The sequence below is a fragment of the Streptomyces sp. NPDC001450 genome, from assembly GCF_053597295.1.
Map to the genome: position 1 here is coordinate 1 of NZ_JBSFHY010000046.1, position 55169 is coordinate 55169.

The 55169-nt window shown below is 71.3% G+C and carries 51 protein-coding genes and 5 pseudogenes (1 of these 56 running past the window's edge); 36 read left to right on the forward strand and 20 right to left on the reverse strand.

Translation table 11 applies throughout. From position 1 onward, the window contains the following. Window positions 1-214 precede the first annotated feature (214 nt). Both tatA and ACWC5O_RS37300 read left to right on the forward strand, forming a co-directional pair. The gene (gene tatA / locus ACWC5O_RS37295; RefSeq protein ID WP_450588247.1) at window positions 215-493 is read left to right on the forward strand and encodes a Sec-independent protein translocase subunit TatA; all 279 of its coding nucleotides are present in this window, start codon (window positions 215-217) and stop codon (window positions 491-493) included. 66 nt (window positions 494-559) lie between these two features. Then, window positions 560-892 (forward strand): SCO4225 family membrane protein, encoded by a 333-nt coding sequence (locus ACWC5O_RS37300; RefSeq protein WP_450781171.1) that lies wholly within the window; start codon window positions 560-562, stop codon window positions 890-892. On the opposite strand, the gene ACWC5O_RS37305 is transcribed toward ACWC5O_RS37300, so the two are convergent. After that, the gene (locus ACWC5O_RS37305; RefSeq protein WP_450588245.1) at window positions 822-1601 is read right to left on the reverse strand and encodes a CAP domain-containing protein; all 780 of its coding nucleotides are present in this window, start codon (window positions 1599-1601) and stop codon (window positions 822-824) included. The genes ACWC5O_RS37300 and ACWC5O_RS37305 overlap by 71 nt on opposite strands. A 926-nt stretch (window positions 1602-2527) precedes the next feature. After that, a complete protein-coding gene (locus ACWC5O_RS37310) occupies window positions 2528-3601 on the reverse strand; it encodes an NAD(+)/NADH kinase (RefSeq protein WP_450588243.1) in 1074 nt (357 codons plus the stop codon). Window positions 3602-3856: 255 nt separating this feature from the next. Between ACWC5O_RS37310 and ACWC5O_RS37315 the strand changes: the two genes are divergently transcribed. After that, window positions 3857-4561, forward strand: coding sequence for a DUF4232 domain-containing protein (locus ACWC5O_RS37315; protein ID WP_450588242.1), 705 nt, complete (start codon window positions 3857-3859; stop codon window positions 4559-4561). A 23-nt stretch (window positions 4562-4584) separates the two neighbouring features. Here the strand turns inward: ACWC5O_RS37315 and ACWC5O_RS37320 are convergent, their stop codons facing one another. Next, window positions 4585-5472, reverse strand: a complete 888-nt coding sequence (locus ACWC5O_RS37320) for a serine hydrolase (RefSeq protein ID WP_450588240.1) — start codon at window positions 5470-5472, stop codon at window positions 4585-4587. A gap of 246 nt (window positions 5473-5718) precedes the next feature. Here ACWC5O_RS37320 and ACWC5O_RS37325 point away from each other — a divergent pair, with 246 nt between their 5' ends. Next, window positions 5719-7170 carry a purine-cytosine permease family protein gene (locus ACWC5O_RS37325; RefSeq protein WP_450588238.1) on the forward strand — a complete coding sequence of 484 codons (1452 nt, stop codon included), beginning with the start codon at window positions 5719-5721 and terminating at the stop codon, window positions 7168-7170. Window position 7171: 1 nt separating this feature from the next. On the opposite strand, the gene ACWC5O_RS37330 is transcribed toward ACWC5O_RS37325, so the two are convergent. Beyond that, window positions 7172-8059 (reverse strand): SDR family NAD(P)-dependent oxidoreductase, encoded by an 888-nt coding sequence (locus ACWC5O_RS37330; protein WP_450588236.1) that lies wholly within the window; start codon window positions 8057-8059, stop codon window positions 7172-7174. A 71-nt stretch (window positions 8060-8130) separates the two neighbouring features. Here ACWC5O_RS37330 and ACWC5O_RS37335 point away from each other — a divergent pair, with 71 nt between their 5' ends. Continuing rightward, window positions 8131-9072 carry a LysR family transcriptional regulator gene (locus ACWC5O_RS37335; RefSeq protein WP_450588234.1) on the forward strand — a complete coding sequence of 314 codons (942 nt, stop codon included), beginning with the start codon at window positions 8131-8133 and terminating at the stop codon, window positions 9070-9072. A 17-nt stretch (window positions 9073-9089) separates the two neighbouring features. Here the strand turns inward: ACWC5O_RS37335 and ACWC5O_RS37340 are convergent, their stop codons facing one another. Continuing rightward, complete coding sequence (locus ACWC5O_RS37340; protein WP_450588232.1) at window positions 9090-10394, reverse strand: MFS transporter; 1305 nt, start codon at window positions 10392-10394, stop codon at window positions 9090-9092. 58 nt (window positions 10395-10452) lie between these two features. Between ACWC5O_RS37340 and ACWC5O_RS37345 the strand changes: the two genes are divergently transcribed. Together ACWC5O_RS37345 and ACWC5O_RS37350 are read left to right on the forward strand one after the other, a co-directional pair. Further along, window positions 10453-11436 carry an ArsR family transcriptional regulator gene (locus tag ACWC5O_RS37345; RefSeq protein ID WP_450588230.1) on the forward strand — a complete coding sequence of 328 codons (984 nt, stop codon included), beginning with the start codon at window positions 10453-10455 and terminating at the stop codon, window positions 11434-11436. A 136-nt stretch (window positions 11437-11572) separates the two neighbouring features. Beyond that, complete coding sequence (locus ACWC5O_RS37350) at window positions 11573-12427, forward strand: alpha/beta fold hydrolase (RefSeq protein WP_450588228.1); 855 nt, start codon at window positions 11573-11575, stop codon at window positions 12425-12427. Between the two features lie 12 nt (window positions 12428-12439). On the opposite strand, the gene ACWC5O_RS37355 is transcribed toward ACWC5O_RS37350, so the two are convergent. Together ACWC5O_RS37355 and ACWC5O_RS37360 are read right to left on the reverse strand one after the other, a co-directional pair. Beyond that, window positions 12440-12886 (reverse strand): MarR family transcriptional regulator, encoded by a 447-nt coding sequence (locus tag ACWC5O_RS37355; protein ID WP_450588227.1) that lies wholly within the window; start codon window positions 12884-12886, stop codon window positions 12440-12442. A gap of 121 nt (window positions 12887-13007) precedes the next feature. Continuing rightward, the gene (locus ACWC5O_RS37360) at window positions 13008-13988 is read right to left on the reverse strand and encodes an Lrp/AsnC family transcriptional regulator (protein ID WP_450588225.1); all 981 of its coding nucleotides are present in this window, start codon (window positions 13986-13988) and stop codon (window positions 13008-13010) included. 99 nt (window positions 13989-14087) lie between these two features. Here ACWC5O_RS37360 and ACWC5O_RS37365 point away from each other — a divergent pair, with 99 nt between their 5' ends. Further along, window positions 14088-14912, forward strand: coding sequence for an inositol monophosphatase family protein (locus tag ACWC5O_RS37365; RefSeq protein WP_450588223.1), 825 nt, complete (start codon window positions 14088-14090; stop codon window positions 14910-14912). 6 nt (window positions 14913-14918) lie between these two features. Here the strand turns inward: ACWC5O_RS37365 and ACWC5O_RS37370 are convergent. Further along, window positions 14919-15770: pseudogene (locus ACWC5O_RS37370) on the reverse strand (helix-turn-helix transcriptional regulator). 87 nt (window positions 15771-15857) lie between these two features. Here ACWC5O_RS37370 and ACWC5O_RS37375 point away from each other — a divergent pair. From ACWC5O_RS37375 to ACWC5O_RS37390, 4 genes are all read left to right on the forward strand, one after another. Further along, the gene (locus ACWC5O_RS37375; protein ID WP_450588221.1) at window positions 15858-16643 is read left to right on the forward strand and encodes an SDR family NAD(P)-dependent oxidoreductase; all 786 of its coding nucleotides are present in this window, start codon (window positions 15858-15860) and stop codon (window positions 16641-16643) included. 174 nt (window positions 16644-16817) lie between these two features. Next, window positions 16818-18446 (forward strand): sigma-70 family RNA polymerase sigma factor, encoded by a 1629-nt coding sequence (locus tag ACWC5O_RS37380; RefSeq protein WP_450588219.1) that lies wholly within the window; start codon window positions 16818-16820, stop codon window positions 18444-18446. Window positions 18447-18605: 159 nt separating this feature from the next. Then, window positions 18606-18893, forward strand: a complete 288-nt coding sequence (locus ACWC5O_RS37385; protein WP_450588217.1) for a DUF1905 domain-containing protein — start codon at window positions 18606-18608, stop codon at window positions 18891-18893. A gap of 64 nt (window positions 18894-18957) precedes the next feature. Next, the gene (locus ACWC5O_RS37390; protein ID WP_450588264.1) at window positions 18958-19158 is read left to right on the forward strand and encodes a MarR family transcriptional regulator; all 201 of its coding nucleotides are present in this window, start codon (window positions 18958-18960) and stop codon (window positions 19156-19158) included. 366 nt (window positions 19159-19524) lie between these two features. Here the strand turns inward: ACWC5O_RS37390 and ACWC5O_RS37395 are convergent, their stop codons facing one another. Both ACWC5O_RS37395 and ACWC5O_RS37400 read right to left on the reverse strand, forming a co-directional pair. Beyond that, window positions 19525-19680, reverse strand: coding sequence for a DUF6131 family protein (locus tag ACWC5O_RS37395; RefSeq protein ID WP_450588215.1), 156 nt, complete (start codon window positions 19678-19680; stop codon window positions 19525-19527). 134 nt (window positions 19681-19814) lie between these two features. Continuing rightward, window positions 19815-20996 carry a PucR family transcriptional regulator gene (locus ACWC5O_RS37400; protein ID WP_450588214.1) on the reverse strand — a complete coding sequence of 394 codons (1182 nt, stop codon included), beginning with the start codon at window positions 20994-20996 and terminating at the stop codon, window positions 19815-19817. Window positions 20997-21144: 148 nt separating this feature from the next. Here ACWC5O_RS37400 and ACWC5O_RS37405 point away from each other — a divergent pair, with 148 nt between their 5' ends. Beyond that, a complete protein-coding gene (locus ACWC5O_RS37405; RefSeq protein WP_450588212.1) occupies window positions 21145-22638 on the forward strand; it encodes a long-chain-fatty-acid--CoA ligase in 1494 nt (497 codons plus the stop codon). A 61-nt stretch (window positions 22639-22699) separates the two neighbouring features. Here ACWC5O_RS37405 and ACWC5O_RS37410 read toward each other — a convergent pair whose 3' ends face one another. Continuing rightward, entirely contained in the window at window positions 22700-23647 is a 948-nt protein-coding gene (locus ACWC5O_RS37410; protein ID WP_450588210.1) for a RimK family alpha-L-glutamate ligase, read from the reverse strand. Window positions 23648-24364: 717 nt separating this feature from the next. Between ACWC5O_RS37410 and ACWC5O_RS37415 the strand changes: the two genes are divergently transcribed. The 5 genes and pseudogenes from ACWC5O_RS37415 to ACWC5O_RS37435 all read left to right on the forward strand — a co-directional run bounded on the left by ACWC5O_RS37415 (window position 24365) and on the right by ACWC5O_RS37435 (window position 27966). Continuing rightward, window positions 24365-24652: a hypothetical protein gene (locus ACWC5O_RS37415; protein WP_450588208.1), complete on the forward strand. Its 288-nt coding sequence runs from the start codon at window positions 24365-24367 to the stop codon at window positions 24650-24652. Window positions 24653-24852: 200 nt separating this feature from the next. Next, complete coding sequence (locus ACWC5O_RS37420; RefSeq protein WP_450781173.1) at window positions 24853-25077, forward strand: transposase family protein; 225 nt, start codon at window positions 24853-24855, stop codon at window positions 25075-25077. 93 nt (window positions 25078-25170) lie between these two features. Further along, window positions 25171-25918 (forward strand): annotated as a pseudogene (locus ACWC5O_RS37425) (transposase). A gap of 412 nt (window positions 25919-26330) precedes the next feature. Then, window positions 26331-26963, forward strand: a complete 633-nt coding sequence (locus ACWC5O_RS37430; protein ID WP_450588203.1) for a DUF1345 domain-containing protein — start codon at window positions 26331-26333, stop codon at window positions 26961-26963. 34 nt (window positions 26964-26997) lie between these two features. Next, complete coding sequence (locus ACWC5O_RS37435) at window positions 26998-27966, forward strand: Dyp-type peroxidase (protein WP_450588201.1); 969 nt, start codon at window positions 26998-27000, stop codon at window positions 27964-27966. An 18-nt stretch (window positions 27967-27984) separates the two neighbouring features. On the opposite strand, the gene ACWC5O_RS37440 is transcribed toward ACWC5O_RS37435, so the two are convergent. Beyond that, entirely contained in the window at window positions 27985-28464 is a 480-nt protein-coding gene (locus ACWC5O_RS37440) for a GreA/GreB family elongation factor (protein WP_450588200.1), read from the reverse strand. Window positions 28465-28544: 80 nt separating this feature from the next. On the opposite strand from ACWC5O_RS37440, the pseudogene ACWC5O_RS37445 reads away from it, so the two are divergent. Next, window positions 28545-28867 (forward strand): annotated as a pseudogene (locus ACWC5O_RS37445) (hypothetical protein); the annotation flags it as partial. A 284-nt stretch (window positions 28868-29151) separates the two neighbouring features. Here the strand turns inward: ACWC5O_RS37445 and ACWC5O_RS37450 are convergent. Beyond that, entirely contained in the window at window positions 29152-29943 is a 792-nt protein-coding gene (locus ACWC5O_RS37450; RefSeq protein WP_450588196.1) for an SDR family NAD(P)-dependent oxidoreductase, read from the reverse strand. An 86-nt stretch (window positions 29944-30029) separates the two neighbouring features. On the opposite strand from ACWC5O_RS37450, the gene ACWC5O_RS37455 reads away from it, so the two are divergent. Beyond that, window positions 30030-30608 carry a TetR/AcrR family transcriptional regulator gene (locus ACWC5O_RS37455; protein WP_450588194.1) on the forward strand — a complete coding sequence of 193 codons (579 nt, stop codon included), beginning with the start codon at window positions 30030-30032 and terminating at the stop codon, window positions 30606-30608. Here the strand turns inward: ACWC5O_RS37455 and ACWC5O_RS37460 are convergent. Continuing rightward, a complete protein-coding gene (locus tag ACWC5O_RS37460) occupies window positions 30602-31324 on the reverse strand; it encodes an FAD binding domain-containing protein (protein ID WP_450588192.1) in 723 nt (240 codons plus the stop codon). The genes ACWC5O_RS37455 and ACWC5O_RS37460 overlap by 7 nt on opposite strands. Window positions 31325-31535: 211 nt before the next feature. Here ACWC5O_RS37460 and ACWC5O_RS37465 point away from each other — a divergent pair, with 211 nt between their 5' ends. The 4 genes from ACWC5O_RS37465 (at window position 31536) to ACWC5O_RS37480 (ending at window position 36000) form a co-directional block, all read left to right on the forward strand. After that, window positions 31536-33251 carry a protein kinase domain-containing protein gene (locus tag ACWC5O_RS37465; RefSeq protein ID WP_450588191.1) on the forward strand — a complete coding sequence of 572 codons (1716 nt, stop codon included), beginning with the start codon at window positions 31536-31538 and terminating at the stop codon, window positions 33249-33251. A gap of 125 nt (window positions 33252-33376) precedes the next feature. Then, on the forward strand, window positions 33377-34015 hold the full coding sequence (locus ACWC5O_RS37470) for an RNA polymerase sigma factor (protein WP_450588262.1): 639 nt from the start codon (window positions 33377-33379) through the stop codon (window positions 34013-34015). Further along, window positions 34008-34952: a CU044_5270 family protein gene (locus ACWC5O_RS37475; RefSeq protein ID WP_450588189.1), complete on the forward strand. Its 945-nt coding sequence runs from the start codon at window positions 34008-34010 to the stop codon at window positions 34950-34952. Before ACWC5O_RS37470 ends, ACWC5O_RS37475 begins: the two co-directional genes overlap by 8 nt. Before the next feature lie 73 nt (window positions 34953-35025). Continuing rightward, window positions 35026-36000 carry a phosphotransferase family protein gene (locus ACWC5O_RS37480; RefSeq protein WP_450588187.1) on the forward strand — a complete coding sequence of 325 codons (975 nt, stop codon included), beginning with the start codon at window positions 35026-35028 and terminating at the stop codon, window positions 35998-36000. A 10-nt stretch (window positions 36001-36010) separates the two neighbouring features. Here the strand turns inward: ACWC5O_RS37480 and ACWC5O_RS37485 are convergent, their stop codons facing one another. The 4 genes from ACWC5O_RS37485 to ACWC5O_RS37500 all read right to left on the reverse strand — a co-directional run bounded on the left by ACWC5O_RS37485 (window position 36011) and on the right by ACWC5O_RS37500 (window position 41331). Further along, window positions 36011-38833 (reverse strand): type 2 lanthipeptide synthetase LanM family protein, encoded by a 2823-nt coding sequence (locus ACWC5O_RS37485; protein ID WP_450588186.1) that lies wholly within the window; start codon window positions 38831-38833, stop codon window positions 36011-36013. A gap of 97 nt (window positions 38834-38930) precedes the next feature. Beyond that, window positions 38931-39131, reverse strand: a complete 201-nt coding sequence (locus ACWC5O_RS37490) for a DUF6229 family protein (protein ID WP_450588185.1) — start codon at window positions 39129-39131, stop codon at window positions 38931-38933. A gap of 156 nt (window positions 39132-39287) precedes the next feature. Then, window positions 39288-40709: an aminobutyraldehyde dehydrogenase gene (locus ACWC5O_RS37495; RefSeq protein WP_450588183.1), complete on the reverse strand. Its 1422-nt coding sequence runs from the start codon at window positions 40707-40709 to the stop codon at window positions 39288-39290. Beyond that, window positions 40702-41331: a flavin monoamine oxidase family protein gene (locus ACWC5O_RS37500; protein WP_450588181.1), complete on the reverse strand. Its 630-nt coding sequence runs from the start codon at window positions 41329-41331 to the stop codon at window positions 40702-40704. The genes ACWC5O_RS37495 and ACWC5O_RS37500 overlap by 8 nt, the downstream gene beginning before the upstream one ends. A gap of 99 nt (window positions 41332-41430) precedes the next feature. Here ACWC5O_RS37500 and ACWC5O_RS37505 point away from each other — a divergent pair. The 6 genes and pseudogenes from ACWC5O_RS37505 to ACWC5O_RS37530 form a co-directional block, all read left to right on the forward strand. Beyond that, a pseudogene (locus ACWC5O_RS37505) lies at window positions 41431-41535 on the forward strand (hypothetical protein); the annotation flags it as partial. A gap of 193 nt (window positions 41536-41728) precedes the next feature. Beyond that, window positions 41729-43378, forward strand: a complete 1650-nt coding sequence (locus ACWC5O_RS37510; RefSeq protein ID WP_450588180.1) for an acetate--CoA ligase family protein — start codon at window positions 41729-41731, stop codon at window positions 43376-43378. A 54-nt stretch (window positions 43379-43432) separates the two neighbouring features. After that, a complete protein-coding gene (locus ACWC5O_RS37515; RefSeq protein WP_450588178.1) occupies window positions 43433-44605 on the forward strand; it encodes an acyl-CoA dehydrogenase family protein in 1173 nt (390 codons plus the stop codon). A gap of 38 nt (window positions 44606-44643) precedes the next feature. After that, complete coding sequence (locus ACWC5O_RS37520) at window positions 44644-45816, forward strand: acyl-CoA dehydrogenase family protein (RefSeq protein ID WP_450588176.1); 1173 nt, start codon at window positions 44644-44646, stop codon at window positions 45814-45816. 36 nt (window positions 45817-45852) lie between these two features. Further along, window positions 45853-46752: a 3-hydroxybutyryl-CoA dehydrogenase gene (locus ACWC5O_RS37525; RefSeq protein WP_450588175.1), complete on the forward strand. Its 900-nt coding sequence runs from the start codon at window positions 45853-45855 to the stop codon at window positions 46750-46752. A 47-nt stretch (window positions 46753-46799) separates the two neighbouring features. Further along, a complete protein-coding gene (locus ACWC5O_RS37530) occupies window positions 46800-47411 on the forward strand; it encodes a TetR/AcrR family transcriptional regulator (RefSeq protein WP_450588173.1) in 612 nt (203 codons plus the stop codon). Window positions 47412-48149: 738 nt separating this feature from the next. Here the strand turns inward: ACWC5O_RS37530 and arsM are convergent. Further along, window positions 48150-49043, reverse strand: a complete 894-nt coding sequence (arsM, locus tag ACWC5O_RS37535; protein WP_450588171.1) for an arsenite methyltransferase — start codon at window positions 49041-49043, stop codon at window positions 48150-48152. A gap of 170 nt (window positions 49044-49213) precedes the next feature. Here arsM and ACWC5O_RS37540 point away from each other — a divergent pair. From ACWC5O_RS37540 to ACWC5O_RS37565, 6 genes and pseudogenes are all read left to right on the forward strand, one after another. Continuing rightward, window positions 49214-50115, forward strand: a pseudogene (locus tag ACWC5O_RS37540) (MFS transporter). A gap of 146 nt (window positions 50116-50261) precedes the next feature. Next, window positions 50262-50492 (forward strand): hypothetical protein, encoded by a 231-nt coding sequence (locus ACWC5O_RS37545; protein WP_450588169.1) that lies wholly within the window; start codon window positions 50262-50264, stop codon window positions 50490-50492. Next, window positions 50489-50872 (forward strand): hypothetical protein, encoded by a 384-nt coding sequence (locus ACWC5O_RS37550; RefSeq protein ID WP_450588168.1) that lies wholly within the window; start codon window positions 50489-50491, stop codon window positions 50870-50872. The genes ACWC5O_RS37545 and ACWC5O_RS37550 overlap by 4 nt, the downstream gene beginning before the upstream one ends. Before the next feature lie 135 nt (window positions 50873-51007). Then, entirely contained in the window at window positions 51008-51766 is a 759-nt protein-coding gene (locus tag ACWC5O_RS37555) for a PIG-L family deacetylase (RefSeq protein ID WP_450588166.1), read from the forward strand. A 146-nt stretch (window positions 51767-51912) separates the two neighbouring features. Then, window positions 51913-52869 (forward strand): hypothetical protein, encoded by a 957-nt coding sequence (locus ACWC5O_RS37560; RefSeq protein WP_450588164.1) that lies wholly within the window; start codon window positions 51913-51915, stop codon window positions 52867-52869. 108 nt (window positions 52870-52977) lie between these two features. Next, window positions 52978-54621, forward strand: a complete 1644-nt coding sequence (locus ACWC5O_RS37565) for an APC family permease (protein WP_450588162.1) — start codon at window positions 52978-52980, stop codon at window positions 54619-54621. 29 nt (window positions 54622-54650) lie between these two features. Here ACWC5O_RS37565 and ACWC5O_RS37570 read toward each other — a convergent pair whose 3' ends face one another. Then, a protein-coding gene (locus ACWC5O_RS37570) for a sugar ABC transporter permease (protein ID WP_450588161.1) crosses the window boundary here: on the reverse strand, window positions 54651-55169 show its 3' portion. It continues 753 nt past the right edge of the window; only the last 519 of its 1272 coding nucleotides appear in the window; its start codon lies off the right edge, out of view — the gene reads right to left on this strand; its stop codon occupies window positions 54651-54653.

Here is a 55169-nt window from a genome sequence, read left to right on the forward strand (position 1 = left end):
AAGGTCAGCCCCTACAAGACGGTGGAACTCAACGGTGTCCCCATGACACCGGCCCAGGCGTACGCGGCGGCCCGCACCAAGCCCGACTCCGACGACTGACCTGAAGACCCGCTGCGGATACAGCCGTCGTACAGTTGCGCAATGTAGCAATCATGACAACAGGTGCGGCCGTCCGGCGCGCACCGCTGCCCGGCGTGGAGAAGGGGTGGGTGGGATGCTGCGCAACGGACTGCAACCCTGGCACCTGCTGATCGTGGCGCTCGCCGTCATCGTGCTGTTCGGCTCGAAGAAGCTGCCGGAGGCCGCTCGCGGGCTCGGCAAGTCGATGCGCATCCTCAAGAGCGAGGCCAAGGCCATGAAGGACGAAGGCGTCGCGCAGTCCGCGGCTTCCGCCGACGGCGCGTCCGAGCAGCCGGCCCCAAAGGTCATCCAGACCACACCGGGTGAGGCGGCCGCGGCTCGCACGATGGCCGAGGACGCCGCCACTCGCTGACATCCTGGGTAGCCGCGTGTGCGCAGGTGAGGACGGCTACTCAGGCCCGCGTCGCTGTCCCCCGGGATCGTTGAAAGCGGGAAACGATCTCAGGAGGTTCCTCGACATGGACGGTTCGCCGGTCTGTTGCCGTTCGTGGTCACGGCGCCCACGTTCTGGCTGTTCCTGACGCTGCCGGAGCCCCTGTCGGCCACCGGGATCGTCGTGGGCGCCCTGTTCCAGGCCGTGATGCTCGGTGTCGCGTACCGAAAGCTCTCCGGCCGCCCCCAGCTCCCGCACCGGCCCGAGCCGTGCGTGAGGGGGCGGCCGAAGGTCTGCCGTCCGCCGGCTAGCGGGCGGTCCCGAAGTCCTGGGTCCAGTAGCTGTTGGGCTGCGCCAGGCCGACGCCTATCTCCTTGAACGAGCAGTTGAGGATGTTGGCCCGGTGGCCGGGGCTGGACATCCAGCCCGCCATGACCTGCTCGGGAGTGGAGTAGCCGTAGGCGACGTTCTCGCCGTAGGTGCTCCAGTTGTAGCCGGCGCTCGTGATCCGGTCGCCGGGGGAGGACCCGTCGGACCCGGTGTGCGACATGTTCTGGTGGGCCGCCATGTCCTGGCTGTGGGCCTGCGCCACCTTCGTCAGGGTCGAGTTCAGGGTCAAGGCCGGGCAACCGACCTTGCTGCGCTCGGCGTTGACGAGCGCCACGATGCGAGCGACGACCCCGGAGGCCGCGGCGGTCGGCTTCGGGGTGCTCGGCGGGGTGGGAGTCGCGGAGGTGGTCGGCCTGGGGGCGCTGTGCGTCGCGGTGGGCTTCGGCTTCGGCTTGGTGGTCTTGTGGGGGGGCGCGGAGACGGTCGGGGTCTTCGACGGCACCGCGGTGGGCTCGCTGCTCTCGCGGCCCTGCCAGTGGTGATTCCAGTGGCTCTTCCGGTGGTGATCGTGGTGGGCGTGGTGGGCGTGGTACTGCCAGTTCTGGGCCGCGTAGTTCCCGCCACCGCCGGCCTGGGGCCCGCCGTCGTTCCCCCAGTTGCCACAGGCCATGGCGACGGACGGTACGCCCACCGCACTCAGGACGACAGCCCCAATGACCATCCGCCGGTAGTGCTGCTTCTTACGATGCTTCGCCATGCGTGACCTCACCGGTAACTTCCTGCGGGCCGTCATTCTTAGAAAGGCCTCACAGAGAGCGCAAAGGGCCTTCGTACTACCTTGCTTCGTAGATGCGGGAGGCTCTTGCCAAGCGCGGGGGAGCGTGCTGGTGCCGCGTTTGCAGTTTGCGCAGGTTGCTGTCGCCCCGTCAGAAGCCCGATGTGTTTCGGAGAACGGGGTCAAATGCCAAGCCGGTGGAACGCCGTCCTGCCCGACCTCACAGGCGCCCACGCCAAGCCGGACAAATCCCATATGTCGTCAGAGCGGCATCTACTATTCGGCATGCCTAGCTCTCGGGGTGGCGTGACGGATGTCACGGAACCAAAGCTTCCGGTTCTCGTCGGCCGCCCGCAGCAGGGTCTGTGTGCGCGAGCGAAGCCCCAACTTGTCGCACGCCTTGTTCGGATGTATGGCGACCATATGCACCGAAAGTCTGAGTTGCTCGACTATCTGCCGGTTGGTCAGCCGCGAGCGTCTCGGGCTCGGTGTCACCCGGCCGTCGGCTTCCCGCGGCGGTCCGGTCAGCAGCGCGCGGGCGGCCGCGGCTGCTCCTGCTGGTGATGCACGCGGGCCGGCTCCGGTGTGAGCCGCGCCTGCGCGGCCTGCCGTGGCCGGTGGCGCAGGCCAGTACCGAGGCGAGGTTGTCCCGCTCCGCCGCGAGCTGGCCGCTCGCCTGGTCGCCGAACGCGTCCCCGCTGCCCCGGTCGGCCGGCCCGGTCAGCCGGGCGAGGGCTCGTCGCAGGGTGCCCGGCAGCTCGCCGGATGCGCGCAGCCGCTCCGTGGCGTAGGCACGGATGGCGCTGAACTGCGTGACGACGGCGTGTCCCCAGGCCCCTGGGGTCGTACGGACGGCCGATGGAATCGGGGGCGTTGCTGACCCCCCCCCGATGGCCCTGCGGCAGACCTCAGGGAAGCCGCTGCACCTGGTCGGGCGCCGTGGGCAGTGCCAGGTGTGCCAGGTCGCCCGGCGGGGGCGAGGTCACCGGCCACAGCGGAGCGGCGACCCCGTCGGCGAGCGCGGCCGGCGCGTCGGTGAGGTTCATGCGCTCGCGCAGCCGGCCGTAGAAGTCCATGGGACCGAGCCGCACCGCCTTGAGCCGGCGGGGAGCGGCGTACACGCCGATCCAGTCCCTGGGGTTGAGCACCCCGCGCACCTGGCCGTCGATGCTGACGGCGGCCTGGCCCGACCGTTCCAGGACCCGCAGGGCGATGGGCTCGTCCGGAGCGGCCACGACCGACCGGTTGAACGTCATGTGCGGGGCCACCGGCGTGAAGATGAGGCCCTCAGCGCGGGGCGAGACGACCGGACCGCCGGCGGCGAAGCTGTACGCGGTCGAACCCGTGGGCGTGGCCACCAGCAGCGCGTCGGCGGAGTACGACGCGAGGAGCCGGCCGGCGAGATAGACGCCGACCGACACCTGCCGGTCCCTGGCCAGCTTCTCCAGGACGATGTCGTTCAGCGCGGTGACGTTCAGGGCGACGCCCCAGTCGTCACCGGTCTCGCAGTCCATGCGCACCGGGGGCGGGGGCAGCATCGGTCCACGGGCGTAGTGCACCAGCGCCTCCACCTGATCGGGCACCTCCAGCCGGCAGGACGCCCGCATGGTGAGGAGCATCCGGCTCTCGACGTTGATCCGGTCCTCCCGTACGGCGTCCAGCGCCGCGCGCACGGCCGTGGCGGGGACCTCCGTCAGGAAGCCCACCCGTCCGAGGTCGACACCGAGGATCAGGGCGTCGTTCTCGGCCGCCAGCCGGGCACCGCGCAGGAAGGTTCCGTCGCCGCCCAGGGTGACGATGAGATCCGGATCGCCCGCGGCGTCGAGCTCCTCGCGGGCGCTGTGCCGCGCGCCCTCCTGCCACACGTCGATGTCGGCACACTCCACGGCGTGCTCGGCGCTCCACTCACGCACGGCGCTCGCGGCGGCCACGGCCTCCGCCCTTCCGCCGTGCACGACCAGGCCGATACGGTTCACGGTCATACCCGCCTCCAGGCCGGCTCGCACAGGGGCCCTCCTCACCACGATCCCCGGCCCGCACCTGACACGCCACGCCGCTGCCGGGGCAGGGGCCTGTCCGGCCCTACCCTGTGCCTACGTGCCAATCCGGCCGAATTTCTGTCACTGCCATGTCACAGCTGATCCACAGCGGAACCCCTGGTCAGGTTGGTCTGTCTCTGTCCGTGACCACCGGCACCAAGCCGGACGACCTGTTTACTTCCGAAATCGGGGGACCCCATGCAGCACCGAAACACCATCCGCGTCACCGCGTCGGCGATGGTCACGATCGCAGCCGCCGTGTCGCTGACCGCGTGCCAGTCGGGCGGCGGCGAACCGTCGGCCGAGAAGTCGTCCCAGGCCCCGTCCACCGCGGCCGCTTCCCCCAAGGCCTCCTCTCCCAGCAGCCCGGCCACCGCTGCCTCGCAGGCTTCTGGCGGCGGCACCTCCACCCCTTCGGGCGCGACCGTCACGCCGGCGTCCGACCCTTCGGCCGGTACCGCGCCGACGTGCCCGGTCACCGCCCTGGAGGCGACGGCCTACCAGGCTGCCAACCGCCCGGACGGCACCGGCACCGGGGCGGCGATCGTCCAGTTCACCAACGTCTCCGCAAAGGCGTGCGTCCTGCAGGGCCACCCGTCGGTGGCGGGGGCGGGCAACGGCTCGCCCGACCACAACGCTCCGCTGAAGGTCACCCCGACCGGTTCCGCGTCGAGCGTGAAGGTCGCGCCGGGCGGCAAGGCATGGGTGAAACTGACCTTCGTCCAGGTGCAGGGCGAGGGCGACGGCTACTGCGCGTCCGGCGCGAAGCCCACCGTGTACCCGACGCTGGTGGTCGGCCTGCCCGGATCGGGTGCCCACCAGGTCGCCCTGTCGGACGGTGAGTTCGCCGAGTGCGACAACAAGGTCACCGCGACCGCCGTGTCGGCGGTGAAGCCTTCCTGACCTCGTAGGGAGCAGGGCCGACGTCAGTGGGCCGTCGTCGAGGAGACGGCGGCCCGCGCCGCCCGCTCCACCAGTGCGACGCCGTCCTTCATCGAGGCGTTGCCGTCCGACAGGACCGCGACGAGGTAGTGGTGTCCGCCGGTCGTGATCCGGCCGACGCTGTTGACGTCCCACAGCCCGGTCGTGTTGCGCTGCAGCCAGCCGTTCTTCAGGGCCCACTCGGAGCCGGCGGCCGCCGAGACGCCCCAGGACTGGTCGTCGGCGATGCGGCCCATCAGCGTACGGATGTAGCCGCGGGACGTGTCACTGAGTGCGGGCGCGGAGCCCGCCTTCGGGGCGGGCCCGGTGTCGAACACCGCGCGCAGCAGCCGTATCTGGTCGCTCGCCGTGGTCCGGGTCAGCCCCCACCTGACGTCGGGGCCGCCCTGGGTGGAGGTCAGCCCCAGCCGCTTGTTCGCCGCCTGAAGACCCGGGGCGAGGCCGATGCGCCGCCACAGGGAGTTCGCCGCCGCGTTGTCGCTGTGCTCGATCATCGCCTCCGCCTGGGCGCGCTCCTTCGTGGTCAGGGCGTGCCCGGAGTCCTGCCCCTGGAGCAGCGCCGTGGCGAGGATGTCGACCTTGATGATGCTCGCCGTGTCGTAGGCGGTGTCGTCGCCGTACACCGTGGGGGTGCGGCCCGAACCGTCCAGGTCGAGCACCGCGGCCGTCACGCGCGCCTTGCCCTTGGCCTGCACCGACGTGGCGAAGTCGGCCGGGGTGGAGCCGGACCCGGTCGACACGGTGGCCGCGGCCGCCGACGCCGGGGCCGGAGCACCGGCCGCGAGCAGTGCCGACGTCGCGGCCGCGAGCACGCCGATGATCGCCGCGCGGGGGCCTCGGGGGTGCGACGAGGAGCGGATTCGGTACGCCATGGGGAGGGGCCTCGGCAGTTCGGGGGACAGGGACACAGAACTGCGAACGTAAACAAAACGCCCGCTCCGCGAAGTGACCCCTGCCACGACAGGCCCTTTCAGGCATGAATTGTGAGCAGAACAACAACGGGCACACGCGAACTGAACCCGACCGCTCCTCACGCTGCGTGAACACCGGAGCGGCTTGCCGTCCGCACCCGCGGGGAAGGAAGCGACCAGAGAGGCACACCGGGCCCGGGAGGCGTCATGAGTACATCAGCTGAGCCGAGAGTGGCGGGCCTGGAGATCCGGTCGATCGACTACGTCCCCCTGGACGAGCGGCACGGCAAGCTGTGGCATCTGGGCCCCCTGTGGTTCATGTCCAACGCCCAGATCGCCACCCTCGCGGTGGGGCTGATCAGCATCACCGAGGGCGGCAACCTCATCTGGTCGCTGCTGGCCATCGTCGCCGGTACCTTGATCGGCACCTTCTTCATGGCCTTCCACTCCGCCCAGGGCCCCCAGCTGGGCCTGCCCCAGATGATCCAGTCGCGTCCCCAGTTCGGCTACGTCGGCGCCCTCCTGGTGTGGCTCTTCGCCTACATCCAGTACGCGGGATTCAACGTCTTCAACAGCGTCCTCGCCGCCGACGCCCTGCACACCACGGTGCACGGCGGCGCCAGGCTGTGGGTGGTCGTGGTCACCGGGGTCGCGCTCGTCATCGCGCTCGTGGGCTACGACGTCATCCACAAGGCCGAGCGGTTCCTGACCTACACCTTCCTCCTCATCTTCGGCATCTTCACCATCGGCGTCCTGGTCACCCTGCACTACCCGGCGGGCTCCTTCGACCTAGGCGCCTTCAAGTGGACGCCGTTCCTCGCCCAGTTCGGCGTGGTCGCCGGCTACCAGATCAGCTGGGCGATCTACGTCTCGGACTACTCGCGCTACCTCCCGCCGGACGTGACGGTCCGCAAGACCTTCTACTGGACGTACTTCGGCTCCGCACTCGGCGGTATCTGGCTGATGGTGCTCGGATCGCTGCTGGCGGCCTGGGCCGGCAAGGACTTCGAGACGATCGCCTCGATCAACGCCGCCGGCGACAAGGTGTTCAGCGGATTCGGCGCGATCGTGCTCCTCTTCTCCGCCCTGGGCCTGGTGTCCGTCACCGCGCTGAACATGTACGGCGGTTCGCTTACCCTCATCAGCGCCATCGACTCGTTCAAGCGGGTGCACCCCACGCTCGGCGTGCGCCTGCTGACCATCGGCCTGACCGCGGCGCTCTCCCTGGTCGGCGCCCTCGCCGCGACCTCCAACTTCCTGGAGAACTTCAACAACTTCCTGCTGCTGGTGCTCTACCTGTTCATCCCGTGGACCGCGGTGAACCTCATGGACTACTACGTCGTACGCCGCGGGCACTACGCCGTCGCCGAGATCTTCAACCCGAACGGCATCTACGGGCGTTGGGGCTGGCGCGGCATCACCGCGTATCTGGTCGGCTTCGCCGTCATGATCCCGTTCTTCTCCGTCGGAACCCTGTACGTCGGCCCGGCCGCCGCAGCGCTCGGCGGAGCCGACATCTCCCTGTTCATCGGCCTGCCGGTCTCCGCAGCGCTGTACTGGTGGCTGACCCGCTCGATCGACGTGGAGGCCGAGACACGCGTGGCGCAGGAGGAGGCGGCGGCACTGGAACAGGCGGCACACGAGCACCGCGAACCGTGACTCAGGGCGTGAGCATCCGGTCCTGCTCCACCAGGGGCGTGCCGTCGTGCCAGGGCAAGGGCTTGCCGAAGCGGACCAGCTCGCCGTGGAGCGCGGGGTCGACGCCTTCGGCGAACACCAGGTCGAGCACGGCCCGTGAGGCCTCGGCGGGAGACTGGGCGTGGCTGTAGTCGCTGAACCAGGGGCGGGAGGTGGCCGTGTCGACCATGCCGGGGCAGACGGAGGCGATCAGGGTGCCGGTGGCGAGGTCGTGTGTGCGGCGTTCGGCCGCGACCGCGCGGACGGCGGCGACCTGCGCCACCTTGGAGGGCACGTTGAGCCAGCGCGGCCAGCCTGCCTCCTCCGCGGTCCTGCTGTGGACCGCGCTGCGCCAGGACTCGACGGCGTACTCGACCTGGTCGAGGCTCGCGCCGTCGAACAGATCGCGCAGCCGCGCATCGAGGTGACCGAGCGTGCCCAGGCTGCTGGCCACGACGAGCAGCCGGCCGCCCGGGCGCAGGACGGGACCGAAGGAACGCAGGATCGCGTGCGTGGCGGTGTTGGAGACGTCGATGAACTCGTCGGCGCGCTCGGACTGCGACTCGTCGGGCAGCACCCGGGCGACCGCGTTGGAGATCACCACGTCGACGCCGCCGTACTGCTGGTGGAGTTCACCGGCCAGGCGGTCGATGGCCTCGGTGTCGGTGACGTCCAGGACCCGGCCCTGGACCTGACCGCGGGTGGTGGGCAGTTGGGCCACCTCGGCGGCGGCCGCGCGGACGCGCCGCGGGTCGCGGCCGGTGAGCAGGACCAGGTCGTCGGGGGTCATACGGGCCGCCAGCCCCTCGACGAGCGCGCGGCCCAGTCCCTGGTTGGCGCCCGTGACGAGGGCGATTCGCGAAGTGTTCATGCCTGCCACGCTAGAAACGCGTGCGCCATGAGTCCAACGAAAGTTATGCACGGCTAGTATGCGAAAACGTCATGGACTTCACCGACGTGTCGCTCACGGCACTGCGCGTCTTCCGCGCGGTGGCCGAGCAGGGAACCTTCACCGCGGCCGCCGCATCGCTGGGCTACACCCAGTCGGCGGTGTCCCGGCAGATCGCCGCCATCGAGCGGGCGGCGGGCGCGGAGTTGCTGGAACGCAGGCGCGACGGCGTACGGCTGACCGCGGCGGGCCGTGTCGTCATGCGCCGGGCGACGGTCGTGCTCGACGAGATCGACGCGGCCGCGCGCGAACTGTCCGGCCTTCCCGGGCAGGCCGGGACGGTCCGGCTCGGCTGGTTCCCCAGCGCCGGAGCGGTGCTGGTGCCCAGGGCCCTGACCGCGCTGCGCCGCACGGACCCCGGCCTGAACGTGGTCGGCCGGGAGGGCAGCACCCCGGCCCTGGTGCGTGCCCTGCGCGCCGGCAGCCTGGACCTGGCGCTGCTGGCGTCGGCGCCGCCGTTCCGGCCGCCGGACGCCGAGTCACCCCCGCTGGTGCTGCGGACGCTCACCGAGCGCGCCCTGCGCCTCGCGTTGCCCGCCACCCACCCGCTCGCCCGCGTCGACTTCGTGGACGTGGCGGACCTGCGCGGTCAGCGCTGGATCGCGGGTTCCTCCTCCGGAGGGGACGGGCTGATGGGGGTGTGGCCGGGCCTGGACGAGCGGCCCGACATCGCCCATACCGCCCGTGACTGGCTGGCCAAGCTCCAGCTGGTCGCCGCCGGCTGCGGACTGACCACCGTGCCCGCCTCACTCGCTCCCGCCGCACCGCCGGGTGTGCGCATCCTGCCGGTCCGCGGGGGTCCTCAGGAGCAGCGCCGCCTGCTCCTGGCCCGCCTGCCGCACCCGCCGGCCGAACCGGTCACCCGCGTGGCAACAGCCCTGCGCGGCGCGGCACTCGACCTCGACACACCGGATGGGAGACAGGCGTCCCCGTGACCGACGCAGGTGCGGCGTCAGGCCGGTTCGCCCCGCCAGGCGCCGTCCCGCTGGGCCCAGCGCACGGCGGGGGCCACCGCGAGCCCGGCTGCGGCGAACACCACGCCGAGCACCGCCCAGCCGAGCGTGCCGTGGGCGATCGCGGTGACCGTGACCAGGGCCGGTCCCGCCATCATCCCCGCCGACATCCCGCTGCCGAACACGCCCTGGTACACGCCGTGCGCGCGGGCGTCGGCGAGTTCGTACCCGAGGGTCCAGCCACCGGCCGCCGACAGCACCTCCGCGAAGACCTGCACCACCGCACCGGCGGTCAGCGACAGCACCGCCCACACGGGGGACAGGCCCGCGGACAGGGCGTACACCGTGCACGACACCGCCAGCAGCAGCCCCGCCCAGCCCATCGCCCGTACCGCACTGGGCACTTGGGAGGCACGGCGGGCGACCCGCACCTGGAGGAACGCCACCAGCACACAGTTGACGATCATCAGCAGCGCCGCGGTCCAGCGCGGAGCCTCGGTCCGTTCCACGATCCACAGGGGCAGCCCGACCTCGGACAGCGTGTACTGCACGACCAGCACCGCGTTGAGCACGGTCACCGCCAGGAACGGCAGGTCACGCACCGCCCGCCAGCGGTCGGTGGCCGGGGCGTCGGCGTCCAGGGGCGCCCGTTCGCGCACATGCGATGCCAGCGGCATCCGCGGCACCAGCAGCGCGGGGCCGGCGAAGGACAGTGCGTTCACCAGGATCACCGTCAGATACGCGCCCCGCGTGTCCAGTTGGAGGGCGACCGCGCCGAGCGCGCCGCCCAGGCCCATCGCGACGTTCGTCACCATCCGCAGATACGCCCGTGCCTCCACCCGCGTCGCCGCAGGCAGCACGTCGGCGTAGAGCGCCCCCTGCACCCCACGGCTCGCCATCTGCAACGCCGTGGCGCAGATCACGGTCACGAGGAACCCGGCGTAGGAGTGCACCAGGGTGTACGCGGCCGTGGCGATGCCGGTGCCGCCCCACAGCAGGGCCCCGAGCCGCCGGGCACCCCATCGGTCCGCGGCCCGCCCGGCGGGCACCCCGGCGGCGACACCCACCAGACCCGCCACCGTCATGCCGACCCCTACCGCGGTCGCGTCCAGGCCGACGATGCGCGTGAAGTACAGGATGCCGAGCGGGAAGTACAGCCCGTTGCCGAGGGAGTTGACGGCGGTCAGCACAGTGGCGAGACGCAGGACCGGGTCGGCCGGGAGCAGGCCGCCCGCACGGGTCGCGCGGCTCGCCTCGGCACTGCCGTGCTGGTCCGGGGCGGGTGAGACAGGTGTCGTGGTCATGCCCGACAGCCAACCCCGTCGTCACCGGTCTCCGACAATGATTTAGCGTGGCGCTCAAATGATCGAGTTCCGCTTCGCCGTCGGCGACCTCGCCACCACCTCCTTCGCCTACTCCCCGCTGCAGGAGGTGGTGTTCTCGCTGCGCTGCCTGCACGACCCGGCCAGGTACCCGCACCACCGGCCGTGGCTGCGCCGGATCCGCCCGCGCCTGGATTCCCTCGATCGCGAACTGCTCACCGCCCTGATCGCCCCCTGGCTGTGGGTGCCAGACTTCCTCACCCCGCGCCCCGCCCGCGCCCGCCCCACGTTCGCCGAGGAACTCGACGAGGTCCGCGGCACCCCGTCGGAGGTCGTCATCGCCGACTTCCACGCCACGTACCGCACCGACGACGCGTTCCCACGGGTCGTCGCGCGAGGTCTGACCGACCCCGCGGCCTTCCTCGCCCGGCTCACCGGCGCCGTCGACGCCTACTGGCACACCTGCCTCCAGGACAGCTGGTGGCCGCGTGTGCAGAGCATCCTGGAGGCCGATCTCGCCCATCAGGCAAGGGCGTTGGCGGAGCAGGGGGCGGCGGCGCTCTTCGCCGGACTCGACTCGCGGCTCGTGTGGACCGGCGACCAGCTCCGGCTCACCCGCACCCGCGACACGGCCCCCTGGCCGCCGGCCGACATCCGCATCGCCGGACGCGGCCTGGTGCTGATGCCGACGCTCTTCGCCCGCGGCGCCCAGACGGTGATCGACCCCTCACGCCCGCCGGTGCTCATCTATCCGGCCCGCGGCCGTGCCACCCTCTCCGAGGCACCGCCACCGGTCACCGACCGCGCCCTGATACGACTCCTCGGCCGCCCCCGCGCCCGCCTGCTGAGCCTCCTCGCCGAACCGGCCTCCACGACCGAACTCGCCCACCGCCTGAACGTCACCCCCGGCGCGGTCAGTCAGCACCTGGCCGTCCTCTATGACGCGGGGCTGCTCAGCCGGACCCGGAGCGGGCGTACGGTGCGGTACGCGCGCACGGCCTTGGGCGACGAACTGTGCCGTTAGAGAGCATCACCGCACCTCGCCGAGATCGAGCTCCGCTCTGCCACGCGTCTGGAGTCCACGCTCCATCAGCTCGCGATGACGGTGCAGGCCGAAATCCGGCGCTCGAAACGCTGTGTGCCCCCTACAGTGAAGCCCAATGACACTCCTACATCTTCATGACCATGGGGGCGACGGCCCGGAACTGGTTCTCCTGCATGGTTACGGACGGTCACTCACCGACTGGGACGCCTCGGCGGCCCTGCTCACCGGCGGACACCGCGTCCTCGCCGTCGACCTTCCCGGGCACGGCCGCTCTCCTGGTATCTCCCCTTGGACCATCCCCACCGTGGTGCGGCACATCGCGGACACGCTCGACGCGCATGGCGTGTCGGAGGCCGTAGTGGTGGGACATTCCCTCGGCGGACTGATCGCGGTCGAGTACGCCCGGGCGAAACCGGACCGTGCCCGTGCCGCCGTGAATCTCGACGGCTTCTGGTGGGGACGCGAGTACCCCGGCGCCGAACGGGTGAGTGCGGGGCTGCTGGCGTCGGCCGCGATCATCGCGCCACCCGAGTACATCGAGGAGCAGGTCATCCACTCCGCCCGGTTCGGGATTCCCGCCGACCGTGCGGAGGCCGCCACCCGCGCGGCCGTACGCCAGTTGCCCGACGGCAAGTGGCAGAGGCTGCCCGAGCGGGCGCAGGCGCTGGAGATCCTCGACGAACTCCACAGGCTCGGCGCGCTCGGTGTCACCACATGGCTGGACGGGGTCGACTGCCCGCTGCTGCTGGTACAGGCCGGCCGACGGATTCCGCCTGCGCCCGGCATGGAGTGGTTCAACGAATTCAGTGCCCGGTTCGCGCGAGGTGTCTCCGATGAGCTGGCCGCGCTCTCTCACGCCAGGCCGACGATCAGCGCCAAGCGGATCGACGCCACCCACCCCATGAACCTGGAGACTCCGGAAGCGGTGGCGACGTTGGTCGCCGAGTTCGTACGAGGACTGCCTGGCTGAAGAGTCCTTGACTCAGGCGCCGGCCAGCTCGGCGTTCGCCCGCTCCGTGATCAGGTCCAGCACACGGCCCGCGATCGCCAGGTCCTCGGCCGGAATACCGGCGTACAGCCTGGCGGAGATCTCGGCGGTCTCGGCGGTGGTGCTCTCGTACAGGTCCCGTCCGGCGTCCGTGAGCCGCATCCGGGACGCCTCCGCCGGGTCCCCTTCCAGCAGCTTCGCGCCCGTCATTTCCTCGATCGCGCGGCACACGACGGACGCGTCCGTCTTCAGCGAGCCGGTGACGTCGGCGACGAGCTCGTCGCGGCCGATGGACTCGCCGGCGACCACGACGGCCCGAAGCGTCACACTCTGGTGGAACGTGGCGCCGTGGCGGGCCAGCACGCCCTCCAGGAGGGCACGCCCGGCATTGTGCGCCAGGGCTATGACCCGGCCGTTGACCGTGGGTGCGGTGGTGGTCATGACTGCTCCTTCTCGGTGAAGTGCCGTGCTGCTGAACTCACGCGGAATACGGTACATGACTACTATGTACATGGCTACTATTTGCGGGTCCGCAGCGAGGCCACGAACGGAGAGACGCAACCTAGGCCCGCGATGCGTGACGCCGGGGCGTCGGCCGCCCCGGGCGCTTGACCGCCTGGCCGACGATCACCGTCTCGGCGCTCTCGACTCCCAGTCCGCCCAGGTCCTCGGTGATGAACCGGTACAGACGGGTCAGGTCCCGTACCCAGACGGCCACATGCAGGTTGTGCACACCGGTGGTGGCGAAGGCGCCGTGCACCGCGGCGTGCCCGGCCAGGGCCCGTCCGACGGCGTCGAGGCGGCCGGGCGGGACGCGGGCCATGACGTTGGCGTCGATGCCGAGCCCCAGCCGCTTGGGGTCCGTCACGACATGGGTCAGCAGTCGCCCGGTGTGCGTGAGCCGCGCGATGCGGCGACGCACGGTGGACTCCGGGTGACCGGTGCGCGCCGCGACGGCAGCCGCCGGCGTCCGGGCATCCTCCTCCAGCACGCCCAGGATGTCGCGGTCGACCTCGTCCGGCTCGCCCGGTGAAGCGGTCGCCCGGACCGGCGTCAGCGCGCTGCGCTCGGTGTCGCTGAGCACGGCGTGCCGCCAGTCGGAGGCCTCGGCGAAGACGTGCAGGATCGTGTCGGCCGACACCGAGGTGACGGCGCGGGAGGCGGGCAGTTCCCGGAACACCAGATGGTCCCGGCTGCCGGGCCGGGTCCAGGAAACGGCGAGGATCTCGTCGCCCGAGGCCGACAGGTCGATGAACGGGACGTCCGGACGGGCAGCGAGGGCCGCCGTGAGTGCGTCGATTCTGCCGCCGAGGACACGGATCCGCAGCAACAGCGCCCCGATGGCGTCCGGGCGCACCGGCAGCGCCACCACCCGGCACACCCCGTCGGCCGTCAGCGCCTGCCAGCGCCGGTGCACCGTACGCGGACTCAGCCCCAGCACCGCACCGGCCCGCTCCGCGGTCACTCGCCCGTCGCACTGCAGTGCCGCGATCAGCCGCTGATCACGCTCGTCGAGCACCATGTCCGCCGAATCCATGCTCATGAATGGCAGTATCGCTCACCACGAGGGCACGGAGAGTCGGGAACGGGTCTCGTCGCCGGAGGATCGTGAGCACCGACCGATCCCCGGACAGGAGCCGACATGACACGCCCGGAAGACCAGGAACTGCTCGCTCCCATGGCCGCGGCCGCGCACGAGGTCGGTGAGCTGCTGCTCGCCACCCCGCGTCCCGCGCCGGCCACCTCGCTCGCCCAACTCGCCCAGATGTACGACGGGTTGGAGGCACCGGCCGTGACCCTGATGCGGCGTCACCTCGACGGCCTGCGGCCGGGGGTGGCCTGGGCGCCGGAGCTGGACGGGCTCGCCGTGCTGCCCGCGCACGGGGAGGTGTGGGTCGTGGACGTGATCGACGGGGCCGTGCAGTTCCTGCAGGATCTGCCGTACTTCTGCGTGAGTCTGGCGCTGGTGCGTGACGGCGAGCCGGTGGCGGCCGCCCTGCACGCGCCGCTGCTGGAAGAGACGTACCTCGCCTCGCGCGGTGGCGGCGCCACGCGCGACGGCCGGCCGATCGCGCCGTCGGTGAAGACCGACCCGGCGGCCGCGCTGGTGGCCACCAGTCAGCCTCCGTTCATCGGGCGGCACCCCGGGGCGGCCGAGGAGGCGGGCCGGTCCCTGACCGCCGTACTGCCGCTCGTGGGTGCCGTACGCAATCTGGGCCCCACCAGCTGGCAGATCGCGGACACCGCCGCCGGACGTCTCGACGCCTTCTGGCAGTTCGGCCGCGACCACGCCAACCTGCTTCCGGGCGCCCTGATCGCGCGGGAGGCGGGCGCCGTCGTCACGGACGCCGAGGGCCGCCCGTGGACATCCGGCTCGGACAGTTTCCTCGTCGCGGCCCCCGCACTGCACGACCGGCTGCTGCGGGCTCTGTCGGACCGTGCCGAGGCCCTGGACGCCACGGGCTGACGCCGCTCAGCGGAACGCGTCCATGCGCTGGGTGCCGATGACCGACAGCAGCCGCAGGGCCTCCTCGGAGGGCGAGCCGGGGGCGGCGGTGTAGAGGACCACCTGCTGGTCCCGGTCGGTGATCTGGAGGACGTCGCAGTTGACGGTCACCGGGCCGACCACCGGGTGCTGGAACGTCTTGCACAGGGTGGGCTCGGCGGACACGTCATGCGAGGCCCACAGCCGGGCGAACTGCTCGCTGCCGGCGAGCAGTTCACCGATCAGGCCGGTCAGCTCGGGGTCGTCGGGGTATCGGGCGGCGGCAGCGCGCAGCCGCTGGGCCTAGGCGCGGGCGAACGCGTCGGCGTCGGACACGCCGTACAACCGCCGCCCGTGGGGGCTCGGCCCGAGGAAGGTCCGGCGCACCAGGTTGCGCTCGCGCCGGGGCAGCGCGGAGAAGTCCTCCATGAGGGCGGCCGCCAGATCGTTCCAGGCGAGCACCTCGAAGGTCGCCGACGTCACGATCGCGGCGGCCTGCGGCAGCCGGTGCAGCAGGTCGAGGATGCTCTGGCGCACCTCGCGCGGCGGCCCGGGCGGCGGGCTCGGCGGTGCGCCGGCGAGGTGGTGGAGGTGGACGCGCTCCGCGTCCGGCAGACGCAGCGCCCGGGCCAGCCCGGCCAGCACCTCGCGCGAGGGACGTGGGCCGCGCGCCTGCTCGAGCCGCGTGTAGTACTCGGTCGAGATGAACGCCAGCTGCGCCAGCTCCTCGCGGCGCAGCCCCGGGGTGCGGCGGCGCGGCCCGGTGGGCAGCCCCACCTCGGCGGGGGCGAGCCGCTCGCGCCTGCTGCGCAGGAAGGCCGCCAGTTCTCGTCTGTCCACGCCCTCAGTGTGCGCAGGGTCCGGTGAGCCGATCCAGGTACCGCCGGTGCCTGGATCGGCTCACCGGACCGACGCAGGCTCGCCGCCATGAACAACACATCCACCACCACGCCCGTCGGCCTGCTGGCCGGCAAGGTCGCCTTCATCACCGGTGCCGGGCGCGGCATCGGCGCCGCCGCAGCCCGCCTGTTCGCCCGGGAGGGCGCCCAGGTGATGCTCGCGGCCCGGACGGAGGCACAGCTCAAGGCGGTGACCGAGGAAGTGCGGGCGGCGGGTGGCAGCGCGGACCACGTGCTGTGCGATCTGGCCGACGCGGCCGGTGTGCGCGCGGCTGTGGAGCGCGCCGTCGACCGGTACGGCCGCCTCGACATCGCCTTCAACAACGGCGCGACCATCCAGCGGCCCGGACCCATGGACCAGCTCCCGGAGGCCGAGTTCGACCACGTCTGCACCGTGAACCTCAAGAGTGTCTGGGTGGCGATGGTCGCCGAGGTCGCCGCCATCCGGGCCACCGCCGGAACCGGGGCCATCGTCAACAACTCGTCCATCGGCAGCCTGCGCGGCAACCCCGAACTGCCCGTCTACGGCGCGATGAAGCGGGCCGTCAACAGCCTCACCGAGTCGGCCGCCGTCACCTACGGACCGGAGGGCATCCGCGTCAACGCGATCGCCCCCGGCGGCACGCTGACCGAAATGATCCGCACCTGGGAGGCCGAATCGCCCGGAGTTCTCGACCGCATCAGGGCACAGACCCCGCTGAGCCGTGCCGCCGACCCCGACGAGATCGCCCAGGCCGCCGCCTGGCTCCTCAGCGACCGCTCCTCCTTCGTGACCGGTACGGTCCTGCGCGTCGACGGCGGGGCCCGGGCCTGAGCCCCGGGGCCGCCGGGTCCGTGCCGTGTGTGATCTCTCCCATTGCGGCCGACGGGCCGATGCGACCAACCTCTCGTCGAACGAATCTCCGAAGAACTGTTATCGGGGGCTCACTGGGCGGTCTCCCAGGTATCGGACAGCACCGTTCGGCATTCGAGGACAGGGAAGCGATTGATGAGTACAGAGCACACGGTGGAGTCGGCGGCACTGGTGACCGCCGCCCGGGCGGGTGACGCGGCGGCCCAGGACGCCCTGGTCAGCGCGTACCTCCCGCTGGTCTACAACATCGTGGGGCGTGCTTTGAACGGCTCGGTCGACGTCGACGACGTGGTGCAGGAGACCATGCTCCGCGCCCTGGACGCGCTGGGCGGTCTGCGTACTCCCGAGAGCTTCCGCTCCTGGCTCGTGGCCATCGCGATGAACCAGGTCCGGGCGCACTGGCAGGACCGGCAGTTCGCTCCGGGCGCCGTCGAGGAAGCCGAGGAACTCGCGGATCCGGGTGCGGATTTCGTGGATCTGACGATGGTCCAGCTGCAGCTGTCCGGCCAGCGCCTGGAGACCGCGCGCGCCACCCGCTGGCTGGAGCCGGACGACCGAGGACTGCTGTCGCTGTGGTGGCTGGAGTGCGCCGGTGAGCTGACCCGCGGCGAGGTCGCGGCGGCCCTGGAGCTGTCGCCCCAGCACACCGCGGTCCGCGTACAGCGGATGAAGGCGCAGCTGGAGGCGGCCCGCGTGGTGGTACGGGCGCTCGACGCGCAACCGCCGTGCGCGGAACTGCAGGGCATGCTGGCCTCCTGGGACGGCCGGCCCTCGGCACTGTGGCGCAAGCGCATAGCCCGGCACGCCCGCGGCTGCGTACGCTGCTCCGGCCTGTGGAGCGGGTTGATGCCCGCCGAGGGGCTGCTGGCCGGCCTGGGGCTGGTCTCGGTGTCGACCGCGCTGCTGGCGAAGACGGGCCCCGCCGCGGGCGAGATGGGTCTGGCCGGCTCGGCGTCCCGGCTGGACGCGTCCGCAGGCCACGCCGCTGCGGGCCCGGCGGACGGTCGCCGCGCTGCACACGGCCGGTCGGCTTCCCGGGGCGAGACCCGTCGGCGTCGGCGCATCCGGCGCCGGGCCGTCGGCGGCGCCGTCGTGGCGGCCTGCGTCGCGGGCGGCGGCCTCTGGTACTTCGGGACGGACTCCGGGTCGGGGAACGAGGAGGTGACCGCCGCGCAGACCGCCGACAGTCCCGTGGTGGATCTCTCCGCACCCCGCGCCGCCGAGACCTCTCCGTCGGCCTCGGCCTCTCCGTCGCCGTCGACCTCGAAAAAGGCGAGTTCCAAGAAGGCCCGTCCGGCGAAGAAGACCACGCCGACTCCCCGGCAGTCCGCTCGGCCCCCGCAGAGCGCGCCCAGCACACCGCAGACGCAGTCCGCTCCCTCGGGCGATGTGGCGCAGGTGGTCGCGCTGGTGAACAAGGAACGCGCGGCCGCCGGCTGCGGACCGCTCACCGAGAACGCCCAACTGGAGAAGGCCGCGCAGGCCCACTCCGACGACATGGCCGCCCGCAACTTCTTCGACCACACCAACCCGGACGGCGCCGACCCCGGTCAGCGCATCACGGCCGCCGGCTACCGCTGGTCCACGTACGGGGAGAACATCGCGAAGGGCCAGCAGACCCCGCAGGCGGTGATGGACTCGTGGATGAACAGCCCCGGCCACCGTGCCAACATCCTCAACTGCTCGTTCAAGGACATCGGCGTGGGCGTCCACAAGGGCTCGGGCGGCCCTTGGTGGACACAGGACTTCGGCGCCAAGCTCTGACGCCGGGGGGCGGGGGAGGGTCGTCCGGGCAGGGTGCGCCGCCGCACCGGCAAGTGCCCTTCCGCACGGTCCGATCGAGGTGAATTCGAGGAACGTCGAGTCCGGGGCGGCGCAGGTACGCTGAGCGCGACCTGCCCACCCGAGGACGGGACCGACCTCATGGAACTCACCTTCGCCGGCCGCGTGATCGAATGGCGTGGGCCGGCGCCCTACTACTTCATCGCCGTGCCGGACGAGGAGTCCGCCGACGTCCGCGAGGTGGCCGCGACGGCCACGTACGGCTGGGGTGTGATTCCGGTCGAGGCCCGGATCGGCGAGATCACCTTCACGACGTCGCTCTTCCCCAAGGGGGGCTCCTACCTGCTGCCGCTCAAGAACGCCGTGCGCAAGCCGCAGGGCCTTGCCGAGGGTGACGACGTGACGGTGGAGATGTCGGTGCGCCTCTAGCGCCGGGTACCGTCTTTCCAGCGCCGGACACCGCCTTCCGGGGGCGAGCCCGCACACAGCCGCGCTGGCGCAGCACATGGCCATCGACCCTGAAGCCGTCTCCCGGCTCGTGGACCGCCTGGGCGCCATGGGGCTGATCCGCCGCGAGCCCGACCCGGCCTCGCGGCGCACCGTGCTGCTCGTTCTCACCGACAGGGGCCATGCACTGGCCCCGTTCTGGCCGGCCTCACCGACCAGAACGACGCCGGCCTCCTCGGCTCGCTAGGCCCCGCAGCGCGACCAACTGGAGAGGTGGACCGCCGCCGGTCTTCGCCTTGCCGCGGCCGACCGGGCGAACCGGTCGAAGTGGGCCGTCGTCAAGATCAAGTCGATCGAGCCCACCGAGGACCTCGACTGGTGGGCCATGTCCACACCGTCTACCTGGACGACACCGCGTCCTGGCGTGCCCCCGCCCGCGCCGCCCCCACGGCGACGCAGCCGAATTCATGATCACCTTCTATCGGCCGCCGGGCTTCGGCGGCCAGTTCTTCGACGAGCGGATCGCCCTGGTCGACACGGAACTGTCCACCCTCAGGTCGCTCCTGGAATGCCAGGCGTGACCACGTCCGAACGAGTGGGCAGTGTTCCGCGTTCACCAGTAGTGTCGTCGGCCCGCGACTGCATGGCCCATGGAGCCCATGATCCACAGGACCGCACCGATCACCACCAGAATGATGCCGATGGTCCACAGGATCGAAATGCCGGTGACGAAGCCGACGATGAGCAGGATGATGCCGAGGATGAGCATGATGCGCCTCCTGCCGGTATCGGAAGTTTCCACTCTTGCGAGTGCCCCGAAATGCCGGAAAATCTCATATATGACTCCGAAATCTTCGAGCGGCTGAATCGGCGCCGTGACCTGATGCGCCGACCCCGGCACTTTCAGTGGCGGCCGTCCGACCGCGGAACCAGTCGCAGCGCGTGCAGGGCGGTGCCGAGGTCGACGAGGGCGGCGGGGTCGGAGAGCGAACGGCCCGTCAGCTTCTCTATCCGCCGGAGCCGGTAGCGCACCGTGTTCGGATGGATGAAGAGCCGGTTCGCCGTCTCGGCGGCGACGCCTCCCGCAGTGAACCAGTGCCCGAGCGTCTCCAGCAGCCGTGCCCGCTCGGGCGCCGGCAGTTCCAGGACCGGCCCCAGGACGACCTCGACCAGGCGTGCCGCCTCGGCAGGTGCGGCGGCGACGAGCATGGCGAGCGGACTGTCGTCGAAACGGGCCACGCCCGGCCCGTCGCCCGGCAGCCCGGCCAGCGCCAGCCGGGCGAAGCGCAGCGCCTGCGGTGTGTCGCGCAGCGAGTGGAACCGGGGGCTGACCCCCACCCGTGCCGGACGGTGGCGCAGCGCCCTGCGGCTCACCGCCTCGGCGTCGGGATGGGCCAGCGAGAGCAGCCCGATCTGCTCGCCCGGCAGCAGCCGCCAGGCCGACTGCACACCGGTCTGGCGCAGGGACGCCTCGATACCGGGCAGCGGCTCCCCGCCCGGATCCGGCACGGAGGCGGCCACGACCGCGTAGGGTCCCCGCTCCGGCAGACCGAGTTGCCGTGCCGTCTCCCACAGGGTCGTCCGGTCCGCGAGCGCGCCCGTGAACAGCGCCTCGACCAGCGCCGAACGGCGCGCCTCGCGCTGGAGCGCGAGTTCGGCACTGGCCTCCCGGTAGGCCGCCGCGACAGCCTCCGCGTAACGGCCGAACTGCGCCCAGATCTCCGACGAACCCGCCACCAGTTGAGCGTCCGTGACATCCGGATGCCGCTGCGCCTCGACGACCATCTGCGACCAGAGATACCCGAACCCGATCCGATAGGCGTGCAGCGTATCCGCGAGCGGCACTCCCTGCTCGGCCCGGAGACGACCGGTCTGCTCGGCGGGCCGCACATCGGGTTCCGCGTCGAGGGCGAAACGCCCCAGCAACTGGTCGGCGTTGGCCGTGCAGGACTCCCGCAGCGACGCGAAGGGGATCAGCGACTCGTCGGCGTAGGACTCGACCTCGGCGCAGATGCGCCGCGCCATCCGCTCACCCAGCTCCGGCAGCCGTCCCAGCAGGGCGGCACTCACGTCCGAGAGACTCATCCCTGCAGCGTACGGCGTGCTCTTTGTTCCCCGGAACAATCCCCGGCCGTGTGAGCTGTTCGCCCGGCCATGGACGCTCCCCGGCACGAACGCCACGATGCCGTGAGCGCCGGCGGGGACCCGGCGAGCATGCGTGCAAGGAGGCATCATGGCCAATCTGGCGGAATTCCTGGCGGAGACGGCGGGCCGGCACCCCGAGAGCGCCGCCCTGCGGCTGGGGACGGCGACCACCACCTACGCCGAGCTGGACCGGCTGAGCGCCCACGCCGCCGCCCTGCTGCGCACCGAGGGACTGCGCCCCGGCGACCGGGTCGCGCTGATGCTGCCGAACGTGCCCGAGTTCGTCGTCCTGTACTACGGCATCCTGCGCGCCGGCGGCATCGTCGTACCGATGAACCCGCTGCTGAAGGCCCGGGAGACCGAGTACCACCTGCGTGACTCCGGCGCCGTGCTGCTCTTCGAGTGGCACCAGGCGCCCGGTGAGGGCGCCCAGGGCGCGGCCGCGGCCTCCGTTCGCCACATGTCGGTCGAACCCGCCGCCTTCGCCGCCGAACTGGCACGGCTGGAGCCGCAGTACGACATCGCCGGCGTCGCCGGCGACGACATCGCCGTGCTGCTCTACACCTCCGGTACCACCGGCCGTCCCAAGGGCGCCGCACTGACCCACGCGGGACTTCGCCACAACACCGAGGTCAACGTCGTCAACGTGCAGCAGATGACCCCCGAGGACGTCGTCGTGGGCTGCCTGCCGCTGTTCCACATCTTCGGGCAGACCTGCACGATGAACGTCGCCGTGCGCAGCGGCGCCGCGCTCATCCTCGTTCCCCGGTTCGATCCGCAGACCGTGCTCGACGCCATCGCCCGTCATCGTGCGACCGTCTTCGAGGGCGTGCCCACCATGTACGCGGCGCTGCTCCAGCACCCGGGTGCCGACGAGGCCGACATGTCCACCCTGCGCCTGTGCATCTCGGGCGGCGCGTCCCTGCCGGTGGAGATCCTGCACGGCTTCGAGCGGCGCTTCGGCTGCATGGTGCTGGAAGGCTTCGGCATGTCCGAGACCAGCCCGGTCGTCTCCTTCAACCACCCCGACCGCCCGCGCAAGGCCGGATCCATCGGGACCCCGATCCAGGACGTCGAGGTGCGGCTGATCGACGACGACGGCCGCGACGTGACCCCGGGCGAGGTCGGCGAACTCGCCGTGCGCGGACCGAACCTGATGAAGGGCTACTGGAACCGCCCCGAGGAGACCGCCGCCGCCGTACCCGACGGCTGGCTGCGCACCGGCGACCTGGCCCGGCAGGACGAGGACGGCTACCTGTACATCGTCGACCGCAAGAAGGACCTCATCATCCGCGGCGGCTACAACGTCTACCCGCGCGAGATCGAGGAGGTCCTGCACGAGCACCCCGCCGTCGCCCTCGCGGCGGTCCTCGGCGTGCCCGACGAACGGCTCGGCGAGGAGATCGCGGCAGCGGTCGTCCTGCGCCCGGGAGCCGAGGCCGGCCCCGAGGAACTCCAGGAGTACGTACGGGATCGGGTGGCGGCCTACAAGTACCCCCGCCAGGTGTGGCTGGTGGACGCGCTGCCCATGGGCCCGAGCGGGAAGATCCTGAAGCGGGAGATCTCGGCTCCGGTGCACTGAGCGCGCCAGGCGGCCGACCGGCCCAGAGGCTGATTCTCAAGCCGGGCACCCGGCTTGAGAATCAGCCTGCGCAGCCGCGGGCGGACAGACGACCGGCGATGCAGGCTGCGATGGCGGGGGTGACCGCGGTCATCTCCGGGCGCCACCCCGGTACCGCATTGACCTCGCAGATGGTGTAGGCGTCGTCGGAGGCGAACAACAGGTCCACCCCGGCGATGTCCAGGCCCAGGGCGCGGACCGCGCGCACCGCCAGCTTCTCCGCCTGCGGATAGCGGCCCGCGCACAGCGTGGCGGAGCCGCCCTTGGAGATGTTGGAGGCGAGGGTGCCGTTGCCGGAGGTCTGCAGTACGGCGCCCACCGGTTCGCCGTCGACCACGACCACGCGCAGGGAACGGCCATGCGAATGGGTCACGTGCTCCTGGAAGAGAAACGGCGCTTCCTGGGTGAGACTGCCGGCGACCTCGCGAAGCAGGTGCGAGTCGGGGGCGAGGAAGACCTGCCCGCCCTTGGCGCCGCTGACGGACTTCACCACGCACGGCGTCCCCAGACGGGGGCTGCGCACAACGCCTTCCAGCGGAGCGGTGGCGTAGGAGATGGTGTCGGGCACCGGCAGTCCGGCCAGCGCGAGCTCCTGCAACTGCCACACCTTGTTCCGGCACTTGAGCTGGGCGGCGACCGTGTTGACGAGGGTGCTGCCCATGCGCTCGAGGTGCCGTAGCAAGGTCACCTCGCGGTCGCTGCGCATGGGGCCGGCGACCTGACGTACGCACACCACTTCAGGAGCGGGCAGGTCGGCGCCGCCCAGCGTACGCAGCACCAACCGCCCACCCTGGACGCCGAAGAGCAGTTCGTCGGTGTGCCAGACCGCGAACCGGGGGCCGTGGGCATCGGCAAGCGCTGCCGCCAGTTCGTGAGTGGACCGGCGCAGCACTGCCGGCCGCTGCCGCGCCAGCAACCACACATCGGCGGGTGCCGGAATCGCCGGCCGAGCACGGTGCTGTACGACCACTCCGACTCCTCGCCTCTTCGCCACCCACGCCCGCGGGCCGTCGACACGGCCAGTCTCGCAGTTCCGTGATCGCGGTGTCACGGACGGCAGAACGCGGCGGGCGGAACGCATTTCTGACGCTGCGTCAGGCATCGTGCCTGCCTGCCCCGTCGGCGGAGCAGGCACCGTCACGGCGAGGCCGGCTCGGCCCGTCCGGCCGGGGCGACCGCGTCGTCTCCCAGGATCAGCCCGGCGGTGGCGACAACCGGCGAGCGAACAGGCCAGCCACCCAGGGTGCGCCCCCAAGCCCGAGGGCAGTGGCGGAAAATCCCATTGTGCGCAAGCTGCTGATCCGCCACGCCTACTCGTGCCAGTGCACCGCGGTGTGCGGCCTGGCGGCGGCAGATGCCGAGGGCGGGGCCACGGCTCCCATCGTCACGACGCCGACGGCCACCGCGGCCGCGGCTCGCCCGGCTCTGCGCCGGCCGCTCCGCCGTCCGGACGAACGAGACCTCTGCCATGCCTGCTCACGCACGAGCCAACTCCCACGGAATCATTGAGCCTTTTCAGCGTTGACGCTCCAGGGTGAGGATGGCTGCGGCGACGGCGGTCATGCGGTTGGGGCTGCAGCGGGCATCTGACGGAGCGTGTCCTGCCGGGGAGGGAGTCGTTGATCGTTTTCGAATCCCGCCCGCGCACGGGCACCGGGTCGGCACGACCACTAACGAAGGACATGACATGTCACGTGAGACTCGCAAGCGCGCCTACGTCCGCCTGGGGGCACTGCTCCCCGCCCTGACGTTGTCCGTGGGCGTCCTCATGGCGCCGACGGCCTTGGCGGCCGATGGCTCGCCTCTTCCCGTCAACTCGGACAACGAAGGCATCGGCATGGATGGCAACGAGGTGGCGGCCGCAGTTTCGGGCGTCCTCACCGCCGCCCTGATGCTGACGTGCACCGACCCGCAGAGCCACGTCATCATCTGCCGGGTCAACTCGAACAACACGCCTTTCGGCTCCTCGAACTGAGCCGATGGGCATCGGCCCTTACGATCCGCATTGAGGGCCGGTGCCTCAAGCGCCCACGGCAGCGTCAGCCCAGCGTCCCTTCCCCACCGTCCACGTCCCCAGATCAGCCCGCCGAGGTGGGGCAAGGGCCGCTGTACCCGGGCGCCGATGGCGTTGTGGTGGAAGGCTTCACGGCCGACGACTGCCTCGTCGTAGTTCGAGTGTTCAGTCGAACACCTCTCCACTCATGCTCCGCCTGCGACGTCTGGTCGAAACGAGTCCACAGCCGGTACGAACGGAAGATTTCTGATCGCCCTGTTGCCGACCGGTCGACGATCATTCTGTTGACGGTTCGCCGGTTCTTCTGTGGCAACACCGAATGCGTGCGTCGTACCTTCGTCGAGCAGATCCCCGGGATCAGTGAGTTCTTTCAGAGTGGCCACTGATCGGGCGACGGACGGAGGTTTCCGCAACGCACGAGGCTCCTGTGTCGTTGAGAGAGGTGTTCGACGTCTCAACTCATCAGCGCGGGAGCCTCGTTGGTTCCCTATCCTGCCGCACTCGACCTGCCGCACGCCCTGGTCGAGTGGGTATCCATGCTCATCGTCACCCGTGAGGGTGACCGCCGCTGCAAGCTCCCGCCCCACAAGCGTGCCCTAGTCGGCCTGATCTACCTTCGCCGCCACGACACGCTCGCGCAGATCGCCGCCGGCTTCGGCATATCCGTCGGCACCGCCCACGCCTACGTCAAAGCCGTCGTCGATCACCTGTCCCACAGGGCGACCGGCCTGCTGCGCGTCCTCCGGGAGGCCGATCCTGATCACGTCCTGCTCGACGGAACCCTCGCCGAATGCGACCGCGTCGGCGACAGCCGGGCCGACTTCTCCCAGAAACACCGCCGTCACGGCGTGAACGTGCAGGTCGTTGCCGACCCCAACGGCAAGCTGCTCTGGATCTCACCCGCGCTGCCCGGCCGGCCACGACCTGACAGCAGCCCGCACCCACCGCATCATCCGGATCTGCGAACGCCAGGGCGTTCCCGTCCTCGCCGACCGCGCCTACATCGGCGCCGGCCCCTGGGTGACCACACCGATCAGACGGCTTCCCGGCAAAAACCTCACCGCGACTCAGCAGACGATCAACCAGGCGCTGTCAGCAGCACGGACACCAGTCGAACGGAGCATCGCGAGGCTGAAGGCCTGGCGAATCTTCCGCAGGGCCCGCTGCAGCCCCAACCGCATGACCGCCATCGCCGCAGCCATCCTCACCCTGGAGCGTCAACGCTGAAAAGGCTCATTGGTCAACCACCGGCTTATGGGCCCAGCATCTCCGGACGCGACCGCGCGGGAGGATCCCTTCACGGCGTAGACCGCGAGATCGGGCCGTCCCGCCGCCACGATCGGCACGGCGACCAGGCCCATGGCCAGGGCGGACCGCGCGGCGAACAGGAGCGCTCCGTCCACGTCGTGCAGGGGCAGCGCGCCGCGTGGGGAGAGCGCACGCCTCGCGTCGGCGGCCGAGGTCCGCCAGTCGTGCACGGGCACGGGACGGGGGAATCGGCGCAAACCCGGCATGCTCGGTGTATGCCCCGTGCTCCGGCCGGGCGCGGGGTCGGCCTGCGGCCCGGCCCGCCTGCGACCGCCCGAGGCGGCGCGCTCCGGCGGGCCGGCCGGCAGCGACGGAACTACCCTGGTGGCGCATGAGCAGCTGGTTGCCGCTGGACGCCGTGCCCCGGCTGGCCGGTGCGGTGGCATTCGGAGCCGTGGTCGGCGGGGCCGTCGGGCTGTCGGCCAAGGCGCTGCTGGGTGCGCTGGCCGCGATCGCCGCGACGGAGCTGGCCTTCGTGGTGGCGGGCTGGGTGGTGCTGTGGCCCATGGACGCCGCGGCCACCCACCGTAACGCCCGACGCGAGGACATCCGGCCGCTCGGCGAGGAACTCGCGGTCGTGGCGGTCGCTTCGTGCGGACTGGTCGCGATCGTGCTGCTGCTCCTGCTCGGCGCCTCCGACACCGGCCACATCGGCGCCGCGCTCGCGCTGTTCGGGGTGTTCATGGCCTGGGCCGCACTGCACCTGATGTACGCCACCCGCTACGCCTACGTCCACTGCACCGCCGGGGGCGGGATCGACTTCAACTCCGATCAGCAGCCCGCGTACCGCGACTTCTTCTACTTCAGCTACAACCTCGGCATGACCTATCAGGTGTCCGACACCTCCGTCTCGAGTACGGCCATCCGAGCGATCGTGCTGCGGCACACGCTCCTGTCGTACGTCTTCGGCACCAGCATTCTCGCCACCGCCATCAACCTCGTCGCGGGACTCGTCACCGGCTGACGTCCTCGCGCGGTTTCGCGCCGCACGCAGCAGGATGGTGCGAGGGACCAGCTCAGGAGGAGGCCGGATCGTGCCCGAGTCACAGGCCGTGATCGTCGAACCGGCGAGAGCCGCCGTCTTCCTCGTGGTGACGATCGCGCCGGGCCATGAGGCGACGGTCCGCGACCTGCTGCAGGACGTCTCGGGCCTGCGTCGCTCGGTCGCCTTCCGCGCACCCGAGGACCGGCTCACCTGTGTCGTCGGCATCGGATCGGAGGCCTGGGACCGGCTCTTCAGCGGACCGCGCCCACGGGAACTGCACCCGTTCGTGGAACTGAACGGCGCCCGCCACCGTGCCCCGGCCACCCCGGGAGACCTCCTCTTCCATGTGCGGGCCCGCCGCATGGACCTGTGTTTCGAACTGGCCCGGCTGATCCTGGAGCGGCTGAGCGGCGCGGTCACGGTGGTGGACGAGGTCCAGGCCTTCAAGTACTTCGACGAGCGCGACCTGCTCGGGTTCGTCGACGGAAGCGAGAACGCCGAAGGACAGGTCGCGGCCGACGCGGTGCTCGTCGGTGACGAGGACCCCGACTTCACCGGGGGCAGCTATGTGATCGTGCAGAAGTACCTGCACGACATGACGGCATGGAACGCCCTGTCCTCGGGCGAACAGGAGAAGGTCATCGGGCGGACGAAGCTCGCCAACGTCGAACTCCCCGACGGCATCAAGCCCGCCGACTCCCACGTGGCGCTCAACACCATCACCGACGAGGACGGCAACGAGCGCAGGATCGTGCGCGAGAACATGCCGTTCGGCAACCTCGCCGCGGGCGAGTTCGGCACGTACTTCATCGGCTACGCACGTACTCCGGACGTGACCGAACAGATGCTGAGGCGCATGTTTCTCGGCGACGGCCGAGCCGCGCACGACCGCATCCTCGGCTACTCGACCGCGATCACCGGGTGCCTGTTCCACGCCCCGACCGTCACCTTCCTCGACGACCCGCCCGCGGCTCCCGGCTGATCCGAACCCGGCTCCGGATCAGCCCTGTCCGTCGGGTGACCCGCCGAGGGCCACCACCACCGCGGTCAGCCGTCCCTCGGGTGCGCGGTAACTCACCGAGTCGCCGGCCCGGTGGCCGAGAAGCGCGTGCCCCAGCGGACTGTCGGCCGTGATCAGCGCGGGGTCCACCACGTCGGCCATCGCGCCGATGTGGAACGTCTCCTCGGTGCCGTCCTCGAATCGCACGGTGACCGTGCTGCCGACACCGACCACATCGGTGGGGGGCCGGCCCGCGTCGGCCGCCTGCCGCAGTCGCGTGGCGATCTCGGAGATGCGGGCGTCCAGGCGATCCAGCTCATCGGCGCGCCGCAACTGGTCGGCCTCGTCGGCGCGGTCGCCGGTCGTGTCACTGTCGCGCAGAGTGGTCGCGACCGACGCGCGTTCGGCGCGGACTTCGGCGAGTTCCTTTTCGAGCGCCTGGCGGGCGGCCTCGCTGATCGGCTCGGGTTCGCTGGTCATGCAGGCTCCTCTGGTGTGGGGGAGAAGAGTGAACTGACCGAAAACGTGAATTTTCGGTCATGGTAGTCGAGGTTCTGCGGATGATCCCCCGGCATCGCCTGGGCAAGATCGACGACCACCGGCCTCCGCCTGCCGAAGGGGTGAGACCCGTGGCCATCTCCGAGCACGACCAGAAGCGCAGGGAGCCCCGGGCGGGCCCCGTCCCCGAGGAGGTGCCGGAGTTCCACCCGTACCACCACCTGGCCGCCGGCCGACGGCTGGGGCGCCGCGAAGAGCGTGAGCCGGCGTGCTGGTGCGCGAGGGCGCCCTGGTGGACGGGCCCCGGGCGATCATGTGGATGAACCACGAAGGCGACGGGTTCGACTGCCCGGGACGCGTGTGGCCCGACGACACCAGAGGGCTCCACGCCGAGTTCTCCGCGCCCCGCTGCCCGACGTCGTCCCCCCCGGGCACCCTGGCCTGGGCGCCATGCGCTCCCACCACCGTCAAGGGCGGCAGCCACCGTCACCTCGACGGATTCCTCGCCACCCGCTAAGTCCGCCCCGTGGCTGCGCGGCCGGCCACATGCCGGAGATGAACGTGCCGTGCGCGCTCGGCGGCTACGGCACGCAGAGTGACCAGCCCCTGATGAAGCTCGTCAAAGTCACGTCCGCACACGCGACTTGAGAGGGCGGCACCCTCAGGCGCTCACCGGCTCGACTTCTGGGCCGCCACGATCGTGTCCAGGGTCCGCTCCGCCCCGGCCAGCCGCTGCACGCGCTCCGCGAAGCCCGGGAACTGCGACGCGATCTTGGTGAGGAGCTTCAACTCGACCGGGGCCACGTTGACTTCGGCGACGTCGCGCTCGATCGCCCGTGTCACGCCCTTGACGACCTTCTCCGGCGCGACGGTCCGCACCCCGCCGGGCGTCGGCGAGCCCGTGTTCGCGAACATCCCCAGCTCGCGGACGAAGCCCGGCTGGACGATCGAGACTCCGACGCCCGTGCCGTGCAGATCCTGGCGGAACGCCAGCGAGAAGCCGCGGAGCCCGAACTTCGTCGCGTTGTACATGGACGACGACTTGGTGGCCGCCATCCCCGACAGCGACCCGACGAAGCAGATGTGCCCGCGTCCGGCGGTCACCATGGCGGGTGCGAGCAACCGCGCGAGCATCGCCGGCGCGCGCAGGTTCACCGCGAGCGCCCGGTCGATCTGTTCCGGCGTGTAGTCGAGCACGTCACCGCTGGAGGGCAGGGCGGCGTTGGCGATGAGGACGTCGGTACCGGCGGCCTCCTCGGCGAGGCGCAGCACGTCATCGGCGTCACCGAGATCGGCCAGGATCGTGCGCGCGCCGAAGCGTTCGGCGAGGGGCTCCAGCGCCTCGCGCCGTCGGCCGGTGAGTATCAGGTCCGCGCCACGAGCGGACATCTCCGCGGCGAGCGCGCCGCCGATGCCTCCCGTGACCCCGGTCAGCAGAACAGTTGCCCCAGCAATGTGCACGACTACCTCCGTACTGTTCGTTCGAACGAACAATAGAGAGGGCATGCGGGACTGTCCACCGGAACGTGGATGGAAGAATGCAGCGCATGCCGAACGACGCTCCCAGTGCCACGACGCGCCAGCGCATCATCACCGCCGTCCTGCAGATCATCGGCGAGGGCGGGGTCGCGGCCGTCACCAACCGGCGCATCGCCAAGGAAGCCGGAGTGTCACTCGGCTCGGTCACGTACCACTTCGAGACCCAGCACGATCTGCTGCGGGAGAGCCTGCTGTACTTCGTCCGCGAGGAGGCGCGGTACTTCACCGAACTGGCCGACCAGTGCCAGACCGAGGGCATCGACATCGAGGACGCGGCGTTGCTGGCCGGACAGGTCGCGTGCGGCACGGCACTGGACAGCGCCCATCTCGCGCCCTTCGAGCTGTACATCCAGGCCGGGCGCGACGAGCGGCTGCGCGAGGCGGCTGCGGAGGCGTTCCGCGCCTACGACCGGCTCGCCACCCGGATCCTCACCGCTCTGGGTGTGCCGGACGCGGAACGCCTGGCGGCCACCACGGTCGCCGTGGTGATGGGGCTGCAGCTGCGGCGTCTGGCCACCGGCAGCCCCGCCGAGGACCTGGTAGACGCCCTCCTGCTGCTCGCGCGGGGCTGTCCGCCCGCTCAGTGACCGGCGGCGGGCCCGAGCAGTTCCGTGGCCTGTTCGCCGATGACCTCCCATGCGGTGGGCGGGACATCACCCAGCGCCGTCAGCCGCAGCGTGCCCATCGCGTCCTCGCTGCCGGTGTCGCCCGTGGCGCTGCCGCTGACCACGTCGTACCCGTCGCGCACGGCGACACGGAGGAGGTTCCGCCCGCCGGCGTCGGTGTGCAGAGCCATGGCGACGACGAGCGGCGGCGGTCCGCCCGCTTCGGACGGCAGTTTGCGGTAGGCGGTGGCGACCGGCTCGCGCCAGTGGATGCTCAGCAGCAGCGGACGCTTGGCCGTCGCCTCGGACAGATCGATCTCCTGAACACCCTCGGGCCCCAGCACCGATGCCCGCGCGTCCAGGACGAGCGCCGCCGGCAGCAGGCAACGCAGCGTGCTGCCCACGAGGTTGCCGCCGACCGTCGCGGTCCGGCGTACGGCGCCGGTCCCCACCGACGCGGCAGCCAGGCGTATGACGTCCGGGACCCGGTGGTCGATCCGGTTCAGCACCACGGCGGCGCCCAGCGTCTCGCGCCCGATGACGTTGGCCTCCGGGAGGCTGCGCAGCGACATGGCCAGTTCGGGGAACCCGTCCCGCTGCCAGTCGGCCCACAGCAGCGTCGCCCCGCCGATCGGTACGGCCCCCTCGGCCAGGCACTCCCGTGCCTCGGACACGGAGCTGGGCAGTCGCAACAGCATCGCAGCCGACCTGCCTTTCCGGGTAGTTGGGCGGCGGGGCCGTGAACCGGCAACCCGCCCACAGGCATGGCGCATTCTCGTCGCACGATGTGGGGCGCACACAGGGCTCACACGAGCATGCCGGGCGTCGTCGAATCCCCCGCCGCACAGGCATCGGCGACCGGCCCCCTGCGGGGACGGCGGCGTCCGGGCTCCCGCTAAGCTCGCGCGCATGAACGGAGAGGGCAGCGACAACAGCGGTAGACGGGTTGTCGACGGGCGGTTCGAGCTGGAAGCACGGCTCGGCGGTGGCGGTATGGGCATGGTCTGGCGCGCGACGGACCTGGTGTTGCATCGGAGCGTGGCCGTCAAGGAGGTGCGGCCGCCCGATCCCGACCTCGCCGAGTACGATCCGGAAGCCGCCGGGATGCTGCGCGAGAGGGTCCTGAGGGAAGCACGCGCGCTGGCGCGTATCGATCACCCCAATGTGGTGACCATCCATCATGTGGTCGACGGGGGTCCGGGTACCTACCCCTGGATCGTCATGGAACTCGTCACCGGCGGCTCCCTGGCCGACCGCCTGGCCCGCGGGCCGATGTCCGCCCAGGAAGCCGCGCTGATCGGACGTGAGGTGCTGGCCGCGTTGCGTGCCGCGCACCAGGTCGGCATCCAGCACCGCGACGTGAAACCGGCCAACGTCCTGCTGCGTCCCGACGGCCGTCCGGTGCTGACGGACTTCGGCATCGCGGCGATCCGCGAGGCGACCTCCCTCACGGCCACCGGGTCGGTCATCGGCACCCCCGACTACATGGCGCCCGAACGCGTCTCCGGCAAGGACGGTGGTCCCGCCTCGGACCTGTGGTCGCTGGCGATGATGCTCTACACGGCCGTGGAGGGCGAGCATCCGCTGCGCCGCGGCACGACGCTCGCCACCCTGGCAGCCGTCCTCAGTGACGAGATCCCGCCCCCGGTCAAGGCCGGTCCGCTGCGGGACGCACTGACGCGGGTCCTCGTCCGGGACCCCGCGGCGAGGCCCGATGCCGAGCAACTCGACCGGATGCTGGCCGACGCCGCCCGCGAGCCCGAGTCGCCCACCCCCTACCAACTGCACCCCCCGTCCGCACCGTACGTTCCCGGGCCCGCACCGGCACCCACGGGCTTCGGCCCCGCGCCCGCGATGTCCGGGGGACCGTACGGCGCTCCTCCGGCCCCCACGACGTCCCAGGGCCCGCATGACGCGCGTCCGGCATCTCCCACGGTCCCGGTACGGCCCGACCGTGGCCGGCGCTGGACGCTGGTGGGCCTGCCCGTCGCCGGAGTGGCGCTTGCCGGCGTTCTCGTCTGGACTCTGCTCCCCGGCGCAGACTCGAAGGCGCCCAATTCCGCCGCGTCCGGCAACTCCGCCACCAAGTCGCCGTCGGGCGGCGGCTCGACCGTCACGGACGTCACGCCGTCGGCGAAGGAGTCGACCGGCGCGACGGCGAGCGCGAAGGGGAACATGCTCACTCCGACCGGGATCCGCACCGCCATCAGCGCGTTCAAGCAACAGACCGGACGGACCCGGTTCGGGTCCCTCGTCGTGTATCCCGAGTATGTCTCCGCCGACCTGATGGTGAAGGGCAGCGACATCAAGAAGGACTCGTACACCTATCGCCCCGGCCAGGGCGTCCAGAAGGGCATCATCAGTGACACGCTCAGCGGCGGGGAGAAGCCCGTCAGCCTGGACGACTTCGACTGGGACAAGGTCCCGGCCCTGCTGGCCGAAGCCGAGCGGAAACTGAAGGTCGATCACGTCACGACCCGCTACCTGACGGTGATCCTTCCGGGCAACGCCTTCGGTGACCCTGCCGGAATGTCCGTCTACCTCACCAACGCCTATGGCCAGACCGGCTACCTCCAGGCGAACACCCAGGGCAAGGTCACCAAGGTGATGCCCAACGGTGGCTGACGCGTCATGTGAGGCAGGTCACTTGGCAGGGTGGAACTCGAAAGACGGCATCGGCGAACAGGAGGTGACCACGACACGGCTTTCGAGGGATACGAAATGAACCACAGAGGTGAGGCGTGACGCTCCTGCCGGGCACTGCTGCCGCACTCGCCACGGCAACGGACGCGGTCGGTGACTGCGACGGCTCGGTGATCGAACGGTCCTGGCAGACGCCCGACGCGTTCGCCCTGATCTTCGACCGCTACGCCGACGACATCCACCGCTACATCGCGCGACGTCTGGGCTCGGACACCGCCGACGACCTGATGGCGGAGACGTTCGTGATCGCGTTCCAGCGTCGTCGGCGCTACGACCTGTCCCACGCGCACGCTCGGCCCTGGTTGTACGGGATAGCCACCAACCTGATCGGCCGTCACCGCAGAGACGAGGCGCGCCGGCTGCGGGCACTGTCGCGCATGGCGTCACTGTCCGCGGACCGGGAGCACGAAGGTCCCGAGGACTCGGTCACCGAGAAGCTCAGTTCCGGCGGGACGCACGGCACTCTGGCCGGCGCTCTCGCCGCACTGCCCGCCCGGTACCGGGACGTGCTGTTGGTGATCGCCTGGGGAGAACTCGACTACGCGGAGGCCGCGCAGGCCCTGGGCGTGCCCGTCGGCACCGTGCGCTCGCGCCTGCACAGGGCCCGCACCAAGCTGCGCCGGGCACTGGGCGGACCGGATCTCACCACCTCGACCGCGCCTCACAAGGAGACGGAACATGGATGAACTGACGATGGTGCGGGGATGGGAAGCCGACCAGCACGGGCTGTCCGGCGAGGCCCGCGCCGCCGCCCGGGCCCGGCTCGGAGCCGCCATGGTCGAGGAGTCCCGCGGCGGCGCGACCCGTGGACGAGCACTCAGCCGACGACTCGTGTTCCGTACCGCGCTCGTCGGCGTGACCGCGGCGGCGGTGGGCGTCACCGTAGTGGTGGCCCACGACACCAACGACGACCGCAAGCCCCGTCTGGGCGCGATCAGCGCGACGGAGGTGCTGCAGAAGGCTGCTGACAGGTCACGCGCCGCGGGGAACGATCTGCCCGTTCCGCGCAACGACCAGTACTTCTACACCAGGACCCACATCACGCGGAGCCCGGTCAAGGGCGGGAAGACCAGGACGTGGACCGACGAGAGCTGGATGTCGGTGGACGGTTCCAAGCCGTCCCTGCGTCAGGAGTACGGGAAGATCCACCACGATCCGCCGCTCGGCAAGCACGAGGTGCGCTGGCCCCCCACCGTCTACTCCAAGCTCAGGACCATGCCGACGGACCCCGACAAGCTCCTCGCCCAGTTCAGGGGTGGCCAACCAAGTACGGCCCACAACGACATGTACGCGTTCTTCGAGGGATGCATGCTGCTCATGGGACCACGTGTGATGCCCCCCGGCCTGCAGGCCGGCGCTTTCGAAGCGCTGGCGAAGCTTCCCCGGATCCGCCTGGACTACGACGACGTGGAGGTGGCCGGCCGGACCGCTGTCGGAGTCTCGTACCCCAAGACGGCGTGGACGTTCCTCTTCGACCGCAAGACGTACGACTACTTGGGCCTGCGTACCAAGGGGAGCAGCCCGAAGAAGGTGCACGGCGAGTGGGAGCAGGCCAACTGGTACTACGAGACCAGGAGTCTGCAGGACATCCAGGTGGTCGACCGTATCGGACAGCATGGCTGACACCTCCGCTCTCCCGTAGGGTGCACGGGTTGCCGTGACGGAGAGGGCGGGTCGGGACGTGACACCCAGGGCAGTGACGCGGGAGCAGCTGGCGGGGGCGGCCCGGGCCGCGCTGGGTGGCGGGCGGCGGCTGGAGGCGGTCGAGCGGGTCGCGGGCGGCAGCAAGAAGGGCGTGTACCGCCTGCTGCTGGACGACGCGACGACGGCGATCGCCTACCTCTGGCACGACGCCGAGAACTACTGGCCGGCGGCCGAGGGCGACGACGACCTCACCGACCCGTTCTCGCCAGGCCTCGGGCTGGACCTGTTCGAGGCCGCGCACGCACGGCTGGACACGCTCGGCGTCCGTGTCCCGGCCATCCGCCTCGTCGACCGCGAGGGCAACCACGGCCCGGCCGACCTCGCGATCGTCGAGGACGTCCCCGGCGAGAACCTGGAGCAGCTGCTCGCGCGTGACCCGAGCGCGGCCGCCCCCGTCATGGACCGGCTCGGGGAGGCACTCGCGGCGATGGGGCGGCACCGGGCGACCACGTACGGCAAGGTGGCCGTGGTCCACGGCGGCGGCACATCGCGGGGGACGTCGTGCGAGGGTGTCGTCCTGGACCGCGCGCTGCGGGACCTCGCCGAGGCCGCGTCGCGAGATCCGCGGATCGCTCAGGTCCGCGACCGGCTGGAGGAGCGGCTGACGGACCTCGCGGCGGCGGTGCGGCCCCGCGCGGAGTACGCGGTCGTGCACGGCGAACTCGGCCCCGACCACGTGCTGGTCGACGCGGCCGGGAACCCCGTGGTGATCGACATCGAGGGCTTGATGTACTTCGACGTCGAGTGGGAGCAGGTCTTTCTGCGGATCCGCCTGCACGGCGCCTACCGTCCACTGGCGGTGGACGGCCTGGACGAGAACCGTCTCGCGCTCTACACGCTGGCCCAGCGTCTCTCCCTGACGGCGGGTCCGCTGCGGCTGCTCGACGGGGACTTCCCCCACCGGGCGGCGATGGCGGACATCGCCGAGCACAACCTGAACAAGACGCTGGCCCTGGTCCACGCCTGAACGCCCCGGGTCAGTCGAGGACGAGGGGATCCGGCAAGGAAGCCGAACGATGCATCCGCAAGAGCGTGTGGACGACTCCTGAGAGGCCCGACATGAGGCTGGGGGAGAACGCCTCACGGGCCAGGCCACCGACCGGGCCGCGTTGTTCGAGGCTGGTGAGGATCTCGCCGTCGAGGCCGGAGGGGTCGCCGACGTCCATGGACGTGAGGAACTGCCACAGGCCGAGGTCGCCGTGGCACAGCGTGTGGCTCCAGCCGAAGCCCTCGGCGGCGCAGGCCTCGGCGGCGCGGCGGGCCATGTCGAGATGGGCCGGATCGCCGATGCGCCGGTGGAGGTCGAGCATGCCGATCCCGATCCCCGCGCTGCCGTGACACCAGCTGGTGAAGAAGTCCTCCTCGGCGCCGATCCGGACGTCGAGCCAGTTGCCGTGGTCCGGCTGGTAGAGGGACTCCTGGTAGGCGAAGGCCAGTTCGGCGAGGCGGGCCCAGCCCTGGCGCTCGCCCGCGGAACCCGCGTCGCTCAGGGCGAGCCGGGTCAGCGCCCAGCCGATGCCGGTCGCCCCGTGGGCGAAGCCGCCGATGCCCTCAGGGTTGAGCCGGGTCGTCCAGCGGGCACCGCTCGCGTCGACCGTGGCCAGCCCGGCCAGCCGGCGGCCGATGCGCGCTGCCGCGGCGAGCCAGCGGTCCTGCCCGGTCGCCGTGGCCAGGTTGAGCAGCGGGACGATACCGCCGGCCGCTCCGTTGAGGAGATCCACCTCGACGTCGTCCTCGATCAGGCGGCCCTCCAGCAGCACCGCCCTCGCGGCGGCCCGCTCCAGCAGCCACTTCTCACCGAGCACCCGGTGCAACGCCAGCCACGTCCACACCTGCGACGCGGCGCCACTGAACGCCCCGGGTGACGGCGTCGGCGTCCGGTCCTCGGTGCTCATCAGCACGCGCAGCGCGCCGTCGAACGTCTCGGTGACGCCTGGGACCGGATCGGCCCGCCCGGCTCGCACCTCGGCCGCGTACTCGGCGAGTGTGAGCACCACCCCGCCCTGCCCGGTGTAGAGGTCGGCGGGCAGCACCCTGATGGACCACCCCGCGGGGGTGAAGACCGGGCTGATCCAGGTCACCGTACCGTCCTCGCCGCGCACCGCCCCGTCGCACAGCCGCCGCACCATCCGCGCGGCCAGCTCCCGGCGGCGCCGCTCCCGGTCACGGGCGTGCGGGCGGCGAGCGGCGACCTGCACCCGCGCCGGCAGCGAACGCTCGTTCAGGTACGCGCCCACCAGCGCGTCCTGGATCACCGACTCCTCCAGCGCGAAGTCGGCGGTGCGCCAGTCCTCCACCGTGTTCCGTACTGCGGCCGCGTCCACGGTGAAGCCGAACATCGGCACGTCGCCGGCCAGGAGGTCCGCGATCTCGCCGTCGACGGCCGTGCGCTCCGTCGGCGCACCGGGCAGCACCTCGGCGTTGCGCCGCAGGACGTCCCGGGCCCGTTCGACGGCCGACGCCTCGTCGTGCAACGACGCCGGATGCCACAGCATGCGGCCGATGTCGACGTAGGCCTGGGTCGGTCGCAGGATCCGGCGTGCCCGCGCGCCTTCGAAGCGGGCCAGCAGACGGTACGGATCCACGCCGGGCCGGCGCAGGTGCGCGGTCATCTCGCGGAAGCCGGCCAGGATCCGGTCCCAGTACGTGCTCAGCACCGGCGCCGGGCTCGGGTGGTTGCCCGCCGTGGGCATCGCCACCAGGTCCACCTGGAAGCGGGCCGCCGCGGTGCCGCCGTCCGCGATCACCGGGTTCGGGATCAGCGGCTGCTGCCCGGGCAGTGCCCCCACCCCGGAGATGTCCACTCCTCCCAGCGCGAACCCGGTGCCCCGCACGGGCAGCAGCCCGGTGCGCAGCACCGTCCGGCGGATGGCCGCCGCTGCCACGTCCACCGCGTCACCCCGGCCGCTGGACGGGAAGGGTGCGGGGGAGTCGAAGAGCGTCTCGGCGTCCACGATCACCGGCACAGGTCCCGCGGCGATCATGTTCTCGGCGTGCATGTCGGTGCCGCCGGTGAAACGGAGGACGGCCAGCCAGTGCCCCACGTTGCGGTAGAACGCGGCGAGTTCGGCATCGTCCGCGCAGTACCGGTGGTGGACGAACTCGGCCCAGCCGTAGCCCTCGCGCGCCACTGTCCGTGGCACCCGGATCCGTTCGTCCGGCGCCGGGGCACCGGGTAGGTCCGAGAACAGCTCGTCCAGCAGCGCGCCCAGAGCCACGTCGGCCTCGGACGGCCGGGGCTTGTACATGACGCTCCCGCCGGCGAAGTCGACCCGGCTCACCGTCAGGCCGCCCCGGTGACTGTCGCCCGCCCCGAACGCCACGGCGTGCACCGCCCCCGCGGGCCCCCCGAGGAGCGGCCGCAGCAGTGCCCGGTCCGCGGCGAGCCGCTGCGCGAACCCGGCCGTCGCCGCCACCGACATCCGCGCCACCGAGGCGACCCGCGGGCGGGCACTCGGGTACCGGCCGGCCAACGTGTCGAGATAGCCCTCCGCGCCGGCCTGGTCGATGAACGCGGACCACGTTCTCGTGTCCGCCGCACCCGAGGCGTCCGGACCGACGCCCCCGGCCAGGCGCAGCGCGTGCAGCTCGACCAGGAAGAGACGGGAGAGTTTGGCGTGCAACGATCTGAGCAGGGCGGTGTGGCCGGCCTCCAGCACCACGTCCCGCTCGTCCCGGTCCAGGGCGGTCACAGCCGCCAGGCGCCCCGCCAACTCGTCCCGCCACGGCCGCGCGATGCGCCGTACGGGCCCGGCGAACCACTCTGCCTCGTCCACGCCGTCCGGCGCCGATCCGCTCACCTTCCACCCACCCTCTTCCAGCTCACCGAACGGGACGCGGGGAACCGCGCGAGCAGCGCGCGGCTCCCCGGTCGGTGCCCGAAAGCACCGCGGACGATCAGCAGCACCAGCTGCCGTGCGACCCGCTCGGGCTGGAACAGAAGCCGTACAGGGAGTCGCTCGGGTCGGTGAGCGCGGCCTCCGCGGCGGCGCCGCCGACGTAGAGCGGCCCGGCGGGGTTGAGCTGGCCGTAGGCACTCTCGGCGCCCGACAACCAGGCTTCGAGCACGGCCGCGTTCTGAACACTGGACTGGGGCATCAATGGCCTCCGAAGGCGGGAGTTTGGGGCGGATTGCCCAGCCCTGAGTATCGCGACGTTCGAACACCCGTCAGATGCGCAATCCGGCCACAGTCGTGCGGGAATCCTGATGCCTCCGGTAGGACACTGAGGCGTTCGACGTGTGCCGGTCCCCTCTCACAACATCACGTGCTTGGCCTGTGTGTAGTCGAGCAGGCCGGTCAGGGAGAGGTCGCTCCCGTAACCGGAGTGGCGCACACCGCCGTGCGGCATCTCCGAGACTGTCGTGCCATGGGTGTTGACCCAGACGATGCCCGTGTGCAGGGCGCGGCTCGCGCGCATGGCCCGGTCGTGGTCGCGGGTCCAGACACTCGCGGCCAGCCCCTGGGGAACGGCGTTCGCCATACGGAAGGCCTCGGACTCCTCGGTGAAGGACTGGACGGTGACGACCGGGCCGAACACCTCGCTGCGTACGATCTCGTCCTCCTGCCGGGCTCCGGCGACCACCGTGGCCCGGTGGAAGTAGCCGGGGCGGTCCAGGGCCCCGCCGCCGGTGACGACCTCGGCGTGGCCCGGGAGCCGCTCCAGCAGGCCGCGCACGGACGCCAGTTGGGCGGCGCTCGCGACGGGACCGAAGTCGGCGTGCTCGTCGTCGGGCCCGCCGGGCAGCAGCCGTGCGACCCGGTCGGCGAACGCGTGCAGGAAGGACTCGTACACACGATGGTGGACGAGGATCCGGGTGGCGGCCGTACAGTCCTGCCCCGCGTTGTAGAAGGCCAGCGACGACAACTGCTCGACCGCGTCGTCGAGATCGGCGTCCTCGTGGATCAGCACGGGTGCGTTGCCGCCGAGTTCGAGGTGCAGCCGCTTGAGGTCGGCCGCCGCCGCCGCGGCGATCTCCTGCCCGGCGCGGACGCTCCCCGTGACGGCGACGAGCCGGACGTCCGGGTGGGCCACGAGAGCGCGCCCGGTGTCGCGGTCGCCGCACACCACGTTGAGCACCCCGGGCGGCAGATGCCCGGCGGCCAGCCGGGCGAGGAGCGTGGCCGACGACGGCGTGGTGTCGGACGGCTTCAGGACCACGGTGTTGCCGGCGGCCAGCGCGGGGCCGACCTTCCAGACGGCCATCATCAGCGGGTAGTTCCACGGGGTGATCTGCGCGCAGACGCCGATCGGTTCCCGGCGCAGGACGGAGGTACGGCCCGGCGTGTACTCGGCCGCGGCAGCGCCCGGCAGGTTCCGGGCGGCCCCGGCGAAGTACCGCAACACGTCGACGATCGCGGGCAGTTCGTCCGCCAGGAAGAGGGCGCGCGGCTTGCCCGTGTCGGTCACCTCGGCGCTCGCCAGCGCGTCCGCCTCCCGCTGCAGGGCGTCGGCGATGCGCAGCAGCGCGGTCTGCCGCTGCGCCGGAGTCGTGGCCGACCAGCCGGGAAGGGCCTGCTCGGCCGCCCGGCAGGCCGCGTCCACGTCCTCGGGGCCGGAGAGCGGGGCCGTGCCGTGGGGGAGTCCGGTGGCCGGGTCGATCAGCGCCGCCGTGGCGCCGGCGGCGGCCGGTACCTCCTTGCCGTCGATGTGGTTGAGGCGGGCGTTGTCAGCCACGGCGCAGCGCCTCCTCGGCGGCGGCGCGGCCGGTGCGGACGGCGCCCTCCATGTACCCGGCGACCCACTGGTCGGAGCCGCAGACGTAGAACGGCGGCTCGTGGGTGCCGTGCAGTGGGCCGACCACCATGACCTCGCCCGGCGGCCACTGGGTGACGTAGCCCTGGGTCCACGGGTCGGTGCCCCACAGCCGCAGATGGCAGGCGATCGGCCGCAGTGCCTCGTCGCCGAACATGGCGGCCATCTCGGCGAGCAGTTCGGGTGTGCGCAGATGGGGTGGGGTACCGAGCAGGACGCCATAGCGCTCGGGCGGGATCAGCGCCGACAGGACACCCTCGTTCTGCGGCCAGGTGCTGCCCAGAACGCCCTCGGTCTCGGACAGGCCGTTGAGCCCGTCCGCGCGCCAGAAGGGACGGTCGTACACGGCGGCGAACTTCGCGGCCGTCGCGTGCCGTTGCCGATGAAGCGAGGCCAGGCGGGCGTCGCTGACACCGGTGTCAGCGGCGCGTAGCCGCCCGCAGCCAGGTACCAGGTGCACGACGTCCCGCAGGGCGACGAGGAGGCCGCCGCGGCAGCCGTCGCCGCCTGCCCCAACTCCGCCCTGCGGCTGGTGAAGTGACATGGGACGTGACCTGTCGGCCCTCTTCGACCCCGTCTCCGTCGCCGTCGTCGGAGCCAGCGACGACCCGCCAAGTACGGCCATGCCATCGCCGCCCAGGCCATCCGCGCGAACGGCCGCCGGCCCGTCCACCTGGTCAACCGCCGCGGCGGCACGGTGCTCGGCCGTACCGCAGCCCCGAGCCTGAGCGCGATCGGTGAACCCGTCGACCTGGCGGTGGTCTCCGTGCCCGCCGCCGGCTTCGAGGACGCCGTCGACGAGGCGCTGCGGGGCCCGGGCGATCGTCGCGATCACCGCCGGGTTCGCCGAGACCGGCGAGGCGGGGCGTCGTCGCCAGCGTGCCGTCGCCGAACGCGTACGCGCCGCCGGAGCCGTGATGATCGGCCCCAACTGCCTCGGCATGGCAGACAACACCACCGACCTCTTCCTGGCCTCCGACACCTTCACCGCCGGCGGCATCGCGCTGCTCAGCCAGAGCGGCAATCTCGCCCTCGAACTCCAGCTCCGCTTCGGCCCGCACGGCCTCGGCTTCTCCCGCTTCGTCTCGCTCGGCAACCAGGCCGACGTCACCCTCGTCGACCTGCTCGCCGACTGCGCCCGGCACGAGGGCACGACCGCCATCGCGGTCTACGCGGAGGACTTCGCCGACGGACGCGCCTTCGCCGAGGCGGCCGCCGACGCCGAGAAGCCCGTGGTGCTGCTCACCGCCGGACGCGGCGACGCCTCCGCACGCAGCGCCCAGTCGCACACCGGCGCGCTGACCACGTCCGCCGACGTCGTGACCGCGGCCTGCCGCGACGCCGGTGTGGAACTGGTCGCCACGCCCCGTGAACTCACCGTCGTCCTCGCCGCGTTGAACAACGCACGACGGTCTGCCGGACGCCGGGTCGCCGTGCTCACGGACGGCGGCGGCCACGGCGTGGTGGCCGCCGACGCCGTCGAGACGGCCGGCCTGAGCGTCCCCGAACTCCAGGAGTCGACGCGGCAACAGCTGCGCGAGGCCCTGTGGGCGCAGTCGGCCGTCGCCAACCCGGTGGACCTCGCCGGAATGGGGGAGCAGGACCCCGGCTCGTACGCGGCGACCGTCGCCGCGCTGCTGGCGGCCGAAGAGGTCGACGCCGTGCTGATGACCGGCTACTTCGGCGGCTACGCGGCCTCCGACGGCGGGCTCGGCGGCGGAGGCACCGTGCTCGCGGACGGGGAACAGGAAGCCGCGCGCCTCATCGCCGCCCGGCACCGCGCCACCGCGAAACCCCTCGTGGTGCAGTCGATGTACCCCGCCTCGCCCAGTTGCCGCACCCTCACCGCGGCCGGCATCCCGGTCTTCGCCGCCACCGAGGACGCCGCCCGCGCCCTCGCCGCGACGGCACCCCGCGCGCTCCGAACCGGCGTCACGCCCCTTCCCCCTCCTACGTCACCACTGCGCGAGAGCGGCTATCTGCGGACCCGCAGAGCCCTCGAAGCGGCCGGACTCGCCTTCCCCGCCGCCCGCGAGATCCACGACGAGTCCGAACTACTGGCCGCGACCGAGGAGTTCACCGGCCCGTACGTCCTCAAGGCCCTCCACCTGCTGCACAAGTCCGACGCGGGCGGCGTGGCACTGGGCCTGGCCGGACCCGACGAACTGCTCGCCGCCTTCCGGGAGATGCACGCCCGGCTCGGCGCCTCCTCCTACTCGGTGGAGGCCATGGCGGATCTGACCGACGGTACCGAGCTGATCATCGGCGTCAACCGGGACCCGCGCTTCGGCCCCGTCGCCATGGTGGGCCTCGGCGGAGTGCTGGCCGAAGCACTGCACGACGTCGCCTTCACCCTGGCCCCCGTACCCGCCGACCGCGCCCTGAGCCTGCTGCGCGGACTGCGCACCGCCGCCCTGCTCGACGGGGTGCGCGGCCGCCCGCCCGTCGACGTTGCCGCGGCCGCGGCAGCCGTCGAGACGATCACGACGTTCGCCGCCGCTCACCCGGAGATCGCCGAGATCGAGGTCAACCCCCTGCTCGTCGGTCCTCACGGGGTCCTCGCCCTGGACTCCCGAGCCGTACTCGCCTGACCGCCACCGCCCCACCCGCCCCCGCCCGCCGTCCCGCCGACCGAAGAGGCACCCATGGACATGCGCTACACCCCCGAACAGGCAGACCTGAAGCGCCGCGCCGCCGAGTACGCGCGCCTGCTCATGCACTACGAGGACCAGTCCGAGCAGGCCGGCGGGCCCCTGCCGCAGGAGCTCGTCACCGAACTGACCCGCGCCGCCATGGACGCGGGCGTCTACGCCATCAACATGCCCGCCGAATGGGGCGGCGCCGGCCTCGGCCTCCTCGACCAGGTCATCGTCGAGGAGGAGTTCGGCAAGGTCACCAACTGCCTCTGGGACATCCCCTGGCGGCCCGCCAACGTCCTGGCGTACGGCGACGAGCGGCAGCGCGAGAAGTACCTGCTGCCGGTGATCCGCGCGGAGAGGTTCGACGCGTTCGCCGTCACCGAGCCGGGCGCGGGCTCGGACCCGTCCTCCGGCACCTCCACGGCCACCCGCACCGACGGCGGCTGGCTGCTCAATGGGGAGAAGTGGTTCGTCACCTGCGGCGACATCGCCGACTTCCTGCTGGTGCAGGCGGACGCCGGCCCCGAGCGGCAGCCCACGCTGTTCTTCGTGGACAAGGCGGCGCCCGGAGTCGAGATGACCCGCGTCCCGCGCTTCATGCACTCCGCGGTCAACGGGCACCCCGAGTTCACCTTCACCGACGTCTTCGTGGCCGACGAGGACGTCCTCGGCGGCGTCGGCAACGGCTACGAGCTGACCAAGGAGTGGTTCACCGACGAACGCCTGATGATCGCGGCACGCACCGTCGGCGCGGCCGAGCGGGCCCTGCAACTCGCCCGAGACTGGGCGGTGGAGCGGGAGCAGTTCGGGGCGCCGATCGCGTCGTACCAGCTGGTCCAGGGCATGCTCGCCGACTGCGCCGTCGACATCGCCGTCAACCGCGCCTACACCCACCAGGTCGCCTGGGAAGCCGACCAGCCGCACACCGACCGCAAGACGCTGCACGCCAAGGCCTCCACCGCCAAGCTCGCCGCCAGCGAGGCCGCCGGCCGGGTCGCCGACCGCTGTCTGCAGATCTTCGGCGGCCGCGGCTACGACCGCTCGTACGCCGTCGAGCGCATGTACCGCGAGCTGCGCGTCGACCGGATCTGGGAGGGCACCTCCGAGATCCAGCGCCTCATCATCGCCAACGAGCTGATCAAGCGCGGCACCCGCGCCCTGGCCCTGCCCACGCACTGAATCCGCCCACCCCCGATCACCCCACAGCGAGGACTTCCATGGACTTCCGCCTCACCCCGCGCCAGGCGCAGCTGAAGGCCGACGCGCGCGCCCTCACCGACGTCATCGCCGCCTACGAGCTCCAGTGCGAGGAGGACAACGGCCTTCCCGCGAGCGCCCACGCCAAGATCCGCGACGCGGTCCTCGACACCGGACTCCAGGCCGTGAACATGCCGGCCGAGTGGGGCGGCGCCGGACTCACCATCGCCGAGCAGGTCACCGTCCAGGAGGAACTGGGCCGGCTCACCGGCGCCCTGTGGGACATGGTGTGGCGTCCCGCCAACGCCCTCAGTTTCTGCACCCCCGAGCAGCGCGAGCGCTTCCTCGTCCCGGTGATCAAGGGGGAGCGGCGTGACTGCTACGCCGTCACCGAGCCCGGCGCGGGCTCGGACCCGCAGAACCTGGCCACCACGGCCACGAAGAACGACCACGGATGGGTACTGAACGGCGAGAAGTGGTTCGTGACCGTCGGCGACCACGCCGACTTCATGATCGTGCTCGCCGCGGCGGGCCCGGACCGCGCGCCCACCCTGTTCCTCGTCGACAAGGACACCCCCGGCATCGAGATGACACGGGTGCCGCGCTTCATGCACACCTTCGTCTACGAGCACCCCGAGTTCACCTTCACCGACGTTCAGGTGGGCGAGGACGCCGTCCTCGGCGGCATCGGCGAGGGCTACGACATCACCCGCTCCTGGTTCACCGAGGAGCGCCTCATGATCGCGGCCCGCACCACCGGCGCGGCCGAACGAGCCCTGGAGCTGTCCCGTGACTGGGCGGTGGAGCGGGAGCAGTTCGGGGCGCCGATCGCGTCGTACCAGCTGGTCCAGGGCATGCTCGCCGACTGCGCCGTCGACATCGCCGTCAACCGGGCCTACACCCACCAGGTCGCCTGGGAGATCGACCAGGCCTCGGCCGAGGACCGCAAGACGCTGCACGCCAAGGCCGCCATCGCCAAGCTCGCGGCGAGCGAGGCCTCGGGCCGCGTGATCGACCGCTGCCTGCAGATCCACGGCGGCCGCGGGTACGACCGCTCGTACGTCGTCGAGCGGCTCTACCGCGAGCTGCGCGTGGACCGGATCTGGGAGGGCACCTCCGAGATCCAGCGGCTGATCATCGCCAACGAACTCATCAGGCGGGGCACGGGGGTTCTGGACCTGCCCGTCGCCTGACACCCGTACGTCGCCACAGATCGGAGAGGAAGACGGATGACCGGGATCGAGCGAGTGGGGGTCGTCGGCTGCGGCCTGATGGGCGCCGGCATAGCCGAGGTCTGCGCTCGCGCCGACGTGCCGGTGACGATCGTGGAACGCACCACAGAGGCGGCCCGTGCGGGCCTGCTGCGTATCACCCGCTCGCTCGACCGGGCCGTCGCACACGGCAGGCTCGGTGCCGGGCGGCGCGAGGCCGCCACGGCCCTGATCACCGTGGTCGACCAGATCGAAGCCCTGCACGACCACGACCTGGTGATCGAGGCGGTGCCGGAGAACGAGAGCCTCAAACTCGACGTCTTCACCCGCCTCGACTCCGTGGTCACCGGCGACCACACCATCCTCGCGACCAACACCTCCTCCATCCCGGTCATCCGGCTCGCCACCGCGACCACCCGCCCCGACCGCGTCGTCGGCGTGCACTTCTTCAACCCCGTACCGGTCCTGCGGCTCGTCGAACTCGTCCCGTCACTGCTGACCTCGCCCACCACCACGGCACGGGCCGAGGACTTCGTGACCGGTGCCCTGGGCAAGGAGGTCGTCCGGACCCGGGACAAGGCCGGCTTCATCGTCAACGCGCTGCTCGTCCCGTACCTCCTCGCGGCCGTGCGCATGCTGGAGTCGGGCAGCGCGACGGCCGAGGACATCGACCGCGGGATGGTCCTCGGCTGCGCGCACCCGCTCGGCCCGCTGGCCCTGACGGACCTGATCGGCCTGGACACCACCCGTGCCATCGCCGAATCCCTGTACGCCGAGTTCCGCGAGCCGCAGTACTCACCCCCACCGCTGCTCTCCCGGATGGTGGAGGCCGGCCTGCTGGGGCGGAAGTCCGGGCGGGGCTTCCACGTGTACGAAGAGCAACAGCGTGAGGCCGCGACACCGGCGAGGCCACGGTGAGGGAAGATGGTCACGGCGTACGACCACCGAACGAGGGGAGCCGCAGGGTGTCCACGAAGGTGCGCACGACAGACACACGCGAGCGCATCCTGACCGCTGCGTGCGAGGTCATCGCCGAGATCGGCTTCGAGAAGATCCGCATGCGCATGGTCGCCGAGCGGGCCGGGGTGTCGACGGCGCTGCTGCACTACCACTTCGACACGCGCGAGAAGCTGTTCACCGAGGCGATGACCCACTCCTTCGCCAACACCGCCCTCGACGTCGACCGCGACGCGGAGACGGCGCCGGCGGCGGTCATCCTGGCCCGCATCCTGCGCAGCCTGCTGCCGACCGATCCCGAACTGCGCCAGGACTGGCGGCTGTGGCAGGAACTGTGGGCCCGGGCCCTGCGCGACGAGACCACCCGGACCTTCGCCGTGGGCCTGTACGCGCAGCTGCACACCTGGGTGGCCGACGCGGTACGACGCGGCATCGCGTCCGGCGAGTTCACCCCGACCGACGTGGACGACCTCAGCACACTCGTCCTGTCCCTGAGCGACGGCTACGGCATCCGCCTCATGCTCCGCGACCCGACGGTCACCCTGGACAGCGCCCTCACGGCCATCTGGCGTCAGGTGTCCGCGGCGCTCGGCCTGCCGGACTCGCTGCCGGCTGACTGACCTCCCACAGCTCGGGCACCCGGCCCCCGCCGGTGTGCATCTGACTCGCCGGCGTCCGCAGCGCGGCGGCGAACGCCACCGGGTTGCGGAGGAACACCATGTGGATGCCCGAGGAAGCGGTGCGACGGCGAGCGCGGTGTCGGTCTCGCACACCGGTGCGGCGTCGGCGCGCAGGTAGTGCGTGTGGTCCTCCTCCGGCGTCACGCACCAGACCACATGGGAGGCATGGGTGAGGTGCTTCTCGCCGACGATGACGCCGTGGCCGACGCGCGCGGTCTGGAGCCGGACGGTTTGTTGCACGCCGGTGCCGTCCTCGGGCACCAGCTCGATGCAGTAGGAGCTTTTGACGCCGATCTCGCCGACACCCTTCCCGGTCGGGTACCGGTAGGTCTCCCGCACCGGGGTGAAGGCGCTGTTGGCTGCCGCGAAGGCGCCCAGACGGTGAGGTAGGCCGTGGCGACGAGCCCCCAGGCACGGCGCACCGCCCCCGGCTTGCCGGGGATCGTCTCCCGGGGAGGCGCGGTCGCCGGCAGCGGTTTCACGAGGGGCGCCGACCGAGAGGACAGCAGCCAGCCCACGACGAACACCGCCGCCAGGGCCGGCGGCACGAGAACGTCCAGGCGCGGGCCGTCGGCGTGGATCGGTGCGGGATCAGCTTTTGGAAGCGGAGTGGCCGGCATGGCCTTCGCCACCGAGGCCCGCACAACATGTCGAAATCGACAACGACCAAGCGGGAGGTCAGTTCTGGCAGGCGCATCCGGCGGTGCTCTTGGCCTCGCTGACGGTGGCGGACGGGTCGGTCGCCTGCTCGGCCGGGGTGCAGCAGGAGGTGACGCCGCAGCAGGAGGGGTCCGTCGGGGACGCTGTGGTGGCGCTCGGGCTGATGGTGGGCTTGGTGGCGCGCACGATGGCGGAGTGCATGCCGTCGGCGACCGCGTGGGTCGGGGTGATCTCGATGTCCGTGAAGCCGGCCGCCTCCAGGCCCGCGCGGTACTCGGCGAAGGACAAGGCTCCGGCGATGCAGCCGACGTAGTCGCCGCGCTCGGCCCGCTGTTCGGCGGTGAGGGTGTCGTCGGCGACGACGTCGGAAACGCCGATCCGGCCGCCGGGCTTCAGCACGCGGAAGGTCTCGGCGAACACGGCGGGCTTGTCGACCGACAGGTTGATCACGCAGTTCGAGATCACCACGTCGATGGTGTTCGCGGGCAGCGGGATCGCCTCGATCGTGCCCTTGAGGAACTCGACGTTCGTCGCGCCCGCCTTCGCGGCGTTGGCGAGGGCCAGGGCGAGCATCTCCTCGGTCATGTCCAGCCCGTACGCCTTGCCGCCCGGGCCGACGCGGCGGGCGGAGAGAAGGACATCGATGCCGCCACCCGAACCGAGGTCCAGGACGCGTTCCCCTTCGCGCAGCTCGGCCACGGCGGTGGGGTTGCCGCAGCCGAGGGAGGCGGCGACGGCCTCCGCCGGCAGAGTGTCGCGCTCGTCCGTGGCGTACAGGGTCGAACCGAAGTTCTCGTCGACCTCGACCGGCTCGGGCCCGCAACACGCGGTGCCGCCCTCGGTGACCTTCACGGCAGCCTCGGCGTACCGCCGGCGGACGGTTTCACGCAGGTCGGTGGACTGCTCGCTCATGACTCACTCCCAGATGAGGGGCCACAGCACAGGCCCGGAACGGCCTGCATTGACGTTCATTGATGCAATCTTGCGCCTTGAATCGAAAAACGTCAACATAGAAGTATGTCGAAACAAGTGCCTCAGGTGATCGGCCAGGCCGCCGCCTGCTGGTCATCCGAGGGGTCCCTGTGCCGTCCTCTTCCTCCGCAGTATCCGATTCCGGTTGGTGGTTCTGCCGCTCTTCGCCGGGCGCTCTTCGCGCGGTGGGGCAGGCGCCGATCCTGCTGCTGTCGCTCTTCGCCGGCGCGTGGGTGGGCAGGTGGCGGACCCGTACGGTGATGGTGCTGGCGGACGCCGGTCGGGCCCTGGCGCTGGGCGCCGCCGCCGTGGCCGGTCTCCTCGGCGGGCTCGGCCTGCCGACGCTGCTCGTGGAGGGCGGTCGGTCCGCTGCGCAGATCGGGGGTCCCGCCCTCGGCGGTGCGCTGGTGTGGGTGCTGTCGGCGCCGGTCGCTGCCGCCTCCAGCGCGGTGTTCTTCGCGCTGTCGTTCCTGTCGATCCGACGGATCGGTCGCCGCGAATCCGTCCCGGAACGCTCGGAACGTCCTCCGCGGGTCTGGCGGCGGATCCATTGGGCTCGCTGCTGGCCGCCCGCCTGCCGAGGCGCTTCGGACATGGCGCTGTGCTCGTGTCCGCGGCAGCGCTCGGTGACGGCGTGTTCCTGTTTGTGCCTGTACTGCACGGCTCCTCTGTGGTGACGGTTCCGGCGCTCCTTACGGTCAACTTCGTCTTCGGGACCTTCAGTCAGCTGGTGAATGTCACGGTCATGGCCGTGCGGCAGACTGTTGCACCGGACGGGATGCAAGGCCGTGCGGCCGCGACGGTCAACTTCGTCGGCACGGGGCTGACCCCGCTCGGCTCGCTGCTCGGCGGCCTTCTCGCGGAAGCGTGGGGGATGCGCACCAGCCTCCTGGTGGCAGCCGCAGGCATGCTGCTGTCGCCGGCCCCGATGGCCCTGTCCCCACTCGCCCGCCTGGGACGGACGCTTCCCGCCCGCCGGAGACTCCGGCCCCGCCTGCGTGAGGGCTCCTGACGCCGCGAACAGCCGACACACATCCGTCAGTGGGTGTAGCCATCACGGAAGTCCGGTCACAGCCGACTGACGCGCTCAGTCACACAGCGGCACAGCCCCCTGTGTCGACTTGGCCCGAAAATCGAACATGTGGCCTAATTGGAGGTATGGAGCACACCCCCTTCCCGTCCGACCTCCTGAAGCTCCAGGCGGACTGGCACCGCACGTACGCGGCACTCGCCGGGCCGCACCCTGCGCACCCCACCGCCCTGCGCCGCCGCCTGCTGGCACTGTCCGGGCGGCTGCTGTGGCACCCGTACTGGTCCGGTCCGGCCGGAACTCCGGCGGCGCGGGTGGAGCTGCGCCGCCGGGCTCGCGCCCTGGAGCCGCTGCCATGACGACGCACCTGGTCCGCCTCCAGTTCGCCGCCGGCGGCCCGACGGTCACGGGGGACTGGGCCGACGGCGCGACCGCCCGCCGCGCCTGGCGCGACTGGGTCGGGCTGTTCGGCAGCGACGAGAAGGTCGTCGTCCGGCTCGCCGAGGACGCGGACGGCGCCGAGCGGGTGCTGATGGCGTGGGAGCGGGGGAATGCAGTCGAGACGGGCTCGGACGGGCCTGCCGCGACGGAGGGAGCTGGGTTACCAGGGTGCCGACGCCCCCGCAAATGGCCCACCGCAGTGCTGAGTTGCCCGACCGATCGTCGAACAGCGGCCGAGCGGATCAACGGGTTGTACGAGCGCGTGCTCGCCCCTCGAACGCGCGCTACCGCTTCGTGATCAACACATTGACGCATCGACTCAACGACACATCGACACTGCGCGGACGCCCCCGACAACACCCCGTCGGCCGACCTCAGGCCGAACCGCCCCTTGGTCTATGATCCAGCCCCCTCACCGGAAGGCGGCCCCCCCATGCCCGTGCCGAGCCTGCTCGCGGTCTTCGCCCACCCGGATGACGAGTCGTTGTTCGCCGGGGGAGTGCTCGCCCGTCACGCGGCTGCGGGCGCGCGCGTCGGCGTTGTCACGGCGACCTGGGCGGCCGGCACTGTGCGGGCCGCGGAGCTGGCCGACGCGCTGCGCATCCTCGGCGCCGGCACGCCGCGGATGCTCGGCTACGCCGATGCGCGCGTGCCGCAGTCGGCCCCGGGCAGTGCGCGGTTCTGCGATGCGCCGCTCGACGAGGCGGTGGGGCGGTTGGTCACGCACATCCGGGACTTCCGCCCGGAGATCGTGGTCACCCACGACGCCTACGGCGGGCTGACCGGCCATCCGGACCACGTGCACACGCACCGGGTCGCCGTGCTCGCGGCCCAGGCGGCCGGACTTGAACGGCTCTACCCCGATGCGGGTGCCCCCTGGCAGCCGCGTGCCCTCTACCTGGCCACGCACCCGCACTCCGCCGTGTCGGCGCTGGCAGACGTGGTCGGTGTGCACAAGGCCGTGTACAGCGTTCCGGACGAACAGGTCACCGCGATCGTCGACGTCGGCCCCTGGATGGAACAGAAAGTCGCCGCCGTACTGGCCCACCGCACCGAGGTGGAACGGGGAGCCGTACCCGGACTGATCGCCGGCCTTCCCCAGGAGGGGCGAGAGCGGCTCTTCGCCACCGAGTGGTACATCCGTCATGCCCTCGTCCCCGCGCCGGCCACCCAGACGGAACTGACCCGCTGAGCCACGCACGGGGGTGGGTGCGACGCCGGGTTCCTCCTGGTGGCGGGCACAGTGCCCCAGGGTCGGGTGACCCAGGTGATTCGTGTAATCCATAACGATCTTGGCCGAAACCTTGCGTTATTCCTGGCCGCCTCTAGCCTCCCGACATGGCTTTTCTTTCAAGTCGCCGCAAACGGGCACGCCTCGCCCCGGAACTCGACGACCAGGACCTGGGCAGGCTGCTGAAGTCCCTGCTGGCGACGACGAGGACCGGAACGATCGCGACGACGGACCTGTGCGCGGCGCAGATCTCCCGTCTCCTGGACCAGGAGACGGGAGACTGGGACCGGCGGACGCACCGCCTGGGTGTCCTGGCGGACTTCCTGGCCGACTCGCATCTGCCGCGGTCCTGGGCCACGCGCGAGCCGGGCAACGCGAGCGCGCTCGTGCTGCACGGCTGGACCCAGTTGGCACGCGCCCGCTCGCAGGGGCGCCCGGAGGACACGGGCGACGCCACGGACGCTTGTCTCCGTGCCGCCGAGATCGTCCCGGAAGACCCCACTCCCTGGGTGGTGCTCCTGGGGCTGGCCCGCCTGCAACGCTGGGAGCAGCCCCAGGTGTTCGGCGTGTGGAACGAGGTGCTCGCGCGCGATCGCTGGAACCGCGAGGCCTACCTGAGCATGCTCGGCTATCTCACCCCGGAGGAAGGGGGCTCCCGCATCCAGGTCCTGGACTTCGTGGACGCCCTGTGCGCCCGCATGCCGGCCAACGCGCCCTGTGCGGTCACGGAACTCAGCGCCCAGGTCCTGCAGTACCACTCCGTCCTCGGCCGGGGCGGATTCGAAGCGCTGGTGGCGCGGAACCACTGGTCCCAGGCGATGGCCGCCCAGGCACTCGACCGCGTGGCCCGGACCTGGGTGCAGCCGGGATTCCTGCGCCATGCCAAGGCGCTTTCCGACCTCAACATCCTCGCGTACGCGCTGATGGCCGCCGACCGGCGCCACGAGGCCCGTCCGGTGTTCGAGGTACTCGGCGGCACCGTCACCGGGTGGCCCTGGCAGGCCGGCGGTGACCCTCTGACGGAGTTCGACCAGGCTCAGCGCAGAGCCACCGCCGGGCAGTGATCCGACGCCTGCCGCACCGCCAAGTCCCCGGCGTCGCAATCCAACCGCCGGTTGGGTCACACCGTGGCACGATGGTGGTGAGCATCACCTACTGAGGGGGTGTGGGGCATGGCCGGATCGGAAAAGGCACCTGGCTCAGGCCACCACCCCGGGTTGCGGCGCGAGATCGGCTTCGTCGGGCTCATCTGGGCCTCGGAGGGGTCGATCATCGGATCCGGGTGGCTGTTCGGTGCTCAGACGGCACTGGCGGCGGCCGGGCCCGCGGCGATCATCTCCTGGGCCATCGGCGGCATCGCCATCCTGATCCTCGCGCTGGTGCACGCCGAGCTCGGCGGCATGTACCCGGTCTCCGGCGGCACCGCCCGCTTCCCCCACTACGCCTTCGGCGGGGCCGCCGGGGCGTCCTTCGGCTGGTTCTCCTGGCTGCAGGCGGCCACCGTGGCACCCATCGAGGTACTGGCGATGATCACGTACGCCCAGCACTACTCCTGGGCGAGCGGCTGGGAGAAGATCCAGGGTGGCGAGCACGTACTGACCCCGTCCGGAATCGCCGTCGCGGTCGGTCTGATGGCGGTCATCACGGCCATCAACTTCCTCAGCATCCGTCTGCTGGCCCGCACCAACAGCGCGGCGACCTGGTGGAAGGTCGGCGTCCCGCTGCTGACGATCTTCGTGTTCGCCGTCGCCCAGTTCCACGCCGGCAACTTCACCGCGGCCGACGGATTCGACCCCTACGGGGCCAAGGGCATCCTGTCCGCCGTCTCCACCAGCGGCATCATCTTCGCGCTGCTCGGCTTCGAGCAGGCCGACCAGCTCGCCGGCGAGAGCGCCAACCCCAAGCGCGACATCCCGCGGGCGGTGATCGGGTCCATCGTCCTCGGCATCATCATCTACATCCTGCTGCAGGTGACCTTCCTCGCCGCGCTGCCCGCGTCCCAGATCGGCAGCCACTGGGCCACGTCCGCGTTCAACGCCCTGAGCGGACCGTTCGCCCAGGTCGCCACGCTCATCAGCCTCGGCTGGCTGGCGACGGTCCTCTACCTGGACGCTGTGATCTCGCCCGCCGGTACCGGTCTGATCTACATCACCGGCTCCTCCCGGGTCTCGTACGGCCTCAGCCGCAACGGCTACGTGCCCACCGTGTTCGAGGCCACCAACCGACGCGGCGTCCCGTGGGTCGGCCTGATCGCCGCGTTCGTGATCGGCTGCATCTGCTTCCTGCCCTTCCCGAGCTGGCGCTCCCTGGTCGGGCTGATCACCAGCGCCAGCGTGCTCATGTACGCCGGTGCCCCGCTGTCCTTCGGTGTGTTCCGCAACCGGCTGCCGCAGGCCCACCGCCCCTACCGGCTGCCCGGCGGCAGCTGGATGTCGCCGCTGGCCTTCGTCGTGGCCAACCTGCTGATCCTGTGGTCCGGCTGGGACACCGACTGGAAGCTCGGCGTCGCCATCCTCATCGGCTACGTCATCCTGATCGCCAACCGCGTGTTCAAGATGAACCCGATCACGCCCCAGCTCGACCTGCACGCCGCGCAGTGGCTGCCCGTCTACCTCGTCGGCATGGGCCTCATCGTCTACCTCAGCGACTTCGGGCCGCTCAAGCACCCCTGGTTCCCGCTGTGGTGGGACATCGGCGCCGTCGCCGCGTTCAGTCTGCTCATCTACTACTGGGCCCTGGCGGTCGCCCTGCCGACCGAGAAGATCCAGCACATGGTCGACCAGGTCGTGGTCCCGGAGGAGGAAACCATCCTCTGACCGTCCGCCACCGAACGCGTCAAGCCCGGTCAAGCCCGTCCGTGTGCCTCCTGCGAGCGTCGTGACAGCGAGTCGATGACCACCGCGGCGAACAGCACCCCGCCGGTGATCACGAGCTGGGCGGCGGTGGGGGTGTCCGTGAGCGCCATGCCCGACGCGATCGACTGGATGACCAGGATGCCGAGCACCGCGGACCAGGTCGTACCGCGTCCGCCGAACAGGCTGGTGCCGCCGATCACGGCTGCCGCGATGGCGTTGAGCAGCAGCACCCCGGAGCCCGAACCCTGGCTCACCGAGGTGATGCGCGAGGCCAGGAACAGGCCGCCCAGCGCGGCCATGGTGCCCGAGACCGCGAGCACCGCGGTCTGCACCCGCAGCACGCTGACACTGGCCCGACGGGCCGCTTCGACCCCGCCGCCCAGGGCGTAGACCTGCCGTCCGTAGTGCGTGCGCCGCAGCAGGACGTCGAGGCCGGCCACCACCACGATGAAGATCAGGAGGGCGAGTGGCAGACCCTGGAACCGGTTGAGCACGTACGCGGCGGCGAA

What these genes read in the sequence shown, in the direction of transcription:
- ACWC5O_RS37385 (WP_450588217.1), top strand. Translation starts at nt 18,606, where the DNA reads ATGGAACTCACCTTCGCCGGCCGCGTGATCGAATGGCGTGGGCCGGCG.
- ACWC5O_RS37515 (WP_450588178.1), top strand. Translation starts at nt 43,433, where the DNA reads ATGGACATGCGCTACACCCCCGAACAGGCAGACCTGAAGCGCCGCGCC.
- ACWC5O_RS37460 (WP_450588192.1), bottom strand. Translation starts at nt 31,324, where the DNA reads ATGCTGTTGCGACTGCCCAGCTCCGTGTCCGAGGCACGGGAGTGCCTG.
- ACWC5O_RS37565 (WP_450588162.1), top strand. Translation starts at nt 52,978, where the DNA reads ATGGCCGGATCGGAAAAGGCACCTGGCTCAGGCCACCACCCCGGGTTG.
- ACWC5O_RS37340 (WP_450588232.1), bottom strand. Translation starts at nt 10,394, where the DNA reads ATGACCACGACACCTGTCTCACCCGCCCCGGACCAGCACGGCAGTGCC.
- ACWC5O_RS37415 (WP_450588208.1), top strand. Translation starts at nt 24,365, where the DNA reads ATGTCACGTGAGACTCGCAAGCGCGCCTACGTCCGCCTGGGGGCACTG.
- ACWC5O_RS37325 (WP_450588238.1), top strand. Translation starts at nt 5,719, where the DNA reads ATGAGTACATCAGCTGAGCCGAGAGTGGCGGGCCTGGAGATCCGGTCG.
- ACWC5O_RS37465 (WP_450588191.1), top strand. Translation starts at nt 31,536, where the DNA reads ATGAACGGAGAGGGCAGCGACAACAGCGGTAGACGGGTTGTCGACGGG.
- ACWC5O_RS37395 (WP_450588215.1), bottom strand. Translation starts at nt 19,680, where the DNA reads ATGCTCATCCTCGGCATCATCCTGCTCATCGTCGGCTTCGTCACCGGC.
- ACWC5O_RS37510 (WP_450588180.1), top strand. Translation starts at nt 41,729, where the DNA reads ATGGCAGACAACACCACCGACCTCTTCCTGGCCTCCGACACCTTCACC.
- ACWC5O_RS37475 (WP_450588189.1), top strand. Translation starts at nt 34,008, where the DNA reads ATGGATGAACTGACGATGGTGCGGGGATGGGAAGCCGACCAGCACGGG.
- ACWC5O_RS37525 (WP_450588175.1), top strand. Translation starts at nt 45,853, where the DNA reads ATGACCGGGATCGAGCGAGTGGGGGTCGTCGGCTGCGGCCTGATGGGC.
- ACWC5O_RS37455 (WP_450588194.1), top strand. Translation starts at nt 30,030, where the DNA reads ATGCCGAACGACGCTCCCAGTGCCACGACGCGCCAGCGCATCATCACC.
- ACWC5O_RS37550 (WP_450588168.1), top strand. Translation starts at nt 50,489, where the DNA reads ATGACGACGCACCTGGTCCGCCTCCAGTTCGCCGCCGGCGGCCCGACG.
- ACWC5O_RS37500 (WP_450588181.1), bottom strand. Translation starts at nt 41,331, where the DNA reads ATGTCACTTCACCAGCCGCAGGGCGGAGTTGGGGCAGGCGGCGACGGC.
- ACWC5O_RS37490 (WP_450588185.1), bottom strand. Translation starts at nt 39,131, where the DNA reads ATGCCCCAGTCCAGTGTTCAGAACGCGGCCGTGCTCGAAGCCTGGTTG.
- ACWC5O_RS37365 (WP_450588223.1), top strand. Translation starts at nt 14,088, where the DNA reads ATGACACGCCCGGAAGACCAGGAACTGCTCGCTCCCATGGCCGCGGCC.
- ACWC5O_RS37405 (WP_450588212.1), top strand. Translation starts at nt 21,145, where the DNA reads ATGGCCAATCTGGCGGAATTCCTGGCGGAGACGGCGGGCCGGCACCCC.
- ACWC5O_RS37380 (WP_450588219.1), top strand. Translation starts at nt 16,818, where the DNA reads ATGAGTACAGAGCACACGGTGGAGTCGGCGGCACTGGTGACCGCCGCC.
- ACWC5O_RS37360 (WP_450588225.1), bottom strand. Translation starts at nt 13,988, where the DNA reads ATGAGCATGGATTCGGCGGACATGGTGCTCGACGAGCGTGATCAGCGG.
- tatA (WP_450588247.1), top strand. Translation starts at nt 215, where the DNA reads ATGCTGCGCAACGGACTGCAACCCTGGCACCTGCTGATCGTGGCGCTC.
- ACWC5O_RS37555 (WP_450588166.1), top strand. Translation starts at nt 51,008, where the DNA reads ATGCCCGTGCCGAGCCTGCTCGCGGTCTTCGCCCACCCGGATGACGAG.
- ACWC5O_RS37375 (WP_450588221.1), top strand. Translation starts at nt 15,858, where the DNA reads ATGAACAACACATCCACCACCACGCCCGTCGGCCTGCTGGCCGGCAAG.
- ACWC5O_RS37345 (WP_450588230.1), top strand. Translation starts at nt 10,453, where the DNA reads ATGATCGAGTTCCGCTTCGCCGTCGGCGACCTCGCCACCACCTCCTTC.
- ACWC5O_RS37435 (WP_450588201.1), top strand. Translation starts at nt 26,998, where the DNA reads ATGGTGCGAGGGACCAGCTCAGGAGGAGGCCGGATCGTGCCCGAGTCA.
- ACWC5O_RS37315 (WP_450588242.1), top strand. Translation starts at nt 3,857, where the DNA reads ATGCAGCACCGAAACACCATCCGCGTCACCGCGTCGGCGATGGTCACG.
- ACWC5O_RS37320 (WP_450588240.1), bottom strand. Translation starts at nt 5,472, where the DNA reads ATGGCGTACCGAATCCGCTCCTCGTCGCACCCCCGAGGCCCCCGCGCG.
- ACWC5O_RS37560 (WP_450588164.1), top strand. Translation starts at nt 51,913, where the DNA reads ATGGCTTTTCTTTCAAGTCGCCGCAAACGGGCACGCCTCGCCCCGGAA.
- ACWC5O_RS37335 (WP_450588234.1), top strand. Translation starts at nt 8,131, where the DNA reads ATGGACTTCACCGACGTGTCGCTCACGGCACTGCGCGTCTTCCGCGCG.
- ACWC5O_RS37430 (WP_450588203.1), top strand. Translation starts at nt 26,331, where the DNA reads ATGAGCAGCTGGTTGCCGCTGGACGCCGTGCCCCGGCTGGCCGGTGCG.
- ACWC5O_RS37305 (WP_450588245.1), bottom strand. Translation starts at nt 1,601, where the DNA reads ATGGCGAAGCATCGTAAGAAGCAGCACTACCGGCGGATGGTCATTGGG.
- ACWC5O_RS37355 (WP_450588227.1), bottom strand. Translation starts at nt 12,886, where the DNA reads ATGACCACCACCGCACCCACGGTCAACGGCCGGGTCATAGCCCTGGCG.
- ACWC5O_RS37440 (WP_450588200.1), bottom strand. Translation starts at nt 28,464, where the DNA reads ATGACCAGCGAACCCGAGCCGATCAGCGAGGCCGCCCGCCAGGCGCTC.
- ACWC5O_RS37520 (WP_450588176.1), top strand. Translation starts at nt 44,644, where the DNA reads ATGGACTTCCGCCTCACCCCGCGCCAGGCGCAGCTGAAGGCCGACGCG.
- ACWC5O_RS37400 (WP_450588214.1), bottom strand. Translation starts at nt 20,996, where the DNA reads ATGAGTCTCTCGGACGTGAGTGCCGCCCTGCTGGGACGGCTGCCGGAG.
- ACWC5O_RS37350 (WP_450588228.1), top strand. Translation starts at nt 11,573, where the DNA reads ATGACACTCCTACATCTTCATGACCATGGGGGCGACGGCCCGGAACTG.
- ACWC5O_RS37310 (WP_450588243.1), bottom strand. Translation starts at nt 3,601, where the DNA reads ATGACCGTGAACCGTATCGGCCTGGTCGTGCACGGCGGAAGGGCGGAG.
- ACWC5O_RS37545 (WP_450588169.1), top strand. Translation starts at nt 50,262, where the DNA reads ATGGAGCACACCCCCTTCCCGTCCGACCTCCTGAAGCTCCAGGCGGAC.
- arsM (WP_450588171.1), bottom strand. Translation starts at nt 49,043, where the DNA reads ATGAGCGAGCAGTCCACCGACCTGCGTGAAACCGTCCGCCGGCGGTAC.
- ACWC5O_RS37330 (WP_450588236.1), bottom strand. Translation starts at nt 8,059, where the DNA reads ATGAACACTTCGCGAATCGCCCTCGTCACGGGCGCCAACCAGGGACTG.